This window comes from Streptococcus sp. HMSC076H09, from assembly GCF_001811765.1.
Lineage (GTDB): Bacteria > Bacillota > Bacilli > Lactobacillales > Streptococcaceae > Streptococcus > Streptococcus agalactiae.
The window spans coordinates 57,672-115,342 of the sequence record NZ_KV806614.1; the positions used below are offsets into that span (position 1 = coordinate 57,672).

General features: G+C 35.3%; 55 protein-coding genes and 4 pseudogenes (2 of these 59 cut by a window edge). 22 read left to right on the top strand and 37 right to left on the bottom strand.

The features are described from left to right. The 17 genes from HMPREF2818_RS07380 to HMPREF2818_RS07460 all read left to right on the top strand — a co-directional run. A protein-coding gene (locus HMPREF2818_RS07380) for a Spx/MgsR family RNA polymerase-binding regulatory protein (RefSeq protein WP_000631264.1) crosses the window boundary here: on the top strand, positions 1–255 show its 3' portion. 159 nt of this gene lie to the left of the window's left edge; the window shows 255 of its 414 coding nt (coding positions 160–414); the start codon falls outside the window, past its left edge; its stop codon occupies positions 253–255. Continuing rightward, the gene (locus HMPREF2818_RS07385) at positions 248–529 is read left to right on the top strand and encodes a UPF0223 family protein (RefSeq protein WP_000625905.1); all 282 of its coding nucleotides are present in this window, start codon (positions 248–250) and stop codon (positions 527–529) included. The genes HMPREF2818_RS07380 and HMPREF2818_RS07385 overlap by 8 nt, the downstream gene beginning before the upstream one ends. Beyond that, positions 519–1,283, top strand: a complete 765-nt coding sequence (locus tag HMPREF2818_RS07390; RefSeq protein ID WP_000338947.1) for an inositol monophosphatase family protein — start codon at positions 519–521, stop codon at positions 1,281–1,283. Before HMPREF2818_RS07385 ends, HMPREF2818_RS07390 begins: the two co-directional genes overlap by 11 nt. Positions 1,284–1,350: 67 nt before the next feature. Continuing rightward, complete coding sequence (locus tag HMPREF2818_RS07395) at positions 1,351–2,661, top strand: RsmF rRNA methyltransferase first C-terminal domain-containing protein (protein WP_000775401.1); 1,311 nt, start codon at positions 1,351–1,353, stop codon at positions 2,659–2,661. Between the two features lie 178 nt (positions 2,662–2,839). Beyond that, the gene (locus HMPREF2818_RS07400; RefSeq protein ID WP_001873504.1) at positions 2,840–3,706 is read left to right on the top strand and encodes a phosphate ABC transporter substrate-binding protein PstS family protein; all 867 of its coding nucleotides are present in this window, start codon (positions 2,840–2,842) and stop codon (positions 3,704–3,706) included. 45 nt (positions 3,707–3,751) lie between these two features. Beyond that, complete coding sequence (pstC, locus tag HMPREF2818_RS07405) at positions 3,752–4,669, top strand: phosphate ABC transporter permease subunit PstC (RefSeq protein WP_000795716.1); 918 nt, start codon at positions 3,752–3,754, stop codon at positions 4,667–4,669. Then, entirely contained in the window at positions 4,659–5,546 is an 888-nt protein-coding gene (gene pstA / locus HMPREF2818_RS07410; RefSeq protein ID WP_000992189.1) for a phosphate ABC transporter permease PstA, read from the top strand. Before pstC ends, pstA begins: the two co-directional genes overlap by 11 nt. A gap of 11 nt (positions 5,547–5,557) precedes the next feature. Next, positions 5,558–6,361, top strand: a complete 804-nt coding sequence (pstB, locus tag HMPREF2818_RS07415) for a phosphate ABC transporter ATP-binding protein PstB (RefSeq protein ID WP_000852851.1) — start codon at positions 5,558–5,560, stop codon at positions 6,359–6,361. Between the two features lie 11 nt (positions 6,362–6,372). Next, a complete protein-coding gene (gene pstB / locus HMPREF2818_RS07420) occupies positions 6,373–7,131 on the top strand; it encodes a phosphate ABC transporter ATP-binding protein PstB (protein ID WP_000193363.1) in 759 nt (252 codons plus the stop codon). Positions 7,132–7,164: 33 nt separating this feature from the next. Then, complete coding sequence (phoU, locus tag HMPREF2818_RS07425) at positions 7,165–7,818, top strand: phosphate signaling complex protein PhoU (protein ID WP_000946330.1); 654 nt, start codon at positions 7,165–7,167, stop codon at positions 7,816–7,818. A 145-nt stretch (positions 7,819–7,963) separates the two neighbouring features. Further along, the gene (locus tag HMPREF2818_RS07430; protein ID WP_000859383.1) at positions 7,964–10,513 is read left to right on the top strand and encodes a M1 family metallopeptidase; all 2,550 of its coding nucleotides are present in this window, start codon (positions 7,964–7,966) and stop codon (positions 10,511–10,513) included. A 161-nt stretch (positions 10,514–10,674) separates the two neighbouring features. Further along, positions 10,675–11,355, top strand: a complete 681-nt coding sequence (locus tag HMPREF2818_RS07435) for a response regulator transcription factor (RefSeq protein WP_000590620.1) — start codon at positions 10,675–10,677, stop codon at positions 11,353–11,355. Then, positions 11,339–12,652: a sensor histidine kinase gene (locus tag HMPREF2818_RS07440; protein ID WP_000042576.1), complete on the top strand. Its 1,314-nt coding sequence runs from the start codon at positions 11,339–11,341 to the stop codon at positions 12,650–12,652. The genes HMPREF2818_RS07435 and HMPREF2818_RS07440 overlap by 17 nt, the downstream gene beginning before the upstream one ends. A gap of 88 nt (positions 12,653–12,740) precedes the next feature. Beyond that, positions 12,741–13,073, top strand: a complete 333-nt coding sequence (locus HMPREF2818_RS07445) for a putative DNA-binding protein (RefSeq protein WP_000402075.1) — start codon at positions 12,741–12,743, stop codon at positions 13,071–13,073. A gap of 17 nt (positions 13,074–13,090) precedes the next feature. Beyond that, complete coding sequence (gene ffh, locus HMPREF2818_RS07450; protein WP_000863589.1) at positions 13,091–14,656, top strand: signal recognition particle protein; 1,566 nt, start codon at positions 13,091–13,093, stop codon at positions 14,654–14,656. Positions 14,657–14,722: 66 nt separating this feature from the next. Continuing rightward, positions 14,723–15,409, top strand: a complete 687-nt coding sequence (locus HMPREF2818_RS07455; RefSeq protein WP_000280305.1) for a SatD family protein — start codon at positions 14,723–14,725, stop codon at positions 15,407–15,409. Next, positions 15,399–16,172 carry a DUF3307 domain-containing protein gene (locus HMPREF2818_RS07460; RefSeq protein WP_000622398.1) on the top strand — a complete coding sequence of 258 codons (774 nt, stop codon included), beginning with the start codon at positions 15,399–15,401 and terminating at the stop codon, positions 16,170–16,172. The genes HMPREF2818_RS07455 and HMPREF2818_RS07460 overlap by 11 nt, the downstream gene beginning before the upstream one ends. Before the next feature lie 32 nt (positions 16,173–16,204). Here the strand turns inward: HMPREF2818_RS07460 and HMPREF2818_RS10165 are convergent. After that, a pseudogene (locus HMPREF2818_RS10165) lies at positions 16,205–17,799 on the bottom strand (peptide ABC transporter substrate-binding protein). A gap of 194 nt (positions 17,800–17,993) precedes the next feature. On the opposite strand from HMPREF2818_RS10165, the gene xerS reads away from it, so the two are divergent. Further along, a complete protein-coding gene (gene xerS, locus HMPREF2818_RS07470; RefSeq protein ID WP_000817930.1) occupies positions 17,994–19,064 on the top strand; it encodes a tyrosine recombinase XerS in 1,071 nt (356 codons plus the stop codon). 42 nt (positions 19,065–19,106) lie between these two features. Here the strand turns inward: xerS and HMPREF2818_RS07475 are convergent, their stop codons facing one another. From HMPREF2818_RS07475 to HMPREF2818_RS07495, 5 genes and pseudogenes are all read right to left on the bottom strand, one after another. Continuing rightward, positions 19,107–20,045, bottom strand: a complete 939-nt coding sequence (locus HMPREF2818_RS07475; RefSeq protein WP_000620981.1) for a sensor histidine kinase — start codon at positions 20,043–20,045, stop codon at positions 19,107–19,109. Then, a pseudogene (locus tag HMPREF2818_RS07480) lies at positions 20,042–20,709 on the bottom strand (winged helix-turn-helix domain-containing protein). Before HMPREF2818_RS07480 ends, HMPREF2818_RS07475 begins: the two are co-directional and overlap by 4 nt. Before the next feature lie 109 nt (positions 20,710–20,818). Then, the gene (locus HMPREF2818_RS07485) at positions 20,819–22,774 is read right to left on the bottom strand and encodes an FtsX-like permease family protein (RefSeq protein WP_000499547.1); all 1,956 of its coding nucleotides are present in this window, start codon (positions 22,772–22,774) and stop codon (positions 20,819–20,821) included. A gap of 1 nt (position 22,775) precedes the next feature. Next, a complete protein-coding gene (locus HMPREF2818_RS07490; protein ID WP_000923535.1) occupies positions 22,776–23,528 on the bottom strand; it encodes an ABC transporter ATP-binding protein in 753 nt (250 codons plus the stop codon). 25 nt (positions 23,529–23,553) lie between these two features. Next, a complete protein-coding gene (locus tag HMPREF2818_RS07495; RefSeq protein ID WP_001253125.1) occupies positions 23,554–24,516 on the bottom strand; it encodes a S41 family peptidase in 963 nt (320 codons plus the stop codon). 165 nt (positions 24,517–24,681) lie between these two features. Between HMPREF2818_RS07495 and HMPREF2818_RS09975 the strand changes: the two are divergent. Then, positions 24,682–25,220: pseudogene (locus tag HMPREF2818_RS09975) on the top strand (PASTA domain-containing protein). Here HMPREF2818_RS09975 and HMPREF2818_RS07505 read toward each other — a convergent pair. From HMPREF2818_RS07505 to HMPREF2818_RS07520, 4 genes are all read right to left on the bottom strand, one after another. Continuing rightward, positions 25,200–26,048 (bottom strand): MetQ/NlpA family ABC transporter substrate-binding protein, encoded by an 849-nt coding sequence (locus tag HMPREF2818_RS07505; RefSeq protein ID WP_000694285.1) that lies wholly within the window; start codon positions 26,046–26,048, stop codon positions 25,200–25,202. The pseudogene HMPREF2818_RS09975 and the gene HMPREF2818_RS07505 overlap by 21 nt on opposite strands. Before the next feature lie 132 nt (positions 26,049–26,180). After that, a complete protein-coding gene (locus HMPREF2818_RS07510; protein WP_000559005.1) occupies positions 26,181–26,924 on the bottom strand; it encodes a GNAT family N-acetyltransferase in 744 nt (247 codons plus the stop codon). 77 nt (positions 26,925–27,001) lie between these two features. After that, positions 27,002–28,336 carry a methylenetetrahydrofolate--tRNA-(uracil(54)-C(5))-methyltransferase (FADH(2)-oxidizing) TrmFO gene (gene trmFO, locus HMPREF2818_RS07515; protein WP_000083753.1) on the bottom strand — a complete coding sequence of 445 codons (1,335 nt, stop codon included), beginning with the start codon at positions 28,334–28,336 and terminating at the stop codon, positions 27,002–27,004. Between the two features lie 113 nt (positions 28,337–28,449). Beyond that, positions 28,450–29,148, bottom strand: a complete 699-nt coding sequence (locus tag HMPREF2818_RS07520; RefSeq protein WP_000936161.1) for a GntR family transcriptional regulator — start codon at positions 29,146–29,148, stop codon at positions 28,450–28,452. A gap of 212 nt (positions 29,149–29,360) precedes the next feature. Between HMPREF2818_RS07520 and guaA the strand changes: the two genes are divergently transcribed. Continuing rightward, the gene (guaA, locus tag HMPREF2818_RS07525; RefSeq protein ID WP_000129872.1) at positions 29,361–30,923 is read left to right on the top strand and encodes a glutamine-hydrolyzing GMP synthase; all 1,563 of its coding nucleotides are present in this window, start codon (positions 29,361–29,363) and stop codon (positions 30,921–30,923) included. Between the two features lie 67 nt (positions 30,924–30,990). Here guaA and HMPREF2818_RS07530 read toward each other — a convergent pair whose 3' ends face one another. The 4 genes from HMPREF2818_RS07530 to HMPREF2818_RS07545 all read right to left on the bottom strand — a co-directional run bounded on the left by HMPREF2818_RS07530 (position 30,991) and on the right by HMPREF2818_RS07545 (position 33,556). Continuing rightward, complete coding sequence (locus HMPREF2818_RS07530) at positions 30,991–32,184, bottom strand: site-specific integrase (RefSeq protein WP_000237798.1); 1,194 nt, start codon at positions 32,182–32,184, stop codon at positions 30,991–30,993. Between the two features lie 26 nt (positions 32,185–32,210). Further along, on the bottom strand, positions 32,211–32,411 hold the full coding sequence (locus tag HMPREF2818_RS07535; RefSeq protein WP_000633909.1) for a DUF3173 domain-containing protein: 201 nt from the start codon (positions 32,409–32,411) through the stop codon (positions 32,211–32,213). Positions 32,412–32,906: 495 nt separating this feature from the next. After that, complete coding sequence (locus tag HMPREF2818_RS07540; RefSeq protein ID WP_000845144.1) at positions 32,907–33,137, bottom strand: helix-turn-helix domain-containing protein; 231 nt, start codon at positions 33,135–33,137, stop codon at positions 32,907–32,909. Beyond that, positions 33,134–33,556, bottom strand: coding sequence for an RNA polymerase sigma factor (locus HMPREF2818_RS07545; RefSeq protein ID WP_000804878.1), 423 nt, complete (start codon positions 33,554–33,556; stop codon positions 33,134–33,136). The genes HMPREF2818_RS07540 and HMPREF2818_RS07545 overlap by 4 nt, the downstream gene beginning before the upstream one ends. A gap of 531 nt (positions 33,557–34,087) precedes the next feature. Between HMPREF2818_RS07545 and HMPREF2818_RS07550 the strand changes: the two genes are divergently transcribed. Then, positions 34,088–34,441, top strand: coding sequence for a helix-turn-helix transcriptional regulator (locus HMPREF2818_RS07550; protein WP_001227349.1), 354 nt, complete (start codon positions 34,088–34,090; stop codon positions 34,439–34,441). A gap of 57 nt (positions 34,442–34,498) precedes the next feature. Here the strand turns inward: HMPREF2818_RS07550 and HMPREF2818_RS09985 are convergent, their stop codons facing one another. The 19 genes and pseudogenes from HMPREF2818_RS09985 to HMPREF2818_RS07635 form a co-directional block, all read right to left on the bottom strand. After that, on the bottom strand, positions 34,499–34,687 hold the full coding sequence (locus HMPREF2818_RS09985) for a cysteine-rich KTR domain-containing protein (RefSeq protein WP_032506803.1): 189 nt from the start codon (positions 34,685–34,687) through the stop codon (positions 34,499–34,501). Positions 34,688–34,784: 97 nt separating this feature from the next. Beyond that, positions 34,785–36,704, bottom strand: a complete 1,920-nt coding sequence (gene tet(M), locus HMPREF2818_RS07555) for a tetracycline resistance ribosomal protection protein Tet(M) (protein WP_000691737.1) — start codon at positions 36,702–36,704, stop codon at positions 34,785–34,787. A gap of 15 nt (positions 36,705–36,719) precedes the next feature. Further along, positions 36,720–36,767: pseudogene (locus HMPREF2818_RS10470) on the bottom strand (hypothetical protein); the annotation flags it as partial. Positions 36,768–37,080: 313 nt separating this feature from the next. After that, positions 37,081–38,010, bottom strand: coding sequence for a conjugal transfer protein (locus tag HMPREF2818_RS07560; protein WP_000584387.1), 930 nt, complete (start codon positions 38,008–38,010; stop codon positions 37,081–37,083). A 16-nt stretch (positions 38,011–38,026) separates the two neighbouring features. Continuing rightward, positions 38,027–39,049, bottom strand: a complete 1,023-nt coding sequence (locus tag HMPREF2818_RS07565; protein WP_000768374.1) for a bifunctional lytic transglycosylase/C40 family peptidase — start codon at positions 39,047–39,049, stop codon at positions 38,027–38,029. Beyond that, positions 39,046–41,073, bottom strand: a complete 2,028-nt coding sequence (locus tag HMPREF2818_RS07570) for a CD3337/EF1877 family mobilome membrane protein (RefSeq protein ID WP_000192390.1) — start codon at positions 41,071–41,073, stop codon at positions 39,046–39,048. The genes HMPREF2818_RS07565 and HMPREF2818_RS07570 overlap by 4 nt, the downstream gene beginning before the upstream one ends. Continuing rightward, the gene (locus tag HMPREF2818_RS07575; RefSeq protein WP_000941001.1) at positions 41,070–43,523 is read right to left on the bottom strand and encodes a conjugal transfer ATPase TcpF; all 2,454 of its coding nucleotides are present in this window, start codon (positions 43,521–43,523) and stop codon (positions 41,070–41,072) included. Before HMPREF2818_RS07575 ends, HMPREF2818_RS07570 begins: the two co-directional genes overlap by 4 nt. After that, entirely contained in the window at positions 43,507–43,902 is a 396-nt protein-coding gene (locus HMPREF2818_RS07580; RefSeq protein WP_000723886.1) for a conjugal transfer protein, read from the bottom strand. Before HMPREF2818_RS07580 ends, HMPREF2818_RS07575 begins: the two co-directional genes overlap by 17 nt. A gap of 70 nt (positions 43,903–43,972) precedes the next feature. Beyond that, a complete protein-coding gene (locus HMPREF2818_RS07585; RefSeq protein WP_000234705.1) occupies positions 43,973–44,998 on the bottom strand; it encodes a hypothetical protein in 1,026 nt (341 codons plus the stop codon). A 78-nt stretch (positions 44,999–45,076) separates the two neighbouring features. Further along, positions 45,077–46,243 carry an IS256 family transposase gene (locus tag HMPREF2818_RS07590; protein WP_000195404.1) on the bottom strand — a complete coding sequence of 389 codons (1,167 nt, stop codon included), beginning with the start codon at positions 46,241–46,243 and terminating at the stop codon, positions 45,077–45,079. A gap of 162 nt (positions 46,244–46,405) precedes the next feature. After that, positions 46,406–46,906 (bottom strand): antirestriction protein ArdA, encoded by a 501-nt coding sequence (locus HMPREF2818_RS07595; RefSeq protein WP_000421245.1) that lies wholly within the window; start codon positions 46,904–46,906, stop codon positions 46,406–46,408. A gap of 61 nt (positions 46,907–46,967) precedes the next feature. Then, on the bottom strand, positions 46,968–47,747 hold the full coding sequence (locus HMPREF2818_RS07600; RefSeq protein ID WP_000678782.1) for an abortive infection family protein: 780 nt from the start codon (positions 47,745–47,747) through the stop codon (positions 46,968–46,970). Positions 47,748–47,788: 41 nt separating this feature from the next. Further along, complete coding sequence (locus HMPREF2818_RS07605; RefSeq protein ID WP_001009054.1) at positions 47,789–48,010, bottom strand: hypothetical protein; 222 nt, start codon at positions 48,008–48,010, stop codon at positions 47,789–47,791. Continuing rightward, the gene (locus HMPREF2818_RS07610; protein WP_000055367.1) at positions 48,007–48,279 is read right to left on the bottom strand and encodes a hypothetical protein; all 273 of its coding nucleotides are present in this window, start codon (positions 48,277–48,279) and stop codon (positions 48,007–48,009) included. The genes HMPREF2818_RS07605 and HMPREF2818_RS07610 overlap by 4 nt, the downstream gene beginning before the upstream one ends. Next, complete coding sequence (mobT, locus tag HMPREF2818_RS07615) at positions 48,276–49,460, bottom strand: MobT family relaxase (RefSeq protein WP_000426691.1); 1,185 nt, start codon at positions 49,458–49,460, stop codon at positions 48,276–48,278. The genes HMPREF2818_RS07610 and mobT overlap by 4 nt, the downstream gene beginning before the upstream one ends. A 181-nt stretch (positions 49,461–49,641) precedes the next feature. After that, positions 49,642–51,045, bottom strand: a complete 1,404-nt coding sequence (locus HMPREF2818_RS07620; RefSeq protein ID WP_001130247.1) for an FtsK/SpoIIIE domain-containing protein — start codon at positions 51,043–51,045, stop codon at positions 49,642–49,644. Between the two features lie 21 nt (positions 51,046–51,066). Further along, complete coding sequence (locus HMPREF2818_RS07625; protein ID WP_000185760.1) at positions 51,067–51,840, bottom strand: Mom family adenine methylcarbamoylation protein; 774 nt, start codon at positions 51,838–51,840, stop codon at positions 51,067–51,069. Between the two features lie 9 nt (positions 51,841–51,849). Beyond that, positions 51,850–52,227, bottom strand: a complete 378-nt coding sequence (locus tag HMPREF2818_RS07630) for a YdcP family protein (RefSeq protein ID WP_001234189.1) — start codon at positions 52,225–52,227, stop codon at positions 51,850–51,852. A 20-nt stretch (positions 52,228–52,247) separates the two neighbouring features. Then, positions 52,248–52,562: a YdcP family protein gene (locus HMPREF2818_RS07635; RefSeq protein ID WP_000421280.1), complete on the bottom strand. Its 315-nt coding sequence runs from the start codon at positions 52,560–52,562 to the stop codon at positions 52,248–52,250. A gap of 576 nt (positions 52,563–53,138) precedes the next feature. On the opposite strand from HMPREF2818_RS07635, the gene HMPREF2818_RS07640 reads away from it, so the two are divergent. Next, positions 53,139–54,266 (top strand): cation:proton antiporter, encoded by a 1,128-nt coding sequence (locus HMPREF2818_RS07640; RefSeq protein WP_000547446.1) that lies wholly within the window; start codon positions 53,139–53,141, stop codon positions 54,264–54,266. A 63-nt stretch (positions 54,267–54,329) separates the two neighbouring features. Here the strand turns inward: HMPREF2818_RS07640 and HMPREF2818_RS07645 are convergent, their stop codons facing one another. The 4 genes from HMPREF2818_RS07645 to gyrA form a co-directional block, all read right to left on the bottom strand. Further along, entirely contained in the window at positions 54,330–55,292 is a 963-nt protein-coding gene (locus tag HMPREF2818_RS07645) for a DUF1002 domain-containing protein (protein WP_000023418.1), read from the bottom strand. Positions 55,293–55,445: 153 nt separating this feature from the next. Continuing rightward, the gene (locus HMPREF2818_RS07650; protein WP_000767935.1) at positions 55,446–55,859 is read right to left on the bottom strand and encodes an SMU1112c/YaeR family gloxylase I-like metalloprotein; all 414 of its coding nucleotides are present in this window, start codon (positions 55,857–55,859) and stop codon (positions 55,446–55,448) included. Between the two features lie 15 nt (positions 55,860–55,874). Next, a complete protein-coding gene (locus HMPREF2818_RS07655; protein WP_001244677.1) occupies positions 55,875–56,618 on the bottom strand; it encodes a class A sortase in 744 nt (247 codons plus the stop codon). 6 nt (positions 56,619–56,624) lie between these two features. After that, positions 56,625–57,671, bottom strand: the end of a protein-coding gene (gyrA, locus tag HMPREF2818_RS07660) for a DNA gyrase subunit A (RefSeq protein ID WP_001152978.1). Its footprint extends 1,413 nt past the window's final position; 1,047 of the gene's 2,460 nt are visible here — the last part of the coding sequence; the start codon falls outside the window, past its right edge; the stop codon is at positions 56,625–56,627.

Genomic DNA, 57,671 nt, shown 5'->3' on the forward strand with positions numbered 1-57,671 from the left:
GAAGACATTATTTCCACACGTTCAAAAGTCTTTCAAAAACTTGCTATTGATGTAGACGAATTATCAACGTCTTCATTAATGGAATTAATTTCAGAAAATCCAAGTCTTTTACGACGCCCAATTATTTTAGACAAAAAACGTATGCAGATTGGTTTTAATGAGGATGAAATTCGTGCCTTCTTACCGCGTGACTATCGTAAACAAGAACTGAAACAGGCCACTATTCGTGCTGAAATTGAGGGAAAACATGATTAGTAGTAATTATAGTTATCCTCTTGATCCTTCATGGAATACGGAAGATATTACTAAGGTACTTCGCTTTTTAAATCAAGTTGAACACGCCTATGAAAATAGTGTTAAAGTTGATGATTTGCTAGATAGCTATAAAGAATTTAAAAAAGTTGTTAAATCCAAGGCGCAGGAAAAACAAATTGACCGTGAATTCCAGAGAACTAGCGGTTATTCCACTTATCAAGCTGTTAAAGCAGCACAACAAAAAGCGAAAGGATTTATTTCACTTGGACGCTAAATTTGATTTCGCTAAACTATTAGTGTATAAAGCTGGTCAATTCATTAAATCTGAGATGCAAAATACTTTTGATGTTGAGGAAAAGTCTCGATTTGATGATTTAGTGACAAGTCTTGATAAAAAAACACAAAAATTATTAATTCAAGAAATTATTCAACATTACCCAGATGATAATATACTTGCCGAAGAAGATGATGTGCGCTCACCCATTGCACAAGGTAATGTTTGGGTTTTAGACCCTATTGATGGAACTGTTAATTTTATTGTTCAAAAAGATAACTTTGCTGTTATGTTAGCTTATTACGAAGAAGGCGTTGGACAATTTGGTATCATCTACGACGTTATGGCTGATATTCTTTACAGCGGGGGAGGACATTTTGATGTCTATGCTAACGATAAAAAAATTGTTCCTTTTCAAGAGTGTCCTTTAGAACGTTGCTTACTTGGAGTAAATTCTGCTATGTATGCAGAAAATGATTGCGGTATTGCCCATTTAGCTTCTGAAACCTTAGGTGTTCGTATCTATGGTGGTGCTGGAATTAGCATGGCAAAAGTCATGCAGGGCAAATTATTAGCTTATTTTTCGTATATTCAACCTTGGGATTATGCTGCAGCAAAAATCATGGGGGAGACATTAGGATTTACCTTATTAACGCTTGACGGGGAAGAACCCAACTATTCAACAAGACAAAAAGTAATGTTCCTACCAAAGTCGAAATTAAATCTTATCCAATCCTACCTTACCAAAAAATAAACTTAAAACCTTCTAATTAAATAGAAGGTTTTTTTGCACGCCCGTGATTATGTAGTATAATAGAAACATGAAATTACCGAATGAATTTATTGAAAAATATCAGACTATACTTAAAGATGAAGCAGAAGCTTTTTTTGACAGTTTTGAACAAAAACCCATATCGGCATATCGCACCAATCCTCTCAAAGAAAAGCAACTTGATTTTCCAAATGCCATCCCAAGTACCCCTTGGGGGCATTATGGGAAAATATCAGGAAAATCAATAGAACACACAACTGGCCTTGTTTATTCTCAAGAACCTGCTGCTCAGATAGTGGCTCAGATTGCTGAACCACAAGAAGGAATGAAAGTGCTAGATTTAGCAGCTGCACCTGGTGGAAAAACAACACACCTTCTATCATATTTAAACAATACTGGTCTATTAGTTAGTAATGAAATTTCAAATAAACGTAGTAAAATTTTAGTCGAAAATGTCGAACGTTTTGGTGCTAGAAATGTTATCGTGACTAATGAAAGCTCCCAACGACTAGCCAAATGTTTTAATTCTTTTTTTGATCTTATTGTTTTTGACGGTCCGTGTTCTGGTGAGGGAATGTTCCGCAAAGATCCTCAAGCAATACAATATTGGCACAAAGATTACCCCACTGAATGTGCACAGTTACAAAGAGATATTTTAAAAGAAGCAATCAAAATGCTAGCTCATGGTGGTATACTTGTATACTCTACTTGTACATGGTCACCAGAAGAGAACGAAGAAGTGGTTAATTGGCTCCTTCAAGAGTATGATTACTTAGAACTTGTTGATATTCCTAAACTAAATGGGATGGTTGAAGGGATTAATGTACCACAAGTTGCAAGGATGTACCCTCATCATTTTCAAGGTGAAGGACAATTCGTTGCAAAACTGAGAGATACTAGATCTAAGGAAGCACAGAAAATTAAGCCAAAAGCACAGAAAATAAATAAAATGCAGTTACAATTGTGGCAACAATTTGCACAAGACCATTTAAAGATAGACTTGAACGGTGTTTTAGATGTTTTCGGCGACCAACTCTATCTTCTACCTAATGGTCTCCCCGATTTGTCTAAATTAAAAATAGCACGCAATGGTCTCCATCTAGGCACTTTCAAGAAGAATCGTTTTGAGCCATCGTTTGCTTTAGGAATGGCACTTAGCGAACATGACCTAGTACAGTCTATTGAAATTGATATAGAACAGTTTGAGGTGTACGTATCTGGAAATGTAGTCAAACTAGACAAGACTGTTCCAAACGGTTGGTATCAAATTCTTGTAAAAGGCAATGGATTAGGTTTTGCAAAAGTGACAAATAATACTCTTAAAAATTATTACCCTAAAGGACTACGATTTCAGACATAACTGTTATTGAATACTTTTAATAAAAAAGGAAAAAGAAATACTTTTCAAACCCTAGAAACTTATGGTACTATGGGACAGTGATGTGTGTTTTTACTATTTGTAAATCATTAAACACTCAATGATTTTAGTAATATATATCAACTACTAAATATCAAAATTTATTCAAAAGAATAGGAAAATGAAAATGAAAAAAAACATTTTTTTGTTAACCTTGCTAGCCACCGTCTTATTGACGCTGTCTGGTTGTGCTAATTGGATTGATAAAGGTCAATCAATCACCAGCGTTGGTTCAACCGCCTTACAGCCACTTGTAGAAGCTGCAGCAGATGAGTTTGGTAAGACAAACCTCGGTAAGACTATCAATGTCCAAGGAGGAGGCTCAGGAACAGGCTTATCACAAGTACAGTCTGGAGCTGTTCAAATTGGTAATAGCGACTTATTTGCAGAAGAAAAAGATGGTATTGATGCTAAGAAATTGAAAGACCATCAAGTCGCAGTAGCTGGATTAGCTGTTATTGTTAATAAAAAAGTTAATGTTAAAAATCTAACCACCCACCAACTTCGTGATATTTTTGCAGGAAAAATCAAGAATTGGAAAGAAGTGGGAGGACAAGATTTAGATATTTCCATCATCAATCGAGCAGCAAGTTCTGGATCCCGTGCAACCTTCGATAATACTATTATGGGAAATGTTGCTCCTATTCAAAGCCAAGAACAAGATTCAAATGGTATGGTGAAATCAATTGTTTCTCAAACACCTGGTGCGATTTCATACCTCGCTTTTGCATACGTTGATAAATCTGTCGGAACATTAAAACTAAATGGTTTTGCGCCAACAGCTAAAAATGTTACTACCGACAACTGGAAACTTTGGTCATATGAACATATGTATACAAAAGGTAATGAAACAGGTCTAACAAAAGAATTCTTAGACTACATGAAAAGTGATAAAGTTCAAAGTAGTATCGTACAACATATGGGATATATCTCTATTAACGACATGAAAGTTGTTAAAGATGCTGAAGGTAAAGTAACCCCAAAATAAAACTTAATCACATCTAGATAAAGCATCTTGATCCTAGGAGGAATTATGAAAAATCAAGAATTAGCTAAAAAATTAACATCTCCTTCAAAAAACTCTCGATTAGAAAAATTTGGTAAAGGAATAACTTTTCTTTCGCTTGCCCTAATCGTCTTCATTGTTGCGATGATTTTGATTTTTGTTGCTCAAAAAGGACTATCTACATTTTTTGTTGATGGCGTTAAATTAACAGACTTCTTATTTAATACAAAATGGGAACCAAGTGCTAAGTCATTTGGTGCTTTTCCAATGATAGCTGGATCATTTATTGTTACTATTCTATCAGCTATCATTGCTACACCATTTGCTATCGGTGCTGCCGTATTTATGACTGAAATCTCACCTAAATATGGTTCTAAAATTTTACAACCTGCAGTTGAATTACTAGTTGGGATTCCTTCTGTTGTTTACGGTTTTATTGGTTTACAGATTATTGTTCCCTTCGTTCGCTCTATTTTTGGGGGAACAGGTTTTGGCATTTTATCTGGGGTCTGTGTCCTCTTCGTCATGATTCTACCAACTGTTACTTTCATGACAGTAGATAGCCTTAGAGCTGTGCCACGTCACTATAAAGAAGCAAGTTTAGCCATGGGGGCAACTCGTTGGCAAACAATTTGGCGTGTTATATTAAACGCTGCACGTCCAGGAATTTTCACTGCAATTGTTTTTGGTATGGCACGTGCATTTGGTGAAGCTCTAGCAATTCAGATGGTTGTCGGAAACTCTGCAATTTTACCAACGTCATTGACAACACCAGCAGCAACATTAACGTCTGTTCTAACAATGGGTATTGGTAATACTGTAATGGGAACTGTACAAAACAATGTCCTCTGGTCGCTAGCCTTAGTACTTTTAATTATGAGTTTAGCATTTAATACAGTTATTAAGTTAATTACAAGGGAAGGAAAGAAAAACTATGAACGCTAAAAAGGCTGACAAATTAGCAACTACAATACTCTATAGTATTGCAGCTATCATCGTTACAATCCTCGCCTCTCTTTTAATTTTTATTCTTGTTCGCGGATTGCCACACGTATCTTGGTCATTTTTAACTGGGAAATCATCATCATATGAAGCAGGAGGCGGTATTGGAATACAATTATACAATTCCTTTTTCCTACTTATTGTTACTCTGATTATTTCTATTCCTCTATCTTTAGGAGCTGGAATATACCTCTCAGAATATGCTAAAAAAGGACGTTTAACAAACTTTGTTAGAACATGTATCGAAATTTTGTCATCTCTTCCTTCTGTTGTAGTTGGTCTGTTTGGTTACCTAATCTTCGTTGTTCAATTTCAATATGGCTTCTCAATTATCTCAGGTGCCTTAGCACTTACTGTTTTTAACTTACCCCAAATGACACGTAGTGTTGAAGATAGCCTTCAAAATGTACACCACACACAGCGTGAAGCAGGATTGGCCCTAGGTATTTCTCGTTGGGAAACGGTCATTTACGTCGTTGTCCCTGAAGCTCTGCCAAGTATTGTAACTGGTGTTGTGCTAGCTTCAGGACGTATTTTCGGTGAGGCAGCAGCACTTATTTATACAGCTGGTCAATCTGCTCCAGCACTTGATTGGTCAAATTGGAACGTCCTTAGTGTTACAAGTCCAATCTCAATTTTCCGTCAAGCAGAAACTTTAGCTGTTCATATTTGGAAAGTTAATAGCGAAGGGACAATCCCTGATGCAACACAAGTATCTGCCGGTAGCGCCGCAGTCTTATTGGTTGTTATTCTTATTTTCAACCTTTCAGCTCGCTCGATCGGTAAGAAACTTCATTCGAAATTAACCTCGTCTAATTAAAAGGAGTAGTAATGGCAGAATATAATTGGGACGAACGCCATATCATTACCTTCCCTGAAGAAAATTCAGCTCTCACCACAAAAGATTTACACGTTTACTACGGTGAGAAAGAAGCTATCAAGGGAATTGATATGCAATTTGAAAAAAATAAAATTACAGCCTTAATCGGCCCATCTGGATGTGGAAAATCAACATATCTTCGTAGCTTAAATCGTATGAACGATACGATTGATATTGCACGCGTGACTGGACAAATCATGTATGAAGGAATTGATGTTAACGCTCAAGATATCAATGTTTACGAGATGCGAAAACATATCGGAATGGTTTTCCAACGTCCAAACCCGTTTGCAAAATCAATTTATAAAAACATTACCTTTGCATATGAGCGTGCTGGTGTAAAAGATAAAAAATTCTTAGATGAAGTTGTCGAAACCTCACTAAAACAAGCTGCTCTATGGGATCAAGTAAAAGATGACCTTCATAAATCAGCATTCACTTTATCTGGCGGTCAACAGCAGCGATTATGTATTGCACGTGCTATCGCAGTTAAACCAGAAATTCTCTTAATGGATGAACCTGCTTCAGCACTCGATCCGATTGCAACTATGCAACTAGAAGAGACAATGTTTGAACTCAAGAAAAATTACACTATAATTATCGTAACACATAATATGCAACAAGCAGCACGTGCTAGTGATTATACTGCATTTTTCTATCTTGGAGACTTAATCGAATACGATAAAACGAATAACATTTTCCAAAATGCTAAATGTCAATCTACTAGCGATTATGTTTCTGGTCGATTTGGATAGTGAGGTAAAAGATGACACAACCTATTTTACAAGTCAGTGATTTGTCTGTTTACTATAATAAGAAAAAAGCTTTAAAAGAAGTCTCAATGGACTTCTATCCTAATGAAATTACAGCCTTAATTGGTCCGTCTGGTTCTGGAAAGTCAACACTCTTACGAGCTATTAACCGTATGGGAGACTTAAATCCTGAAGTCACTCTAACAGGAGCAGTGATGTATAACGGACATAATGTTTATAGCCCGCGCACTGATACCGTAGAACTTCGTAAAGAAATTGGGATGGTTTTTCAGCAGCCTAATCCATTTCCTATGTCAGTATTTGAAAATGTTGTTTATGGTCTTAGACTCAAAGGAATAAAAGACAAAGCTACGTTAGATGAAGCCGTAGAGACTTCATTGAAGGGCGCGTCTATCTGGGACGAGGTCAAAGATAGATTACACGACTCTGCTCTTGGTTTATCTGGTGGTCAACAACAACGTGTTTGTATTGCCAGAACCCTTGCTACCAAGCCTAAAATTATCCTTCTAGATGAGCCAACCTCTGCACTTGACCCAATTTCTGCTGGTAAAATTGAAGAGACTTTACATGGTCTAAAAGATCAATATACCATGTTACTTGTTACACGTTCTATGCAGCAAGCCTCACGTATTTCTGATCGTACAGGTTTCTTCTTAGACGGTAACTTAATTGAATATGGCAATACAAAAGAAATGTTTATGAATCCTAAACATAAAGAAACTGAAGATTACATTACAGGTAAATTCGGTTAATACCATATAATAAGATCAGAAAGAGAATACAATATGTTAAGATCAAAATTTGATGAAGAATTAGATAAACTGCATAACCAATTCTATGCAATGGGAATTGAAGCTATCGGACAAATCAAAAAAACAGTTCGTGCTTTTGTCAGTCATGATCGAGAGTTAGCTAAAGAAGTGATAGAAGATGATGTAACGCTTAACAACTTTGAAACGAAGTTAGAGAAAAAATCATTGGAAATTATTGCACTCCAGCAGCCTGTATCACAAGACTTACGCACCGTTATTACCGTTTTAAAAGCTACTAGTGATGTTGAGCGTATGGGAGACCATGCAGCAGCAGTTGCAAAAGCAACCATCCGTATGAAGGGCGAGGAAAGAATCCCAGCAGTAGAATTAGAAATCAATAATATGGGAAAAGCAGTTAAAAACATGCTTGAAGAAGCCTTAACAGCTTATATCAATGGTGATGATGAAAAAGCTTACGAAGTAGCAGCAATGGATGAAATAGTTGATGATTACTTCCGTGATATCCAAAAAATGGTAGTTGAAACAATTCAAAAGCATCCTGACGTAGCATTTGCCGCCAAAGAATACTTCCAAGTATTGATGCACTTGGAGCGAATTGGAGATTATGGCAAAAATATCTGTGAATGGATTGTTTATTTAAAAACTGGAAAAATTATCGAGTTATGATATAATTATTGCTTGTAGAGTGGTAATTGTAAGTATAGTTCGTGCGATAGAAAAGCTGTAACTATCTTGTTACAGCTTTTCTATCTTTTCTAGCCCATACAGGACTAGTAATGTTTCAAATGTTTCTGAATTAGTTAGGAGTTATATGAAAACTGTAGAACATTTTGTTACCAAATTTGTCCCTGAAAACTATAACCTTTTCTTGGATATTAATCGTCAAACTAAAACCTTTTCAGGTAACGTTGCTGTGTCTGGCGAAGCCTTAGATAACAATATCTCTTTTCACCAAAAAGGGTTAACCATTAAATCTGTCTTATTAGATAATCAACCATTAGATTTCCAACTAGATGAAGACAATGAAGCTATGCATATTCAATTGCATGAAACTGGTAGCATGGTATTAGTCTTTGAATTCAGCGGTCACATTACCGATAATATGACAGGTATGTATCCATCTTACTATACAGTTAATGGCATCAAAAAAGAGGTTATCTCCACACAATTTGAAAGTCATTTTGCTCGTGAAGTATTCCCAAGTATTGACGAACCAGAAGCAAAAGCAACCTTTGATTTGAGCCTAAAATTCGATCAAAAAGAAGGAGAGATTGCTCTTTCAAATATGCCGGAAATCAATGCTGAACAACGTCAAGAAACAGGTTTATGGACATTTGACACCACACCTAAAATGTCCTCATATTTATTAGCTTTTGCCTTGGGGGAATTGCATGGTAAAACAACACATACCAAAAACGGCACTCTTGTTGGCTCATATGCCACAAAAGCCCATCAGTTAAATGAATTAGATTTTTCTTTAGATATCGTTGTGCGTGTTATTGAGTTTTATGAGGACTACTTTGGTGTACGTTATCCTATTCCTCAGTCACTCCACGTTGCTCTACCTGATTTTTCTGCTGGAGCTATGGAAAATTGGGGATTAGTAACATATCGTGAAGTCTATCTTTTAGTAGATGAGAACTCTAGTGTTTCCAGCCGTCAGCAAGTAGCATTAGTTGTAGCACATGAAATAGCTCACCAGTGGTTTGGTAACCTCGTTACTATGAAATGGTGGGATGATTTATGGTTAAATGAATCATTTGCTAATATGATGGAATATGTATCAATTGATTATATTGAACCAAAACTTAATATATTTGAAGACTTTCAAACAGGTGGTCTACCATTAGCTCTTAAGCGTGATGCCACAGATGGCGTCCAATCTGTTCACGTTGAGGTCAATCATCCTGATGAAATTAACACACTTTTTGATCCAGCTATCGTTTATGCAAAAGGTAGCCGCCTCATGCACATGTTACGTCGCTGGTTAGGCGATACAGATTTTGCCGCAGGACTAAAAATTTATTTTGAAAAACATCAATATCAAAATACTATTGGTCGTGACCTTTGGAATGCACTTTCTCAAACCTCAGGAAAAGATGTTGCAGCTTTCATGGATTCTTGGTTAGAGCAACCAGGATACCCTGTGATGGCAGCCAAAATAGAAGAAGATGAGCTCATTTTAACTCAAAAACAATTCTTTATTGGTGAACACGAAGATAAGTCTCGCTTGTGGCAAATTCCTCTTAATAGTAATTGGGAAGGAATCCCAGAGATATTAACCGAGGAAACGGTAGTAATCCCCAATTTTAGTCAGTTAGCTGAAAAGAACAAAGAAAATGGTGCACTGCGTTTCAATACTGAAAATACTGCACATTACATTACTAACTATCAAGGTCAACTCTTAGAGCATATCATTTCTGATCTTCCTCTTATGGATAACATTTCTAAACTACAAATTGTACAAGAACGTCATTTACTTGCTGAAAGTGGTATGATTTCATATAGTAGTTTAATACCTTTAGTCTCTCTTTTGAGCCAAGAGACATCATATCTTGTTAACTCTGCTATTAAGAGTGTTATTGATGGTTTATCCTTATTCGTCCAGGAAGATAGCCAAGATGAATTCGACTTTAAAGAATTTGTTAATAAATTATCAGCATTTAATTTTAATAGACTTGGCTTTGAAAAAAGAGAAGGAGAAGGAGATGATAGCGAAATGGTCCGTCATCTATCCCTAAGCCTTGCTCTCTACTCAGATAATGAACATGCTATTGAAGAAGCTCACCATATTTTTAAAGCCCACGAAAATAATATCGCTGCTATACCAGCTGCAATTCGCCTGTTAGTTCTTACCAATGAAATGAAGCATTTCGAATCCAAAGAACTTAGCCACTTGTTATTAGAGACTTATAGTACTACTACCGATGGGAATTTCAAACGACAACTAGCGAGTGCTTTATCTCATACTACAGATAGCAAGACACTCAAGAAATTATTGTCAGATTGGAAAAATAAAGATATTGTGAAACCACAAGACTTAGCTATGAGTTGGTATGCTACTTTCCTTAAAAATTCTTTTACACAACAAAGTGTCTGGGAGTGGGCCCAAGAAAACTGGGAATGGATCAAAGCAACTCTAGGTGGTGATATGAGTTTTGATAAATTTGTGATTTATCCCTCAAGTAGTTTCAAAACAGAAGAACGCCTTGAACAATATAAAAACTTTTTCGAGCCTCAATTAAGCGATATGGCGATTAGCCGTAATATTTCAATGGGAATTAAAGAAATTTCTGCTCGTGTCCTTTTAATCACGAAGCAAAAAGAAGAAGTTATCAATACTATCAAAAAATATATCTAATAAACTCAAATAGAGATTGATGGATTATTCAATCTCTATTTCTTTGTCTGTGTCATGAAATTAGCTGACATAAAACATACTTTATTTAGGATTTATTAAGCAAAGTTTGGTATTCTAATATTAATAGTTCAGATAAAATATGTACATCGAAAGGATATACTATGATAAAAATTTTATTAATTGAAGATGACTTGAGTCTTTCCAATTCCGTTTTTGATTTCCTTGATGACTTTGCCGATGTCATGCAAATTTTTGATGGAGAAGAGGGTCTTTACGAAGCCGAAAGTGGAGTCTATGATCTGATTCTTCTAGATCTCATGTTACCTGAAAAAAACGGCTTCCAAGTGTTGAAAGAGCTACGTGAAAAAGGTATTACAACCCCTGTATTAATAATGACCGCTAAAGAAAGCATTGATGATAAGGGACAAGGTTTCGACTTAGGTGCTGATGATTATCTAACAAAACCTTTTTACCTAGAAGAACTAAAAATGCGAATTCAGGCTCTTTTAAAGCGTTCTGGAAAATTTAATGATAACAGCCTAATTTATGGTGATATTCGCGTAGACATGTCTACTAACTCAACCTTTGTTAATCAAACAGAAGTTGAGCTCTTAGGTAAAGAGTTTGATCTTTTAGTCTATTTCCTTCAAAATCAAAATGTTATCTTACCGAAATCTCAAATCTTTGATCGTATTTGGGGATTTGATAGTGATACAACGATTTCAGTTGTAGAAGTCTATGTCTCTAAGGTTCGGAAAAAATTAAAAGGAACACTTTTTTCAGAAAACCTTCAAACTTTGCGTAGTGTAGGATATATTTTAAAGCATGTCGAAACCGATTAAGATAAGTAAATTCAAAAAAAATGTCTCAGATAGTCATTTTATCCATTTTTTCACAGTTTTTAGTGGTATTTTTCTGGTTATGACTGTTATCATCCTCCAAGTCATGCGCTATGGTGTTTATTCTTCTGTTGATAGTAGTTTAAAGTATATCAGTACCCATCCTAAAAATTACATCAATATGGTTATGTCACGTACTGCTGCCTACCTAGATAACTCCAATATCGCAAGTGTCAAGTTAAAACCCGGCGGTCAGACAGTAGCTAATACTGATATTATTCTTTTTACATCAGAAGAAGAAGTCATTAACTATTTTGACGCATTTTCAAACTATCAGTTTTTAAAACCTAATAAAAAAAATCTAGGTGGCATTAGTGAATTAACTTTAACCAACATCTTTGGTCAAGATGAGACATATCATGCTGTCACCGTAAAAGTTAATAACCCTGCTTATCCTAATGTGACTTACATGACAGCTATTGTTAATATTGATCAATTAGTAAATGCTAAAGAACGCTATGAAAAAATTATTATATTTGTCATGACTACTTTTTGGATTATTTCAATTGGAGCAAGTATCTACTTAGCTAAATGGGCACAAAAACCGATTATAGAAAACTACGAAAGACAGAAGGCTTTTGTCGAAAATGCTAGCCACGAGCTGCGTACTCCCCTAGCTGTCTTACAAAATCGCCTAGAAACGCTATTCAGAAAACCGAATGCCACCATTTTAGAAAATAGTGAAAATATCGCTTCAAGTCTAGATGAAGTACGAAATATGCGTATTTTAACCACTAATCTTTTAAACTTAGCAAGACGTGATGATGGAATCAAACCAGAATTAGCTGTTATTAAGCCTACACTTTTTGATAGTATCTTTGAGAATTATGATCTAATCGCCCAAGAGAATGGTAAAAATTTTACTGGACATAATATGATCCAAGATAGTTTCAAAACAGATAAGACACTGCTAAAACAACTCATGACTATTTTATTTGATAATGCTATAAAATATACTGACAATGATGGTAGCATTGACTTTACCATATCTGAAACTGATAAGTATCTCTTTTTAGAAATCGCTGATAATGGACCAGGAATTTCAGAGGAGGATAAAGTCAGAATTTTTGATCGTTTTTACCGTGTTGACAAAGCAAGAACACGACAACAAGGAGGGTTTGGCCTCGGCCTTTCTTTAGCTCAACAAATCGTTAACTCACTGCGAGGTAATATTACAGTAATTGATAATAAACCTAGAGGCAGTATTTTTAAGATAAAACTACCAAAAGTAAAAGGTTAGGCCATGTTAGTCCTAACCTTTTAAATTTTAAAGTGGTCTTGCATACTTGATATAGCAAGCTGATAGGAAATTTGGTATAATAAAAGCTATGGAAATTGAAAAAACAAATCGTATGAATGCCCTTTTTGAGTTTTATGCGGCATTATTAACAGATAAACAAATGAATTATATCGAGTTATACTACGCCGATGACTACAGCCTTGCTGAAATAGCTGAAGAATCCGGTGTTAGCCGACAAGCTGTCTATGATAATATCAAACGAACTGAAAAAATTCTTGAGGCGTACGAAATGAAACTACATATGTATTCAGATTATATTGTCCGTAGTCAGATTTTTGATGACATTCTAGAAAAATATACCGATGATGCCTTTTTACAAGAAAAAATTTCCATTCTAAGTAGCATTGATAATAGAGATTAAATGAGGAGAAATAATTTATGGCTTTCGAAAGTTTAACAGAGCGCCTGCAAGGAGTTTTTAAAAATATTCGTGGTAAGAAAAAGTTATCTGAAAAAGATGTGCAAGAAGTCACCAAGGAGATTCGTCTAGCTCTTTTAGAAGCTGACGTTGCTCTTCCAGTTGTTAAAACCTTTATTAAACATGTTCGTGAACGTGCTGTTGGACATGAAATCATTGATACACTAGATCCTACGCAACAAATTGTTAAGATTGTCAATGAAGAGCTAACAGATTTATTAGGGGCTGAGACCTCTGAAATTGAAAAATCCCCTAAAATTCCAACCATCATTATGATGGTTGGTCTACAAGGTGCTGGTAAAACAACTTTTGCCGGTAAGTTAGCAAACAAACTAATCAAAGAAGACAATGCTCGTCCTATGATGATAGCAGCTGATATTTATCGACCAGCTGCTATTGATCAGTTAAAAACCCTTGGTAGCCAGATTAATGTTCCTGTCTTTGATATGGGAACTAACCATTCAGCAGTTGAGATTGTCACTAAAGGTTTAGAACAGGCTCGTGAAAATCGTAATGACTATGTTCTTATTGATACAGCCGGACGCCTACAAATTGATGCAACCCTTATGCAGGAATTGCATGATGTCAAAGCCATAGCTCAACCTAATGAAATACTCCTTGTCGTTGACAGCATGATTGGACAGGAAGCTGCAAATGTCGCTGAAGAATTTAACCGTCAGCTCAGCATTAGTGGTGTTGTTCTGACAAAGATTGACGGTGATACACGCGGTGGTGCTGCCCTTTCAGTACGCGAAATTACTGGAAAACCAATTAAATTTACAGGGACAGGGGAAAAAATCACTGATATTGAAACTTTCCATCCCGATCGTATGGCAAGCCGTATATTGGGGATGGGAGACCTGCTAACACTTATTGAGCGCGCTAGTCAAGAATACGACGAAAAACGTTCAATGGAATTAGCGGAGAAAATGCGTGAAAACACCTTTGACTTCAACGATTTTATTGATCAATTAGATCAAGTTCAAAATATGGGGCCAATGGAAGATCTCCTTAAAATGCTTCCAGGAATGGCTAACAATCCAGCAATGAAAAACTTCAAAGTGGATGAAAACGAAATTGCTCGCAAAAGAGCCATTGTGTCATCAATGACTCCAGAAGAGAGAGAAAATCCAGATCTCCTCAATCCAAGTCGTAGACGTCGTATTGCTGCTGGATCAGGTAATACTTTCGTTGATGTTAATAAATTCATTAAAGATTTTAACCAGGCAAAACAAATGATGCAAGGCGTGATGTCCGGTGATATGAATAAAATGATGAAAAAAATGGGAATTGATCCTAATAACCTCCCTAAAGATATGCCTGGAATGGACGGAATGGATATGTCTAATTTAGAAGGTATGATGGGGCAAAATGGCATGCCTGACTTATCTAGTTTAGGTGGCGATATGGACTTCAGCCAAATGTTTGGTGGTGGCTTAAAAGGAAAAGTAGGAGCCTTTGCAGCTAAACAATCAATGAAACGTATGGCTAATAAAATGAAGAAAGCTAAGAAGAAACGCAAATAAAAATGTCTATTTAAATAGACATTTTTATTTTTGTCTGCTATAATAGACAAAAAGGTGGTGATATTTATGTATTTAGCATTAATCGGTGATATCATTAATTCAAAACAGATACTTGAACGTGAAACTTTCCAACAGTCTTTTCAGCAACTAATGACCGAACTATCTGATGTATATGGTGAAGAGCTGATTTCTCCATTCACTATTACAGCTGGTGATGAATTTCAAGCTTTATTGAAACCATCAAAAAAGGTATTTCAAATTATTGACCATATTCAACTAGCTCTAAAACCTGTTAATGTAAGGTTCGGCCTCGGTACAGGAAACATTATAACATCCATCAATTTAAATGAAAGTATCGGTGCTGATGGTCCTGCCTACTGGCATGCTCGCTCAGCTATTAATCATATACATGATAAAAATGATTATGGAACAGTTCAAGTAGCTATTTGCCTTGATGATGAAGACCAAAACCTTGAATTAACACTAAATAGTCTCATTTCAGCTGGTGATTTTATCAAGTCAAAATGGACTACAAACCATTTTCAAATGCTTGAGCACTTAATACTTCAAGATAATTATCAAGAACAATTTCAACATCAAAAGTTAGCCCAACTGGAAAATATTGAACCTAGTGCGCTGACTAAACGCCTTAAAGCAAGCGGTCTGAAGATTTACTTAAGAACGAGAACACAGGCAGCCGATCTATTAGTTAAAAGTTGCACTCAAACTAAAGGGGGAAGCTATGATTTCTGATTTTTTAAGGGATAATCCAATCCTAACTTTATTATTTTGTGCACATTTTTTAGCTGACTTTCAGTGGCAAAGTCAATCCTTAGCAGATAGTAAATCACATAGTTGGAGGGGACTCTGGAGACATCTCTTGATTGTTTTCCTCCCCCTAGCAGCTTTAATGATATTGATACCAGAAACTACTTTGTTAAATTTAAGCATATGGGGAAGTCATATTGTTATTGATAGTATAAAGAAATTGAGTTACCCTTGGGTAGAGGAAGGGCATTTCCAAAAAGCAGCTTTTATTATAGACCAACTAGCCCACTATACTTGCATTATCGTTTTTTACCATGCGCTTCCTACATATTTACCGCCTAATCATTGGCTTTTGCCTATCAAGCACTTTATTGTCATAGCTCTGGTTTTTATCATTATCACCAAACCCATTAATATTGTGTTTAAAATTTTCTTTAATAAATTTCAAGCTAAAGAATTATCATCATTATTAACACAAGAAAAAACAAAAATAATGAAAGAAAAATCTGAAGATCATGAAGAAACAATTGAAGGAGCAGGAGCTATGATTGGTAATTTAGAGCGTCTAATTATGGCTATATTACTAATCTCAGGACAGTATGCTGCTATAGGTCTTGTTTTTACTGCAAAATCCATTGCACGTTACGATAAAATTTCTAAAAGTCAGGTTTTTGCCGAATATTATTTAATTGGATCATTGTTCTCAATTATAAGTGTTTTGATAACTCATTGGTTACTTTTGGTATAGAAAAGCGCTAGAAATATCCTAACGCTTTTCTTTTATTCTGTCTTATAAGCATAAGTAAAATCAACATTCAAACCAGTTGAATTTCTTACCAACCCCTTTAATTTAGAATTTTGGAGTCCTTTTTTCCCTAGGTAATAAACTGGGTTATAATATGATTGATCAAATAAAGCTTTTTCAGCAGTTTTGTAATCATTAGCGGCATCTCCTGGTTTCAAGGCGTCAGTAGTAATTGCCTTTTGATAGGCATTGTCATACTCTTTAGAAGAAAATTTACCATAATTATACGCAGAATTAGTCGTGAATAACCCATAGAAAGTTGATCCTTCTGGATAATCTCCTCCCCATGAGAAGAGCACGACATCAAAATTTTCATTTTTTGCATCTTCAAGGCGTTGCTTGAAAGTAACAAATTTTTCTTCAACAGTTAGACCAGGCAAAGCACTCTCCCATGTAGATTTCACATAGTCAACAGCATTTTTAGCTGCTGGAGAGTCCGAATCAGCTGTGATTGTTAACTTGAGAGATGACTGACCAACCTCAGCAAGACCTTCTTTAAAAAGTTTTTGAGCTTTACTTGTATTATACGTATAACCTGGGGCAGTATACTTGGAAAGATCCTCACCATTAGGTAATTTGGCTAATTTTTTAGGGACCAGAGATTCAGCAGGAGTTGAACCTGTATCAACTGCCGCTTTAACAACACCTTTACGATCAGTCGCTAAATTCAAAGCTTGCCTAATTTTCTGATTTGTCAATGCTTTAACCGAACCAGTTTGGTTATAAATAGCAGAAGTTCCTGATATTTCAGCAAAATCAATCTGACCTTGCTTGTACATTTGAACTGCAGTATCTGGTTTTTTGATAGTTTGAACTATGACACTATTTGTTTTAACATGTTTAGAATCCCAATAATATTTATTTTTGACTAATTTAAATTTACCATTTGAACCATTCCAATCCTTAACAAGGTAAGGACCTGAGTAAATTTGATTTTTTGATGTTGTACCATAATCTTTACCAACTTTTTCAACATACGATTGTTTTTGAGGCATAAAATTAGAGAAGGCTAAATAATATTTAAATTGAGGGCATGGACTTGTCAATTTAAAGGTCACTTGATTGCCTTTAGCTGTTACACCAAGTTTATTTAAATCTTTAATATCTCCAGAATTAATCTTATCAGCATTTAAAAGGTGCGATTCTGTCGCCAAGTAAGCATATTCAGATGCAGTTTTAGGATCAACTATTCTCCGCCATGTGTAAAAAAATCTTCAGCGCTTAGTTTGCTTCCATCTGACCATTTTAAATTATCACGAAGTGTAGCAGTATAAGTAAGACCATCAGAAGAAACGGATACTTTTTTAGCTAAATCGGGTTTTGGTTTGCCCTCTTTATCAATTCTAAGTAAATTGCTGCCTGAATTACCTATAGCTAAGTTTGAATAAGCATCTGTATTCTTTGAAATGTCCAATGTACTGATTTCAGTAGGAATATACCAATTAATAACTTTATTATCTCCAGAGTTCTTTGACTCATTACCACAGGCAACCAGGGTAACTGTGGTGGCTGTTAGAGTCGCCAAAGATATACCCAAAAACTTAAGTTTTTTTCTATTAAAACTAGACATAATACCAGTCCTCCTAAACCTTCTATTTAAACGATAATAAGTAATACTGATCATCATAAAGAATGGATATTTGATGTACTTACCGAATGAATTCCTGTTTTTAACTTTTAAACTTTCCGAAAAACTATAATTTTCTTGAAAGTTATAACAAGGTATGATATACTTCTATTTATAGATATATTGGAGATTTTATTATGAAACGTGAATTACTACTCGAAAAAATCGATGAACTAAAAGAAATTATGCCTTGGTATGTTCTAGAATACTATCAATCAAAGCTTTCTGTTCCTTATAGTTTCACAACGCTCTACGAATATTTAAAAGAATATAGACGTTTTCTTGAATGGTTATTGGATTCTGGTGTTGCTAATTGTCATCACATTGCAGAAATTGAGCTTTCAGTTTTAGAAAACCTTACTAAAAAAGATATGGAAGCTTTTATACTATATTTACGAGAACGCCCTTTATTAAATGCTAACACAAGGCAAAATGGGGTGTCTCAAACCACCATTAACAGAACTCTATCTGCCTTATCTAGTCTTTTCAAATACCTTACTGAAGAGGTTGAAAATGCTGACGGGGAGCCTTACTTTTATCGCAATGTCATGAAAAAAGTCTCAACCAAAAAGAAAAAGGAAACTTTAGCTTCTCGGGCAGAAAATATTAAACAAAAGTTATTTTTGGGCAATGAAACGATAGAATTCTTAGAGTATATAGATTGTGAATATCAAAACAAACTTTCCAAACGTGCTTTAGCTTTTTTCAACAAAAATAAAGAGAGAGATTTAGCTATTATTGCTTTGCTACTAGCTTCAGGGGTGCGTCTATCTGAGGCAGTAAACTTAGATTTAAAGGATATTAACCTTAATGTAATGGTTATTGATGTCACACGAAAAGGGGGGAAAAGGGACTCTGTCAATGTCGCTAGCTTTGCGAAGCCCTACCTTGCTAATTATTTAGACATCCGTAAAAATAGATACAAAGCAGAAAATCAGGACATTGCACTATTTTTATCAGAATACCGTGGGGTGCCAAATCGTATTGATGCTTCAAGTGTTGAGAAAATGGTCGCTAAATATTCCCAGGATTTTAAGGTTCGTGTAACACCTCATAAACTAAGGCATACTCTTGCTACTAGGCTATATGATGCTACAAAATCTCAAGTATTAGTTAGCCACCAATTAGGTCATGCTTCCACTCAAGTTACTGACCTATATACCCATATTGTTAACGATGAACAAAAGAACGCTTTAGATAAACTATAGTAACATAAATAAAGTTATGTAAATATTTTATTTTACATAACTTTATTTATGTATAGAAACGGCAGTCCCATAATTAATTTTGCTATCCACCGAAATGGACAAATTCAGACTAGATAAGACTTCTTTTGTCATATATAACCCCATGCCTGTTGCCTTTTGGTGCTCATGACCGTTGTAACCCGTAAAGCCATCTTCAAAAAGTCTAGGGATATCTTCTTCGAGTATGCCGATACCGTAGTCTTGTATTCTAATACTCTCTTCTCCTATGCTTATTATTATCTTTGACTCAGGATTAGAATATTTTATGGCATTATCTAGCACCTGTGAAAGAGCAAAAGTTAACCACTTTTTGTCTGTTTTCCAGATATTATCGCCTTCAATTATGATAGATAAGCTTTTGGATAGACAAATAACCTTATACGATTTTATAATTTCTACTACTACTTCTCTAAGGCTAACAGCTTCAAAACGAAAATCGTCACGATATTGTCTAAATTTCAAAAATGCTAACAACGTTTCAAGATAATGTTGCAATTTCAATAATTGTTGTTCAACTTCCTTAGGATCGAGATGATTTGTCTGGGCCATTAATGAAATAGCTGCCAATGGAACTTTCATTTGGTGCGACCACATCTTTATCATAAGTGCAACATGATTGGTTTGTTCAATTGTTTCAGAAACTTTTTGCGCTTCTCTAGCTTCTAATTGTGTAATAATATTAAAATAAGCGTAATCACTCGGTTGAAGTTCGAAAGAGGGGTCCTGACTACTATTAAAATATTTGAGATGTAACATTTTTTTCCTGTAACGACTGTATTGCCAAATACTAATTCCTAGTAAAACAATAACATTTAAACCTAAGGAATTAAACAAATAGGGCATTGGTAAATGATATAGATAGAAACTAATAAAAAATAGGACAAACATCATGATATATAAAATATACCAAATCAAGTGTTCTCTTAAAAACTGGCGTATCATTGTAGTAAATACCCAACTCCTCTCACTGTATGAATGTAATCAAAACCTATTGGGACAATTTTTTTACGTAAGCGTGTCATATTAACATTAAGTGTATTTTGATCAATAAAACTATCATTTTCCCAAAGTTTCTCTAATAGAGACTCTTTTGAGACTACTTGTTTAGGATGCATGAGCAAGATAGATAGGATTTTATTTTCTGTTGGCGATAAAATAACCTCTTTATCTTGGCTAGACAATAACCCTTCTCTTGTCAACGTAAATCCCCCAAAAGTTAATTCCTGTTGGATAAATTGTTGACTTCTCCTTAAAATAGCAGTTAGCTTAGCATCTAATACAGCTAGAGAGAATGGTTTTGAAATAAAGTCATCCCCCCCATATTTAATGCCATAACCATATCCATTTCATCATTACTAGATGAAATGAAAATAATAGGAATTGTTAAAAACTTACGCAATTCTGCAGTCCAGTAAAAACCATTAAAATAGGGTAACGTAATATCCATTAGTATCAAATCGGGTTGAAATGCGATAATTTCTTGTTTCACATCACGAAAATTGCTGACACTAGAGACATGATAGCTAGCTGATAAATGATCTTTTAAAAGTGACACAATCGTCATATCATCTTCTACAATATAAATTTTTCCTTGCTCTTGTGACATATCCCCTCCTAAAATAGTACGAAATCTCTTTCTTTCATTTAGTATAACAAATTTTTTAGTCTATCGGTTTCTATTAATGCAAAAGGATTGGTAAAATAACCAATCCTTTTTAGCGTTCAATAATATGATAATAAGTTCGACTAGTTATACGGTAAATGATAAAGTAAATTATAGAAATCGCAAGTACTGTCAAACCACTTACTACATATACGATTGTTGAGTTAAGCACCCCAAATACCAAAAGCATCTGTTTTAGCATTGGAATAGCAACTCCAAAGTGAATAACTGCTACCACTAAAGGTTGGAAGAAGAAAATCATAATTTGAGAATTAATAGTCCGTTTAACTAATTTTTTGCTCATACCTACTTCTTGTAAGATACGATAAGATCTCTTATCTTCATGACCTTCTGAGTATTGCTTATAGTAAACAATTAGAGCTATACCTAGCAAAAAGCTTATACCTAACAGAAATCCAGTAAATAATAACCCACCAAACATTTGATAACCTTCTTTTAGAAAACTCTGTTTAGTGCTAATATTTCCAACATACTTACCATCTACCTCTATTATGTCGTTTTTAGAAATTGAATTTATCTCTTGACTATTCAAATCCAAATATGCCTTAAAGGTTTTTGGAAAAGTATTGATGTTCTTAGTATAAGGTAAATATGCTTTTCTAATATTGTCAATTTGTTTGTTGTTTGCAAATATAATTAAACCCGGGTTATAAGTATTTGTAGTCTCTGGAACATAAGCCTCTTTTAAATTTTTTACAACGTCAAATTTATTTCCCAATAGATTTATTTTTTTCAAACGACTATCACCTTTTTGAACAAAGTAAGCCACTTGGTTATCTTTTAATTTTGGTAATCGGTGACCTAAACGACGGAAATCATTCTGAGTAATTAGGTACATAAAACCCGTTTTTGTGATATCAACATGTTTGACGTTTTTAGATGTGATATTAAGTTCACTTGATTGACTAACTGGCATTGAAATCATTGTCTGATTATAAGTGATAGCTTCCTTAGATGACTTACCTAGTTTCTTCAAAATCTTTTCTTCAAATATATTTTTCGCGTCACCTTTTGAATTATCTATTGATAAACTTACTGATTTTGGAAATAGTCCGGTAACAACATTTTGTGTATTTGAATAGAGTGAGACTGTTGTAGCAATAGTAACTAGAGCCATAACAGCTAATAAAGTGATACTTGCCAACCCCACTGCATTTTGCTTCATTCGAAAAATCATTTGCGAAGTTGATACAAAATGCTCAGATTTATAATAATAATGCTTGTTTTGACGTAACCTTTTTAAGTACCATGTCATAAAACTAATATAAAAAAGATAAGTACCAGCAATAACTAAAAGTACTGCAAAGAAGAAACGATAGATAACAGCTAATGCAGGTGCTTTACCTGAAGTAAGAGCCATTGTATAAGCGATGGCGATAGCTACTAACGCTAAAATTGCAAATATAAGATTACCTTTTGGTTCTTTTTCTCCCTGTTGTTTCTTCCTAAAGAGACTTAATGGGGATGATAAATGAACATGTCGAATAACTGGAACTTCTAAAGTCAGAAAAATACCTGTAAATATAACAATACAAATAATAAATGGCCATAAACTTAAACTAAGATTTAGTGCATGATAGTTAATAATGTTGACAAAAATTAAATAAATAAATTTAGCAAAAAAAGCACTAAACAAACTTCCTATAGAAATAAGAAATATATAAATAATAAACAGCTCTAGACTAGCTACACGCGCAACTTGACGTTTATTCATCCCCAAAATGTTATACAGTCCAAATTCACTACTACGCTGTTTCATCAAGATATTGTAGCTATAATGTTCCATGACTACCGCAAAGATTGACAAAACAATCACTCCAAGAAAAAGAACCGTTGCCGCTGTCCCCATATCTCTTCCAACAGCACTCATTAAGATTAGTAGCGTAGAACAAGTCAATGAATAAAGTAATAAACTGGCTAAGAGGAATGGTATGTACTGGTCTATAGAATGTTTTAAATTATGCCAGGCTATTTTGAGATAAAACATATTATTCACCCCCTAATATGGCAGACATTGTTAAAGAAATATCTTTATTGAATTCGCTATTATTCTTATTACCACGATAAAGTTGGTGAAAAATACGTCCATCTTTGATAAATAAAACGCGTTTGGCATGACTAGCAGCATTTGCTGAATGGGTTACCATCAAAATAGTTTGTCCATCCAAGTTAATAGTTTCAAATAAATTCAGCAAGTCTTCTGAATTACGGTAATCTAACGCTGCTGTTGGTTCATCTGCTAATAAAATTTGAGGGTTGGTTATCAAACTACGAGCAATCGCTACACGTTGCTTTTGACCACCAGAAAGCTCGAAAGGTCTCTTATCTAATAAGTCATCAATTCTCAGATGAGAAGATAATTCTGACAAACGATGATCCATTTCTTTGTAACGTTTACGATCAAGAACTAAAGGAAGATAGATATTATCTCTTACAGAGAGAGTATCCAAAAGGTTGAAGTCCTGAAAGACGAAACCAAGATTTTTCAAACGAAAACTCGCTAATTTTGCCTCTTTAATTTTCGTAATATCTTCCCCATTTAAAATCACTTGTCCATTTGTCGGTTTTTCTAAAGTAGCTAAAATATTTAGCAGAGTTGTTTTTCCCGAACCAGACTCTCCCATAATAGCAATGAATTCCCCTTGTTCAACTTTAAAATCGACGTCTTGTAGAGCCCTTGTCTCTTCTTTTGAAAAACGTGTACGAAAAACTTTTTCTAAGTGATTGATTTCTAATAACATATAATTCTCCTTTATTTATTATACCCTAATTTTGATTGATTCTACTCTTTAACCAAGACTGTGACTCTTGTAAAGGAAGGCTGGTTACTTGATCTGGTAAGATAGGGGTGTTCTCGTATTTATATCCTTGTCGATCACTAACTATTCCTGTAGTTAAAGCTAATCTAGCACCGTCGTAAAGCATGAAAGTTTCATTAACAGTCGTATATCCTGCTGTGGCTTGACCAAAGCTTTTAACATTAGGTAATCCTTTAAATGATAAAAAAGTCATTTCTGCCGAACTAGCAGTTTTATGATTAGTTATAATAGCGATTGGAACATGCTTAGTATTGATTGTTTTCCTAGATATTTTTAATGCTTCTAGCGGTATATTTTTCATCGTGATTGTTTTCTTATTTCCATACTTATCAGTATAATGAAATAGGGTATCATTTGGTAAAATAGAGGCTAACCCCCCAATCATAGGGATCATATTGCCGCCAGTATTATTCGATAAGTCTAAAATGAGTCCCTTATAACTTTTTTCCATCAATATATTTTGTAATTTACCACTATAATGGCTAATAGATCGTTTATCTAACTTACTTATAGAAGGAATAGTAATTAAGAGAATGTCTTCGTTTAATCTTCGATATTCTGGATATCGACTATCTAGGGTATCTCTTCGTACAGTCTCTTTGGATAATATTTGACTATGTTTACCTCCTCCATACCGTACTGCTTCCTGTACAATGTTGCGACTCTCTTGGTAAGATTTTGACGTTTTCAACTTTTTTTCTGATCGTTGTCTTATAATTTGCCATTGACGACCTTGCGAATACAAACCACGCTGTTCAACACGATCTAAAATAACACGTCCATAACGTTCGCTACTAGGAGGTAATAGATAAATATTTAATGCTGAACCATAATAATGAACTACCACTCCTAAAATTCCTAAAACTATAAGCATTGGAACTACAAAAAGTAAAACTATTTTTCGCCGCATCTCTTGCTCCCCCTTTCTCTTTAAGTCTATTATATGGCAAAATAGATTACTATAACCTTACATCTTAAGACCTATTTCTTACAAATTTGAAAGTTTTAAAAGCTTTATAAACTATAATTTTGATATAATATCTTACATAACAAATGGAAAGTACGGTGAAAATATATGGCCAAGACAAGTAAAAAATTGACAAAATCTTTAGGGCCTATTGGTAAATTAATTTCAATAATCCCTGACACAACTGAACTTATTGGAAAAGCAATTGATAATTCTCGTCCAATTATTGAAAAAGAACTTGATCGTCGTCATGAAAAAAACAGACTTATACTCAGCTTGATAATGTAGTACACCTTGATATCAATGATGCGCAAGTTTACTTAGAGCAACGCCATTTTAATGTATCAAGGATTGTTGCTGAACCAAATTCAAAGTGGGCAACCCTACATCCTAATCAAGTTGTGAATATGTCGCCTAAAGCTGGTAGGGTCAGAATCGGTTCATTAGTGAAGTTGTACTATATTACAGAGGATATCCTTGAAGAAAGTAAGACACTACTTTTATCTAAATCCGAAAAAAGTAAAGCACGACAACAACGGTTAACAGAAGTATTGAGTACCCCTAGTCAATTACTCAAAAAAATCGAAATAAATAAGCATGATCGAATTGACCATGCTTATTTATTTTTACCAAACAGGTTGATCTAAACCTTGAGATGTTTTTTCGATAACTTTTTTAACCGCATCTGTATGGTAAGCTTTCACAACTTCTTTAATGGCTTTAGCTTTTGATTTGTCTTGCCAACCTTTTTGAGCAACTAAAAGGTTGTACCATTGTTTTGCATTTTTACTTTTTGGTTCAATAAAAATAGCTGATTTAGGACTTATTCCTGCTTCTGTCACAAAATCATTATTAATAACTGCTGCATCTGTGGAATCCAAAGAACGTGCGGTCTGTGCTGCATCTACTTCTTTTAAATCTAAAGATTTAGGATTGGAAACAACATCTGACATTGTTGCTAATGTATCACCTGATACTTTCAATTTTAGCAAGCCTGCTGATTGTAACAAGTAGAGAGAGCGACTTTCGTTAACTGCATCGTTTGGGATAGTAATAGTTGCTTTATTTGGAATTTCAGAAACTGTTTGGTATTTACCTTTACCGTTCTTAGTACCAGAGTATAATCTAAAGGAAGTAAAGTATGTCTCAGCAACGGAAACAAGATTGGTCTTATTTGCTTTATTCCAATTGTTTAAGTAATTATAATGCTGGAAAGCATTAATATCAATCTCATCACTTTCTAAAGCTTTATTAGGTTGTGTATAATCTGTGAATTCCGTAAATTTTAGCTTAACGCCTTTTTTCTTAACTAATTCTTCGATTTTATCCCAACGAGCTTTTTCAGTTTTACTCTTTACCATTGTTCCAACTCTAACGACTTTGGCGTCTTCATTTTTAGACTGACCACAGGCTCCTAGAATAAGTGCTGAAATTACTACTGTTGTCGTTAATCCTAATAGCTTTTTGATTTTCATAATTTATTTCTCCTTTGATATGGTTGTATGATTAATCAACTGATATTAGTGTAACAAAAAGCTAATGGATAAAAAAATACTTATTATCAATCAAGAGATATAGCTTTTAACTATATCATTTCTTTTATAATTTTACTTTCGAGGGCTCCGTAAAGCGGTCCAATAATAGGCGACTTCCTCATAACCTTGGTGCTCATACATTTTTCTGTTTTCTTCTTCTGAAATTAAGATAACTTTCTTAAACCCCCTACTTGCATCAAATTGTAGGCGCGTACCAATTCCTTGTCCTCTGTAGGATTCTTGGACATAAAAATCATCTATTTCCACGTATTCACCATAGTCCCAAGCTGTTACATCTCCAATAATTTGATTATCTTTAATAGCTAGGTAAACTTTAGCATTATTATTTAAAAGATTAGCACGATTATCATTATACATTTGCTTAGCGTAAGTTTCTCCGTAAACTATACTTTGTTCATATTTGAACTTTAGGTATTTTTCTAGGTAATTTTCATTAAGTTTAGTAAATGTGATGTCATCAAATTCTTTTTCAAAAAGTTTAAGATGATTTAATGAATTTGTAAATATGATATGTTTCTCTGATTCAAAGCCTTGTTGTGATAAAGTTCTCTGTAATTCACTGCTCAATTCAGCATTTTCCTCAAAAAACACAAAAGCAAAATCAGACTGATAATCTTTTTGTTCATCTGCTAAATAGATCATATCCTGTAAAAACTCACTTACTGTAGGCATTATTTTGTAGCTAATATAGTTTGAAAAATAACGCTCTGAAGTGATTATATTCTTAAAATGTTTATACCGATTAGTTTCCAAATAAGGTTTTTCGGATGACTCAAGTAATTCTTTATAGTGCATATTTACTCCATTCATACATTTTTAAAAATCAATATAGAAAATTTGACCTTGCTTGTTGGCAAAGTCAAATGAATATATCAATAGTTGAGAAATTTTTCTAAATCTTTCAAAGCTCGTGTAGCAATAGCTTCATAACGCTCTTTCTTATCACGGATTCGTGGGCCTTCTAATTCTTTGATGATACCAAAGTTAACATTCATTGGTTGGAAATGTTTGCTGTCTGTATGTGTAATATAATGTGGCAGTGCACCAATAGCAGTAGTTTGTGGGAAAACTACTTCACTCTCCCCATTAAAGCGACGGGCAGCATTGATTCCCGCTACAAGACCACTTGCTGCCGATTCTACATAACCTTCAACACCGGTCATTTGTCCAGCAAAGAAAAGATTTGGGTTCTTACGTGTAGCAAAGGTTTGGTCTAAAAGATTTGGTGAATCCATATAAGAATTGCGATGCATAACACCATACCGGACAAATTCAGCATTTTCAAGACCAGGAATCATTTGAAATACACGTTTTTGTTCTCCCCACTTAAGATGAGTTTGGAAACCAACTATGTTATAAAGAGAGCCTGCAGCATTATCTTGACGTAATTGAACAACAGCATATGGTGTTTTAAATTCACCATCTCGCGGTCCTTTGTAGTCCTCAGGATACTCCAAACCAACTGGTTTCATTGGACCATAAAGCATCGTTTTAATACCACGCTTAGCCATCACTTCGATAGGCATACAACCTTCGAAGTATTTTTCTTTCTCAAAAGAATTTAGTGGTGCTTCCTCTGCTGTAGTTAAAGCTTCGTGAAATGCCATAAATTCTTCTTTGGTCATTGGACAATTTAGATAAGCTGCTTCACCTTTGTCATACCTAGACTTAAGGTAAACTTTATTCATGTCAATCGTATTTTTATCGACAATTGGAGCGGCGGCATCGTAAAAATAAAAACCGTCACCACCATTAAGTTCATGAATTTTAGCTGCCAGACTATCACTTGTTAATGGTCCTGTAGCGATAACTGTAATAGCATCTCCAGGGATATCTGTGATTTCATCACGAATTACTTCGATTAATGGATGTTTATGGATTTCCTCAGTAACAGCTTCAGAATAACCTTCTCTATCAACGGCCATGGCTCCACCTGCTGGAACTCGATGTGCCTCCCCATTTCTCATAATGATAGAATCCAAACGACGCATTTCTTCTTTTAAAAGACCAACTGCATTTGTTAGAGAATCACCGCGGAATGAATTGGAACATACTAATTCTGCAAAATTATCTGTTTTATGTTGAGGGGTTGATTTAACCCCACGCATTTCATAAAGCTTAACTGGTATTCCACGTTTAGCAATTTGATAAGCTGCTTCAGAACCAGCCAAACCAGCGCCGATAACATTAATGTAAGATTGAGACATGAACTAATACCTCTTGAAAGTAGTCAACTACTTCCTCAAATCTTTCTATATAATTTATTTTTCCATTATAACATACATAGCTACTTCTTCAAAAAACGTTATTCATTAAACTACTAGTTATTCTCTAAATAAAACTCAAAACGATCTCCAACATATTGCCCATGAACATATTCAAAAGGCTTACCATCAGTAAAGTATGAAACTTGTGTCAATGCCAAAATAGCATGGCCTGCGTTAACTTCTAAATGCGAAGCAACACGTTCACTAGCATTTCTAGCATATATAGTTTGTTGGCTTTTCCCAATTTCGTAGCCATTCTCTGTTAAGGTTTTAAAGAAATGTTCTGTAACCTCTGATTGTTCAAAACCTTTAATTAAATTCTCTGGTATAGAGGCTATCTCATAAACCAACGGTACCTTATCAGCATAACGTACCCTTTCCATACGAACCACATAATCTGACTGTGATAAATTTAATTTTTGAATTTCGGTTTCATTTGCTAGTTTTCTTTGAAATGAGATTAGTTTACTGGATGGCTTACGCCCTTGAGAATTGACAATTTCTGTAAAACTAGTTGTTCCCCGCATTTTTTCTTGAACACGATGACTAGCAACATAGGTGCCACTACCAACTCGTCTCTCCAAAATACCTTCTTCAACTAACAATGTAATTGATTGGCGAAGTGTCATACGACTTACACTATAATCATCCGCTAAATCTCTTTCGCTAGGTAACCGCTGCCCAATCTTCCAAGTCCCTTTATCGATTTCCTTTTTAATAGCGTCGTGAATTTTAATATATGCTGGTAACAATATTCTCTCCTCCTAGAATCTACACTTCATTTTACCATACTTCTATATATTTCTAACTCTAAAATCGTGAAATAATTCAGAAAAATCATAAGCAATATTTCTTGATAAGAAAGCGTTTAATCAATTATTTTAATGATGTTAATTTATATAAAATATGCTAAAATGGTATAGGTACAGCTGTTTTTAAAATTAGCTACAAAGAAAGGGAAACAATGACTGATATTTCTATATTGAATGATATCCAAAAAATTATCGTTCTAGATTACGGTAGTCAATATAACCAGCTTATCGCACGTCGTATCCGTGAATTTGGTGTATTTTCTGAGTTAAAATCACATAAAATTACGGCTGATGAAATTCGCGATATTAATCCTATTGGTATCGTACTTTCAGGTGGTCCAAATTCCGTATACGCTGATGGCGCTTTTGGAATCGATGAAGAAATTTTTGAATTAGGAATTCCAATCTTAGGAATTTGTTATGGTATGCAACTGATTACCCATAAACTCGGTGGTAAGGTTCTTCCTGCGGGAGAAGCTGGTCATCGTGAGTATGGTCAATCAGCACTTCGCCTACGCTCAGAATCAGCACTCTTTGCTGGCACTCCTCAAGAACAACTTGTTTTGATGAGCCATGGTGATGCTGTCACTGAAATTCCTGAGGGTTTCCATCTCGTTGGTGACTCTGTTGACTGTCCATTTGCTGCAATGGAAAATACTGAAAAACAATTTTATGGTATCCAATTCCACCCCGAAGTTCGTCACTCAGTATATGGCAATGATATCCTTAAAAATTTTGCTGTTAATATCTGTGGCGCACGTGGTGATTGGTCAATGGATAACTTCATTGATATGGAAATTGCAAAAATACGTGAAACTGTAGGCGATCGTAAAGTACTTCTTGGACTATCTGGCGGTGTTGATTCATCTGTTGTCGGAGTACTCCTACAACGTGCTATCGGTGATCAATTAACATGTATTTTTGTAGATCATGGTTTATTACGTAAAAATGAAGGTGACCAAGTTATGGATATGCTTGGTGGTAAATTTGGACTTAATATTATCCGTGTTGATGCTTCAAAACGCTTCCTAGACCTTCTTTCTGGTGTTGAAGATCCCGAGAGAAAACGAAAAATCATCGGAAATGAGTTCGTGTACGTTTTTGATGATGAGGCAAGTAAACTTAAAGGCGTTGATTTCCTTGCTCAAGGTACCCTCTACACAGATATTATTGAATCTGGGACAGAAACAGCCCAAACAATCAAGTCACACCATAATGTTGGTGGATTGCCAGAAGATATGCAATTTGAATTGATTGAGCCACTTAACACATTATTCAAAGATGAGGTTCGCGCTCTTGGTACTGCACTTGGAATGCCTGATGAAGTTGTATGGCGTCAACCATTCCCTGGACCTGGTCTTGCTATTCGCGTTATGGGTGAAATTACCGAAGAAAAACTTGAAACAGTCCGCGAATCAGATGCTATTCTTCGTGAAGAAATCGCTAAAGCTGGTCTAGATCGTGACGTATGGCAGTATTTCACAGTTAATACTGGCGTACGTTCTGTCGGTGTTATGGGAGATGGTCGTACTTATGACTATACAATTGCTATCCGTGCAATTACTTCAATTGATGGCATGACAGCTGATTTTGCGCAACTTCCTTGGGATGTACTTAAGAAAATTTCGACACGTATTGTTAACGAAGTTGATCACGTTAACCGTATTGTTTATGATATCACAAGTAAACCACCTGCAACTGTTGAGTGGGAGTAGTTGTAGGAGAGCCAGAAATCCTTGTTTATCAAGGGTTTCTGGCTCTTCTTATTTTTTTACTGCACTTTTATTGCACTTTTTTCATTTCTTTGTTTCGCAAGTAGTCTACAGTAAATTGATTCTTTGGTGAAGTATCATAATTTTGTTTTGCTTCTTTAAAGGAAATGGCTCCATTTAATTTGTTAGCTACCTCAAAATTACTGTTAGGATAAAGATGTCCATACGTTCCTAAAGTCGTCTCAATATCTTCATGTCCTAAACGGTCTTTAATGATGAGTGGGTTTTCTCCCATACTGATTAACAAGGAAGCATGCGAATGCCGTAAACCATGAATTCTGATTCGATGAATACTAGCCAGCTTAGCATAGCGTTCAATAGCATGTGCTAGCGTATGTTTTTGGGTAGGAATACCGTTATAGCTCATTACAAAGTCTGTCTGAATTAGATTTTGTTGTGCTTTCTTCCATTCGGATAGATAATTTAGAGTACATTCATCTAATACAATATGACGAACACTCGCCTTTGTTTTTGGTTCAACAAATCTATAATCCGATTGATTCTTGTAATAAAGTGTTTTGTTGATGGTTAGTACTCCAGAGTCAAAATCAATATCTTCCCATTGAATGGCAGTAGCTTCACCAATTCGCATTCCAGTCATAAATAAAAACCACAGAGAGATAAATAAAAAGTGTTGATAGTAATCTTCTTTATAAATTAGAGAGATTACTTTTTCAAATTCTTCTTTTGTCCAAAATTCAATTTTAGACTTTTGCTTTTTCACATTGCCAATAATCTTAGATGGATTTGTGGTGGTTATCCCAAGGACAATTGCTCGATCCATAGCAACTGAAAATAGTCCTTGAACAGCTCTCACATAAGAAGACTTACATTTCTTTGATAATTTTAGTTGCCAATTTTGCACATCAATAGGCTCAATATCGGAAACAGCCATTTTATCAAAATAAGAGAAATGTTTCTTAATAGTTGGTAAGCGATTTTCATATGTTCTGAGCTTTACCTGTGTCTTATACCATGGAAGAAAAATTTCAAAGATATAATGATTAAACGTCATTTTATCCTTATTCTCACTTAATTCTTCTGGTTTCATCAGTAGTAGTTTTGAATATTCTTCTCTTGCTTCTTTTTTAGTAGTGAATCCACTACGATATTTTTGAATTTTTTTTCCTTTAGAATCATAACCTAGATTTGCACGAAAATAATAGGTTCCATTCTTTGCTTTTTTTATTGGGTCTTTAACCATAGTTTTTACTCCTTACTGTGCAAAAACTACTCAGACCTGTTTTCATTTGAAAACCGAATTCCTAGAATTTCTTCAACAGCTTCACGAGGGACTCTATCTAACTTTCGAGATTGATAGTAGGTATGCCCTTTTGTAATCATCAATTCTTTTGCTTTTTTTATGATGTCTGCTGAAAAAGAAGTTCCATATCCTAGCTCAACTAAATCTTTTTTTGTGACCGTTATCATTATTACTCCTTTCCCATTATAGGCTAGGAAAACTCCAATATTCACCTATAATTATATCAAATATTTTTATGATAATACATTGACAAGAGAAGAATATCCCAGCAATCGAACAGCTCTAGCAAAGCTCACGGGCATTTCACCCCTGCATGATTTTCATGTAGCCGTACCCATTGTCTGCGACGCTACTAACGCTCGGACTGTGGCTATACGGGAGTATCATTATCACGATAAGAAAGTCATGGCAACAATCCTGCTAAAGATTGTTTACGAAGTTTTAACATGAATCGCTCGCTATCTTCATAGATCATGGCGTGTTAGTTCGTTGGCTCTTTTCTTATCGAAACGTATTCGATTGGCTTTATTCAATTGTCAAAGAACGTTTGGCTTGTTAGCCTATCAAAACATACTGAACATACAGTAGGCTTTGATGGAATAACAAACCTCCCAAATCGGGAAGCGTGGAACGGTTCAACACGCTTCCACGAAAAAATGAGATTATTTAATTTCGAACGCTAAAATCTTGGTGATGAGTTTTGTTTCCATTCTGCCACGTAGGGTTTCATCAATAACCATATGAGAATTGCCATATTCGTCTGTCATGCGACGCAAAGAACGTTTTGAGGTATACCCTCGATAATGTTTAACAATCTGATTAATTGCTTCCACGTCGCCATCTGTCGCCTTTACAATGAGGGGGAAGGGAACCCTTGGATAGGCTGTTTTCATTCTTTACACTCCTTCATGAATTCTTTAATCATGGCTAGTCCACTTATTCGATGACGATAAACTGTTGAACGATTTACATTTAGTAATTCTGCAATTTCCACATCACTCATATCCATAAAATAATGAAGTAAAATGATGTTCCGCTTGTTCTCTGGAAGGTGGCGTAAGGCTTCGCTTAACAAATCACTTTCAACATTGATTCTTAATCCATACAATGTGAATAGTTGAAAATCAGTGACATACGTATCAACCGTAGAAAAAGAGGTGACAAGGTAGTTATCTATTTCAGAAAATGAAACTTCTTTTTTGGACAGTCTGCTTAGATGTTTGAAATAATCTTTCCGTTCATCTTCAATGGCTTGTTTGCAGATATAGTCAAACTGATTTTCTATGGTTTCTTGAAAAGAAGATGGTTTCATGTTTTTCACCCCCTTTCTGTCGTGAAAGGGAGTGGCATGTACTTCTTTATCTCCCTTCATACTAAGTCCCGACACGAAAGGGGGATTTGTTGCATAAGTGAAGAAAAATCTTAAAAGATATTCACGAAGTAGCCAAAAAAACACATAAACAGATTGTTTTCTCTGTTCATGTGCTTCAATTGTTCTGTCTATACGATTTGTAAAACCACATTGATGGTCATATTTATCTAGTGTAGGTGGGTAAGTTTTTTTGATAAGAACCTAATTAAGAGAATTAGATAGTGACGTATCTTTTTCATGGCGACTGTGACCTCCATTCAGTCGCCAATTTTATCTACTTTTTAGCAGCATAACTAAATTTTATATAGTTGTATGGGTAAATAAAATCAGCGACCTTTCTATTTGAGATTGGATTTATCACATTCATAAGCATAATAGCGCTCTTAAAAGAACTCACAAACTACATAACACGTTTTTCTATACCTGTTTCCACTTGGATAGGAACAGTAAAATGTATAGAGGTGGTTTATTATGCGTAAAAAAGAAGATAAATACGATTTTAGAGCCGTTGGTCTAGCGATTAAAGAGGCTCGAATAAAACGTGGTCTCACCCGTGAACAAGTAGGAACAATCATTGAAATTGACCCACGTTATTTAACAAATATAGAAAATAAAGGGCAACACCCAAGTACACAGGTGCTTTATGATCTTGTATCATTACTCCATGTGTCTATTGATGAATTTTTCTTACCTACAGATAATTTGATAAAAAGCACTCGAAGGCTACAGATAGAAAAATACATGGATAGCTTTACAGACAAAGAACTATCCTTAATGGAAGCACTAGCAAAAGGTATCAATGAAGCAAGAAATATTGAAGGCTAGTCAGTAAAATTCAGATAAACAAAAAGAGCCGATAAGATGAGAGTTTCATTTCTCAAATTATCGGCTCTGCGTCTTGGCGTCTGGCTCTTTGATTGTTATTATATTCATTTTTTGAACATTAATTAAAGTTTCGTTCTTACATTTGGGGCAGTATAAAGGGAAATTTTTAAGTATAGTATCCACTCGTATTCGTAGTCTTGTTTTATTTCCACAAATAGGACACAATATCCACTTGTAGTTTATAATAACAATCTCCTCCTTTCCACTTTAATTCAAATCTATATTAAAGAATATTTCATCTTATTTAATAAGAAACCATATTTATATAACAACATAAAACGCACTAAGTTATTTTATTGAACATATATCTTACTTTATCTATCCGACTATTTAGACGACGGGTCTGGCAAACAGGTTCGCCAGTGGTAACCTGATATCCTTTTAGCTCTGCTAAACAAACACTAAGCCCATTTGTAAAAAAAGTTAAATCATTGCGATAATCTTGAATACATCGAGCAGGAATTTCTCCAATAATAATGACCTCATTATTTTTCAGTTGAGTATTTACGATATTTGCACAATATTTGGGAGCATCGTTATATGCCCGTGAAAGATATTCCTGTGGTGCATAAACTTTAAAACTAAGATATGGCTCTAACAATTCTGTTCCAGCTTTTCTAAAGGCTTGCTCCAGTACAATAGGAGTAAGCATCCGAAAATCTGCTGGAGTACTAACAGGGCTATAGTATAAACCGTACTTAAAACAGATTTTACAATCCGTCACATTCCAACCATATAATCCTTGTTCGCAACCATAGCGTATCCCTTCCATAACTGCATTTTGAAATGATTGATTTAAGTATCCAAGAGAAACCGAGCTCTCATACTGCATTCCACTTCCCAACGGAAGCGGTGATACAGATAAACCAATGGAAGCCCAGAAAGGATTTGGCGGCACTTCGATGTGAATGGTATATTCTGCATTTTTTAACGGTCTCTCCATATAAATGACTGTAGGCTCTTTTAGTTCTATCTCCACATGATACTTTTCTTGCAACAGTGCACTAATCACTTCCATTTGTACTTTCCCTAAGAAAGAAAGTATAATTTCATGTGTCGTAGAATCCACGTAATATCGTAGAAGCGGATCACTATCTGAGATTTCCAAAAGGGCATCAAGCAACATTTCTCTCTGTTCAGGTTTACTCGGTTCAACAGTTGTTTGTAGTAGAGGGTGCGGATTTTCAATCTTTTTTCTCTGTGGCAATAGTTTTGTATCTCCAAGAACACTATTTAACTTCAAAAACTCATTTTGCAAAATAACAATTTCTCCAGAATAAGCTCTATCAATCTTACATAATTCACCATTTATTGAAGTATACATTTCTGTAACTTTTATTTTTTCTTTTTCTGATACTCTAACCGAATCTCGTAAATGTAGTACTCCACTATAAAGGCGTATATATGCAAGACGTTGTCTTTTTTTTGTATATTCAATTTTGAAAACATTTCCGCAAAGTTCAGACGGACCTCGATGTGTTGATGAATAAAATTTATTAGTAATAACTTCTATAAGGTTATCAATCCCTATATTACTTTTTGCACTTCCATGATAAAGAGGGAACAGAGAACAATTCTGAAATCTTATGCTTTCCTCTTGTTCGAGTTCCAATGCTTCTAATGATTTACCGGACATATATTTCTCTAAAAGGTCATCGTTTCCCTCTATTACCGTATCCCATTGTTCAGATTCGGTAAAGTTCGTCACACACATATTAGGATACAGTTCTACCTTCTGTTTGATTACAATTTCGGCAGAAAGTTTCTCTTTAATATCCTGATAAACCGTTGATAAATCAATTCCATTTTGGTCAATCTTATTGATAAAAAAGATTGTGGGAATCCCCATTTTCCTAAGTGCATGAAATAATATACGAGTTTGTGCTTGTACGCCATCTTTTGCAGAAATCAGTAGAATTGCCCCATCTAAAACTGATAATGAACGATATACTTCTGCTAAGAAATCCATATGTCCTGGCGTGTCTATGATGTTCACCTTCGTATTTTCCCACTGAAAAGAGGTTATTCCTGTCTGAATTGTAATTCCTCTCTGACGTTCTAAAAGCGTATTATCCGTCCTCGTTGTACCTTTGTCCACGCTTCCTAATTCTGTAATCGCTCCACTGTTATATAATAAGCTTTCTGTTAAGGTAGTTTTTCCTGCATCAACATGAGCTAAAACTCCAATATTAATAATTTTCATGTGATTTTCCTCCATTCAAAAACCCAAAAGGGCATAAAAATCCCAGTGATAAATACTTTTATCACTGGGATTTTTATGCATAACCATAGGTATACAAAGCATACAGATATTCTCTGGATACTTTAGAATCACATGATAAAGGTATTCTTAAACTGGGTACAAAAAACTAAGCCCTCCTAAAAAAGGACATCTAATTATTTGTTCCCGCTATCAAATTGACAGTTTATTTAAGAATACCTTGCCGCATATTTATTAACTCCTTTTAAATAGTCACTTAAATAATAGCACGTAAGAGCATATTTGTAAAGGAATCTCCAATTTTTTATCAAAAAGAGTACATGATTACAAAGTATCTGTAATCATGTACCAATATTTGTTATTTTACAATCTTCCAATTATCTTGTTTTTCTAATATCAACTCAAATTGCGAGATTTGGGTTGCCTTTGTTTCTTGATCTAAATATTTCACAGCGACATTCACGATTACTTGGTTATCTTTTCTGGTAAAGATAGGATTCACCAATTCCTCGAAAACATATTCCTTGTTAATCATAGGTAACACATGATTACTTACATAGTAAGTCAATTCTTTTTCTGTGGCGGTAGGATAGAGCTGGAAGAACGTTTCTAAAAAGCTAGTGATTTCGTCCATCGTTTCTGTATCTACTGTATGGTCACTTTCTAGCTGTTTGGGTTGGTAGTCCGATTTTTGAGGTTTCTTACTCATTGTCGGATTTTTGATAATAACCATATTATCTGATTCATCTATATGGACAACCACATGAAAGCTAGACGATATAGTTTCCTTGTCTTTGTCTTCGGTAATAACTTGTTCAACAGAAAACAGTACCTCAAAGGTGTTCTCATTCACTTGAGAAACCTGCCACACCTGTATATCGTTCACACTAGAACTAGTAGGAATATCCTTACGAATCATTTCTTCATTTAATACCTGCAATTCTTCCGTCAAATAATGGGTCAATTTTTCATTTCGTTTATCAATGGCTTCTTGGGATTGTTGCCACGAAAAGTAGTCTTTCGCAAAGGATTTCACAAAACTTTCTACTTGGTTGGTATCGACAATCTGCTGTTTAATGATTTCTGTTTCACGGACAGTATGAGTGTCAATGGCAGTAAAATTTTTATAGATTCCAAATCCGACACTACCAATCAATAAAACCCATAAAACAAAGGTTAATTTCTTATGCGTGCCAACTTTAATCATCGGAACTTTTCTTTGCTTGCTCGGTTTTTTAGATTTCTTTGGTTTCTCCTTCTTTTCTTTTCGCTCGATTTTTATAATCATTTGATTCATTCCTTTCTTAGTTATGAATAACACGTCTAGCCCCAATCAGATGGTCTTGCCAATAACGACTGCTTAAGTCGCCATAACCGATTGGGTCGCCTGCATGATAAAAGCGATTTCCCTCTAAATATATCGCCACATGAGTCACATATGTGCCTGCATTATAGGTTGAATGAAAGAAGATAAGGTCGCCTGCTTGGGCTTCTTCCATAGAGATTTCTTGCGTAGCGTCATACTGATCTTGGGCGACACGAGGGAGAGAAATGCCAGCTTTGTCATACACCCATTGTATTAAGCCACTACAATCAAAAGAGGTGGTAGGCGACGCCCCTCCAAAGACATAGGGAAACCCTTCGTATTTCAAGGCTTCGTCCATAATGACTTGCACGGTTTCATCATCAAATTCTGTTGGGGAAGTGTCGGTTAGGTATTGTGAAACCAACTGAACATAAAACTGATTTCCATAGTTATATCGCCAACCACCATTCACAGGTATGGCTATGGGATTGGGATAGTCTGCTTTTTGACCACCCGACTTCTCTTTAGAAAACTGTTCGGCTAATTCATAGGTATATTTTTTCCCATGACTCCTCACATAATTTAAAAAGCCACCGCCATAATTATAAGATTGGATAACAGAATCTATATCCACTCCTTGTTGTTCTGCACTGGTTAATAATTCACTGAAATATTTAACCCCTTGTTTGATGGACTCTTCGGTACTCAAACTGTTGGGCGGTAAACCCAAAGATTCGGAACTTTGCATAACATCTTCTGCTGTACCGCCCGATTCCACTTGCATAATGGCTAAGATATAAGAAACATAGTCTTCAATCCCATATTCCTTACCATATTTTTCAATCAACGGACGGTGTGCCAACACTTCTGGTGAAACGGTCACACCGCCTTGTGAAATAGAAGAATCCTTGTTGTTTTCGCCACTGTCCGTATCATCTGCAAAGAAAATGACTAGGAATAATAAGAGAAAAAAGAAGAGAGAGAAGACCACACTACAAATCACTGTTATTTTTAGCTTCATGTTTGTTGTCCTCGCTTATCCGTTCTTTTATTTAGCTTCCTCTGATTGAATTGCTTCGGTGGTGTCTTTTGTTTTTGCTCTTTTTTCAATGGTCGCTGATGATTTTCACGTTTAGTGTTTTGTGACAAAACAGGCGTGACGGTTTGCTGACGCTTGCGAACATGCTGCTGGTTATTCTGAACAGGAGATGATGGGTTTTCTTTTCGTCTTTTTTCTTTTGCTTTATCCAGCTCCAAACGCTTTTGAGCAATGTTCTTTCGTTTTTGCTCCTGCTGGTTCATACGCTGTTGTTTGCGTTGAGCTTTGGTATCTGCCATAGATTGTTTAAAGTCTGTTACATTATGAGTGACATTCTCTTTTCCTTGATGAAGGGCATATTTGACATGGGTTGGTGTCGCCTGTATCTGTTGTTTAGCCTGCTTTCTTTTATTGACTAGACGATTTTTCGTGTCCAATACATGGGCTGTCTTTTCACCTAATCGTTGCCCGATACCGCCTTGTTGCTTTTTCACATTGGAAAGTGCTGTTTCTTTCTTTGGTGTAGTCCGTTCATTTTGACGAGTATGGTTAGCTTTATTGGTTTGATTCTGCTTTGTTGTCATTGTCTTTTGCTTCGTTGACCCTGCTTTTCCACGAAAAATCTTACTCATACTGCGTTGAAATCTTCTGGTTTGTCGATTCATCATTTGACGAGGTCTGCGAAACACTTGTCTGCCCATGTTTTGAGAGTCGTTGCTTTGTAAAGAGAATAGGCTCATTAAATCGCCCAGTTTAAAATAAATCCCTGCAAAGGTCACAATTTGTAAAAACATAATCATGAAAAAGGGAGAACTTGCTGACAGCGAATAAAGCATAGTGGAAATACTAAAGGCAACGGTAATAATCAAGGTAATACCAGCCCTTGTCATAATCACATTAAATAACTTGGTAATGGCATGCCTGCCCATGCCATCAAAACTCGGCAACATACTTAATAGGAAACTGATTGGCAAAAACATAGCGAAAATAATAAATAGCACTTGCGAAAAAATCATGATTCCTGTTAGAAGGAAAACAAAAATCGAGATACCAATATTGAATACAAACAAAAAGAAGACCGTTCCTAATCGGGAAATGGTCTTCGGGAGTGTTAAATAGGTATTGTCATGATCTTCAATTTCTTCAATCACTACATTTTCTCTATCTTCACCATTGTTTGTATCTGGACTGGTAGCCAATAACTTTTCCACACGGTCTTCACCTAAGGTTTCTATATCGGTTGAGCCATATTGAAGTAATAACCACGGTTGCTTGACTTGAACAGAAAATAGGCTATCACGTATCATATCCACACTGTCTTTGCCTTGACTATCCGTATCGGGAAGGACAATCTTTGTCCCAATATCTAAACTGGCAGTGCTCACATCTTTGGAAAAATCATTGATTTTCGCAATATAATCGGGAGCATACGCAATAAAGGAAGCTGATAGAATAAACACCACCACAAAATTTAACACAGCTCGTATAGCTTTGGTCGTTTCTCGTTTCACCAGTCCTGTATAGGCAACGTAGATTCCAACAATCAGAATAAAAAGAAGAAGGAAGCCGACATAAAAACCCGAACTGGAAAAGCCATTCGGTGTAATCCCTGCAATGGTCTGCATGTTCTCACCAATCGCTTGAGACGTTTGACTAATGAAATCCAAGGCGTAGGCTTCTTTGACCAAATAGCCTGTGGCGTTGGAAAGATAAAGAGAAATCGTCCAAATGAAATTGGTAATGGCATACAGTCCATACATCACTGATTGCCCTATGCCGTCACTCCAATTCCACGGCAGCCAGCCCCAGCTATTGTCCACATAATAATCAAGCTGATAATGATTTAAACCATACTTGGAATACTCGTTGCTTGTATCAATGGTTTCATCAACTAAGCCTGTTGCTTGTACTGCATTGCCCAGCGTGCCTAATAAAAGTAAAATAACGCCCACACAAAGGAGCGTTATCCAACTATAGTGAAGAAATTTCTTTTGTTTTTGTGTCATTTTTCCCCCTCATTTCGCACAGGCGGTCTGGTATCAAAGGCATGAAGCAACTCTTCAAAAATCGGGTGAAACTGCATAACCCCTACACGACCATAGATGTCTGAAACTAAACATTGTCCATTTTCTAATTCACGTAAGCGTTTCTGATTGTTTTCATCTTCCTTGTCCACGCCAAAAAATTCTAAGGTCTTTTTGATTTCCACTAGGTCAGTGGAACGAAAGGCGAATTTCAAGCCAATATTATTCTTCATCTTTTCATCTAGTAAATCGTCGGCGTTTTGAGTAACGAAATAGACCCCTGCATTCATGGCACGCCCTGCCCGAACTAAACGCATAGATAGAGCTTTTCCTTGTGCCACTTGTAAAAAACTCCAAGCTTCATCAAGGTCAACAATTTTAAAAATGGAACGGTCAGAGTGGATAAAGTCTAAAGCAAAGGTACTAATGACAATCAGCATTGCCACACTTAATAATTCCATGGTGGTGTATTCTTCAAAAGAGCTATTGGAATCGGGTAAGACCAAATCTGCCACTTGAATAATATTGAGTTGTTTTTCCAAGCTAATGGATTGGGTGACATTGCCATCACTGAATAACAGATGGGCAAAATCATAATCGACAAAGCTTTCGATATGGTCAGCAATACTATTGCTGATGGGTGTATCTTCTTTTCGCAATTCATCAATCACCAATAACAACCCTCGTTGTTCGCTTTGAGTGACACTCCGAATCGCTTTACGCAGGACAGGAAACTTCTCGCTATCTCGGCTGGAAATGCCTGTTAAGAACGTGAGAATATCAATGGCTAGGCTTTCTGAATCTTTCGGGAGTTTTAAGATCACATAAGGGTCAAGTAACCCTTTATTGTCGTTCTCACTCGTGAGATTAACGATATTGATTTCATGGGCAATATCAGGTAAGGTTTCTTTCCATTTGCCACGTTCAGCTTTTGGGTCTACAATGATTGCCTGTCCGCCAAAGAGTACCGAATAATAGACCAGCATATTGTTAGAGAATGATTTTCCGCCACCTAATGAACCAATAAAAGCAGACGCTAACGCATTCGTCACAGAGCCTTTAATTCCTTGACTTGCAAGGCTGGGTTGGAGATAAATATTTCTGCCTGTATCGAGATTGTAACCGACGTAAATACCAGAATTTTCACCAAGCATTTGTGTAGCTCCGAAACCAAGACCAGCCAAAAAATCCGACGTGACATATTGAATATAGTCATTGATATATCGCTTGCTTGAGGGAATAAATTCATTATGCAAGCCTAGCATATCGCCAAAAGGTCGTACTAATTTGATAGACAAATCATCATAAAAATCTTTTACTTCATCACAACGTTGTTTCAACTCGTCCAGATTTTTTGCCGATACCCGTACCACATAGCTTAGTTTGTACATGGATTCTTTGGTTTGGTCTAGGTTGGTTTCTAATTCGTCGACAGATTCTAAAGCGTCCACCACATTGGTACTGGTTTCATTGTCGCTTTCCCATGCGTGACTATCCAAGTCTTTCAATTCTTTCTTTTTGTTGCGAACGGTAGACAGAGCTTTTTTATTAGCAACAATTTCAACATTCATGCTGGTATCAATCGGGAAAGTGAACTGTTGTTGCTGGTAATAAAAAATCTCACTATTGGGGAAATCCAATTCGCCGACGATACTGTTAATCGTAAAATACGCCACATAAGTGGTAGTATCTTCCTGTTCCATCCGTAAGTAGCGTTGCTTTTCTTCGATTAAACAGCGAGTGGGTTTAATAATATCGTATTTCTTTACCAACACTTTTTTATCTTCATATCGTTTGGGTAAATGGTAGTCGTAGTCATCAAAAGGAATCCCTGTTTGACCGTAAAGGTGGGCAATGATATACCCAAAATCATCTTTCCCCAATGGGCGAATGTGAAAGCGTCTGGATAATTTACTTTCTAATAACTGTTCCATTTTAGAAAAGCGTTCGATTTCTGACATAGGCATAGAAACAAAATCGCCCATCAACTTGTGATTCACGCCATGAAAGAATTCCGCAAATGCTTTTTGAATGTCTTTGCCAATATTTTTGACCGATACTTCCTGTTCATTCAGCAAGAGTTTAAAACCAATAAAAAAGCGATAGTCCACTTGATTGTCACCAATCATAGAAACTAACGCTTCGGTCTGTTCATCTATTTTTTCGTAAGCTATCTCTTTTAATCGTCCAGTGATTTCTTTTTTCGATTGTTCCTGTGTCGCTCGAATACTTGATTCGGTTGCTAGTTGCAGGGCATGAATCTTACCATCACGATTTTGGGCAATCAATTGACGGAAATTATCATGAACTTGAACTTTTTCATCGGAACTTAAAAAACTGTAATTATAGGGAATTAATTCATAATAAGCAAATACTTCGCCATCATGATTAAATACGAGATTATCTTCGATATATTTAATGGGGTGTGCCATTTAATTGTTCACTCCTTACAATCGTGATTGATTCATTCATTTTTTCTTTATTTAATCGTATTTGTTTGCCAGCATAGGTTATTTTAGGGCGTAGAGCATAGGTAATAATAGATTTTAAAAATCCATAGGGTTTCTTCCCGTCAAAGGTTTTTTGACACATGAACCAAGTGAGGACAACGGGAATCCCTAAGTATTTGAGTAGTGCTCCGTCAATCAAGGAAAGTGGTGGTAAACTGCCAAAGATTATAACGACAAACAAAGAAACGATAAACCATGTCATTTGTGTAAAGGTTATGGGAAAAGGGAGTTGTAAATCATTAATTGCATAAATCACTTTTTCTACTGACCAAATACTGGTGTAACTTCTTATTTTTTTCATGTCTTCACGTCCTTTCCGTAAAAATAGAAAAAGAGCAATCAAAATAGGTGATTGCTCTATAAAATAATAATTATTTTGTGACTTTTAATTGTTGAAAAATAGTTATTCTGAGTAAATCATCTAAAAGACAGCAGGTATGAAGTAATACCCAATTTAATCTACTGTATTCTGTATAGTCAAAATGAAAGTGTTTCATAAATTTTTGAGCGAATTTTTCTGCTTTTTCGTTAAAACCTTTGAAATCACCATGTCCGATTTTATTTCTCATTTGTCTTAATAATTTTGCTACTTCACTCGAAACCTCTCCATATTTCTTATCAAGATAAGGTATTAGTAATTTGTCAATTTCATTTGTATTCTGATTTGGTTTTAATAATACAAGTTCTAACAAAGTAAAAGTCTTTAAATAATGATTTTGATTATAACTATTATCACTATATATCCCGTTCATAATATAATCTAATTTGTAATAATCGTTTTCCGATTTTAGTATAGAATCAATTCGGTTGCCCATTTTTTTAAGTTCCGTAATGTAGTCGTCTGTAGTCCTGCACCCTTTAAAGTTTGAATCAATTCTAAAACTTAGATTTGATAATATCCTAGTATGCTCTTTAGGATTCATATTACTTGTATAAATGCAGTTCATATGAATACCATTTTGTATATCATGATTTACAAAGTTACTAAAATACATCACTTTTTCAGCGTAATCCTCTTCACAAAAACGACCATCAAAGCAATTGCTTGTCCAATCAAAAAAAGGCATATCCTGATATTCATAGTCAAAGAATAGACATATCATATTATCAACAAGGCATTGAAGACATGACTCAATAGAATCTAAATTATATTTTGTATAGTCTTCAACATTGGCGTGAACGATTTCTTTCAAATAAGATATAGAATATTCTGTTTGAAATGTTTTACCATACCTTTTCAAATTATCTGCCATGTCAACTTTTTGTTGTCGAATTTCTTGTAACATGTCTTCTATAATGCTTTCCTTCCAGTCATCAGAAACATTAGATATATATAGTTTCAATTTATCTGACAATTTTATTTTTGTTATTTTCCCATAAACATCTATTATTACCAATTGAACAATCCTCCTTAAAGTCAAGTCCATAAAATTGTGTAAAATACAGTACACTGTTTTAAAGCTTTAACCTATAGGTTAAAATTGAATATATTTTCTGGTAGAGCTTAGCCAGTCTTCGTGACGGTCAATAAGAACTGCACCGATTAAACGATTGGCAGAGGCGTGATTCGGAAAGATTCGGATAACTTTTTCTCTGCGTCTGACTTCTTCATTTAACCGTTCAAGAAGATTCGTGCTTTTTAATCTCGATTGACCTTTACCGACAACGGCGTATTGAAAGGCATCTTCGAATCCTTCATCTAGTTTTTCACAGGCTTTATGGTATTTTGATTGTTCGCTATAGGCACTTACTATAGTATTTTTAGCCTTGCGAGCCGTTTCAATATCCGTAAATTTGAAGAGTGCTTTGACTTCTTCTCTGAAAGGTTTTGAATCTTTCTTAGGGATACAATTGAGGATATTACGCATAAAGTGAACCTGGCATCGTTGCCATGAAGCGTTTGTAAATGACTTCTTGATGGCTTTGACTAAGCCTTTGTGGGCATCGGAAATGACCATTTCCACTTCACTTAACCCTCTGGTTTTGAGGTAGTCGAAGAAGAGAGACCAAGTTTCGTCACTTTCTTCATCTTGAATCATAAAGCCAATAATCTCACGCTCTCCATCTTCTGATATGCCAATCGCTATATGGCAGCTTTTAGATACGACACGATGATTCTCTCTGATTTTGATGTAGATAACATCTGTCATAACATAAGGGAAAGACCTGTCTGATAGAAAACGATTTTGCCATTCAGAGACCATAGGGTCTAACTGGGCAGTTAAACTGGAGACAAAGGATTTAGAGACTGATTTACCGCATAGTTCTTCAACGATTTGAGAGACTTTACGTGTAGAGACACCAGAAATATACATCTCTAACATAGAGGCTAACAAAGCCTTCTCATTGCGTTGATACCGCTCAAATACAGTCGGTGCAAATTCACCGTCGCGTGTTCGGGGAACTTTCAACTCAAGAGAGCCAATACGAGTCGTTAATTCTCTTTCATAATAGCCGTTGCGTTGGCTTCTTCGATCGTCTGATCGTTCATAGTTTGTGGCTTGAATATAATCTGTTCGCTGCTCGTCCATCAACTGATTAAATACAGTTTGTAAAATTTGTTTAGCCGCATTATCTTTGACCGACTGGTCAATTAAACTTTGAATATCTTCTGTTTCCAGTGTAAAATGTACTTGGGTCATATGATTGCCTCCTGGGTATGTTTTTAGTGGTTAAAAACATTGTACCGTAAAGAGGCGTTCATATGGCCTTTTTGCTTTTACACAATTATATGGACTTTATCCTCCTTAATTCAGAACGTATAAAATTATTATAGCAGTATTGCTAGTTTAGAGTAATCCATGTTAATTAGAATACTCAAATACTCCATGAGAGGTGATAAGATAATTTCCCTCTATTTCCATATCACGTCCCAAAGCTTGATAATCAATATAATTTTGTAAATTAGAAGGTACTTCACCAAGTTGTCCTGTTTCTTCCACATAATAACGGGCGACATCTTCCATAGAATCACATTCACTATAACAATGAATATTCTCTTTGTTTTCCAGTAATTCTTCCAAGCTACTAAACCACATGCCTTGAATTTCTTTGAGTTCATTATAAATAGGTGTACCTTCGATTTCTTGAATGGCTTCACATAGACGGTTGATTTCACTAATTGGCGTGTATTCGTCCACATCAAAAGGAAGCTCAAAATCATGTATGGCGTATTCTTCGTAGTTCTCATTTAAACCGATTCTTTCTGCCATTTCTTCCTCATCAATTGGTGGAGTAAACCATGATCCAACTAATTCACCTTCATTATACCGTCCCAAATTTGCCACATAGACTTTCAATTCCAATTCTTATCACATCCTTTTTATAAAATATAGTCAAAAAAAAAGTAGCAATCAGTTAATGACGCTACTTATCAAGGTATCCGCTAATATAATCTGTAACTGTACTTGAAATACCTATTATTAGTTTTGCTTCTCTCTTTCCAATAATATTTGTATTAGGATGTGCAAGTGAATGCCTATTTCTTGCTTCATTAAGAGAGCTAATCATTCCATTTGATGACCTTATCGTTGTCTTCACTATATCAGCAAGTTCAGTAGGTTGAATTTCTTTTTCAATTAATTGTTGTATCCTACTATATAATTTAGATAGATTTTCGTCTCTAGGAACTGTAATTTCATATTTTTTTAGTATTTCAATTAAATATCCATGAAAAGCAGTGTGAACTCTGTCAAAGGCACGTTGATATTCACCATTACTCATGAAAGACTCAGCGTCTTCAATAGCTTGTGAAATCACATCACTAATTTTCAACTGACTAAAGTTAATTACTTCGTAATTCTCTGGAAGTGGTACTAAAATAGTATCCACTAATACATTATCACCTTGTTTATCATATATGGAGCTTGCTGTCTGGGTAAGCAAATCTTTATGACTTTCAAAAAAGTCTAAATCATCAAAAGGAGCTCTTATTTTAAGATAGGTGCAAAGCGTATTCCAATCCCTTTTGTATCCTTTATAATAAGTAAACTCGTTAGTCTCATCTAAAGTTACCTCTGATATTTTCATTTTAGAAACAATCTCGTTACCTCCTTCATAATAATTTGAAGAGCTCTTTCTTTCTAATGTTTTAATTAAAAGAGATTTAAATTGATCATTTGTAAACATATTCATGGATCCTTTCATAACAAAATATATACTTCCTATTTTATCATGAAAAATATCTGTTAAGCACCAATGATTCGGTTAAATAAGTTTAATAACACATCTTTCACGCCAGCTGCATTGAACACAAGTCCGACGGCGATTAAAGCAATAATCAAAAAGCCAATAAGTTTTGAAAATTCTCGTTTAAAACCTAAAAACAGTCCAATGACGACAATCGCTAACAATACCAATGACTGTGCATTATCCAAGAACCAGTTGTACAAATTCTGCCCAAAATTCATGTGATTGTCCTCCTTTCCTTAAGATATTTTTCTCGATAGTAGATATAGCTTTTTACACGCTTTAATAATTGAAAAGGAGTTAAATGCTCTCCATAAACAGTTATTCGACTGGTATAATTCTTATAAAAGCTCACTTTGTAAAAATCATAGGTATAGATGGTATCACCAGCTTGCCGTTTTCCCTCAATAATGAGAGACGTATATTTCCCTGTATTTTGTATATACGCTTGAAACCCTAACTTCTTTAATTCTTCTGTTAAGAGGCTCATGTAATCAAATCCTCCATGCCTAGATGTTGTTGTTCAATTAATTTCTCATGTTTTTCTGTCAGTTTGGCTTCATGAATCATGGTGGAAATAATGGTTGTACCGTTGAGAATATCTAAAATGCTTGCGACTTTTAATGTAGGGGCGACTTGATGATGTAACCAGTTCAATGTTCGTTCAAAAGAATAAGGTTCTGGCTGTATGGTTAGGCGTAATGCTCCACGATTTTTGCCGATAAACCATTCCCAGCGTTCATTGGTTTGCCAATCACTCCGTCGCTTGGTTTCGTCCTTATCGGCAAAGCGAATATAACGATTGATAATCTCAAACGCTGTTTTTTCTGCATTTTGATGTTCCAACAAATCTTTCATGGCTTGAGTGGCTCTGTCGTTTTTCAAACGAATTTCAAAGCGATTCTTTATTTCTGCGTCTTCTAAGGCAATATCATTTTTCACGTATTGCTCATAATCTTTCTCATATATACAGAAATAGACTTCGCTTTTTAATGAGCCAATATAAAGGGTGTTTCCCATGTCTGGTTTTTCATCACGGTGAACCAATTCACCACTGCGATAATTTTTAAAGCTCCGAAAGACGGAAATACATTCTTCCTGTTTACATTTCTTTGCCAATTCTGGAATATTCAAAATCCCTGTTTTATCGTTGATGGCTAAATCCAAGCGTTTGAAAATACCTTTATGTTCCATGCAATCTTGAAAGAAACCATACCAGCTCCGATGTTGAGCCAATAGAAAGTTTTCAAATTGCCGACAGCCTTTTCCTTTCAGTTCTAATAAAACCCCTTTACTTACATCATGAGAGACTAGGACAACAATATCACCGAAACGATAGTGTTCGGGATAAGAATAATAGCCAAAGTCTTCGTGTAGCATATAATCCATATTCAAGCGTAAAACCTCACCGATAATTTGAGACACATCATTGGTAGGGAATCGAATCCGTACATAGTCGAATAACATCTCCAATGGGTTATCGGGATTGAAGCGTTCCAAAGCGTTCAGTAAATCTTCTTTCACCTGTTGAGTAGGGACTGCCTTGCCTGTTTCAATATCCGATAGGTAAGGTCTGGTAATATGAGAAGCAACCGCCAGTTTATTTTGAGAAACGCCATAAGCCAGTCGCTTTTCTTTCAATTCCTTAATCCAAATTTTTTCGTTTTCCATTCGCAAACCTCCAATCTAAAAAAGATGTAAACTATGACCCTTGAGTTTACATCTTTCCTATTTTCCGCAATTCCTTGTACCATCAACATTGGTTGATGAGAATTGCCTGTTTTCAGTTGTATTTGTGCCCCCCTGTTAGGTAGAGGGGGCTAAAGGATTGGCGTGGCTAACGCCACACCAATCAAAGCAAGTCTGAACCTGTACCTTTCACTTCGTGCGGTACAGGCTCAGATTGCTTTTTTTGAATGACTTTTCCTATTTCTCCTAAGAAATCATACCTTTTTGGTACAAGGGGTGTATAAAACTCACTAATCACACTTTTTCCTGTATCCACATAACCTCTTCCCTTGATGGGTTTTAAGAAAAATTGTTTTTGTGTATCGCTTCCAAACATCATACCGAAGCCCATTTCAGACATACGACCCAAAGCCACACGGAAGTTAAAGTTATCTCGAATACCATCACTAAAATATTTTGCGTCTGGACGCTGACAGGCAAGAATTAAAAAGAAGCCTGCTTGTCGTCCGAGCATAACAATTTGTTTGAGTTTATTCATAACTTGTGCACTATCACGACCTAACATATCCATCATCGCCACATATTCATCAAAAATCAGGAAGTTCGCAGGTAGACCAAGATACGCATAATTTTCTCCTGTTTTGTAGTTCGGGTGTTGCTTCATGGTTTCACTACGGGCAATCATATCGTCGTAAAATTGACTAATACATGCCAGCATATCGTCTTTACGGTAATAGACATTATCTATGACCGCTCCTAAGTCTGCCAAATCAGCATTTTTAGGGTCGAGAATATAAAGCTTCGCATTTGTATGCAGGAGAGATTCAATCAATGTGAGAATAAAATAGGATTTTCCACTACCCGTGCCCCCAGCAATTAACATGTGAGGGAGAGAATCAAACTCCCAATAGACCGATTCCATCAATTTGACACGTCCATCTTGAGCTACCACATCTTCAATGCCAATTCGATTGCCAATGGTGTCATAAAGTAGAACATACTCTACATAAGAATCTTTCAACGTTTTTTCCACTAATTCACAATACAAGCCTGTTTCTAGTTTGTTTTCTAAGTGCAAGAGCTGATCTTGATATTTCCCTAAAGTGATTTCTACATGAATATGGATCAGTCCATCTTTCATTCGGTAATACATTTTAGGAAAATGGCGGATTCGTTGTTTGGTTTTCTTGCTGGATAAGTCTTTAAAGAATCCCTCTGATTGAGTTTCTTCGGCTTCATACCAATGGTTTTCTAAAATCATACGAGCTAACTTTTGACGGTGCTCTAACTGTTTTATAGAATCTATGCGATAGTGATAATAGAGCCAGCTGATGAGTCCGCATACAAAAAAAGCAGTGAGAATACTGCTCCAAAAGTATGGCGTATGCAGTTGATAGAAAAATGTATCTAACTGAACTGTTTGCCAATTCACCGATTGTAACGTTCTCCAATGAAAAGGGAGTAGAACGACTAGAAAAACTATCAGCAATGAAATCAGCACAAAATGATAGACCAAGTCCTTATCGTTGGCTTTGATTCGCTTTCCTCTGTCATGAAGCAATGGCATAAAAATCCTCCTTTCCATCTATCAAAATAATTGTGTATTGTAGATACGAGCCTGTTTATCAAAAGTTGGTTGAGAAATGGCTTCATATTTCCGATAAGCGATTCGCTTTTCAAAGCGTAAATCTTTTTCTTTCGGATAATAATGACGTCGATAGAGCGTGTGTCCTAACAGTTTTTTCGCTTCTTTTGTCAACGGATAGAGATAGCGAAACATGCGTCCATTGATTTTCTCAATCCCTTTGTATTCGCAAAATGCCTGGGAAAGCCAATGCTTTTTCTCTACCTGTTCAAAACGAGCATTTTCCTCTAATAAAAGGCGAGCACTTCGAGGGTGTATCTTTTCCCATGACTGTTTATCACGATAGACACTTGTCTTGAAATACCCGCAGTAAAAGAAGTTGGACGCTTGATAGACATAGCCACATTTTCCCTCAATTCCATCTGCCAATGTATATAAAAAATGACAGTCCGTATGTTCTTTCAACCACTTAATTAGAGCTGAAAGAGCTTGACTGCCAAAATAATTGGTTTGATTCATTTCTGGAAGAAAACACATCTTTCCAATTTCTAAATAATCTGTGGTTTGAAGGGAACTGTCGGGAAAGAGTTTGCGTATGGTTTGTAGGGGTTGCGTACCCCAGCCTAATTCCACAACGCCTAATAATTTTTCTTCTGAAAAAATCCCTAGAAAGTATTTACACAATCTAGGGAGTATCTTTGAATAATGGTATTGCCGAATAAAAGAAATGGCTTCATCTTTCGGAATTTCTTTCAAAATCAATGGTGTGTTTGTCATAAGCAACACCTATTTTTCACTTTCGGACGCTTCTTTTTTATATTTCTGATGAGGTTTTGTCTGTCCTTTTAATACAAGATCGTCTGCTTTCACGTACCAATCAACGTCTGCCCCTCGAAAAGTAGCCGTCGCTACGGTATCTGCCACAGGATTGATTAATTCCACTTCTGCGTTGTAGTCAAATTCTTTCAAAGGAACAGAAGCGGGGATACTGACTTGTATCATGCGTCCTTGTCCTTTTGATTTTAAGTCATAGGTACGTTCTTTAATTTCTTCGGAAACCGAACCATCTTCATTTTGAATACGAACCTCACGACGTAAAGCGGAAAATTTCAATGTGCCAAATGTCTGGTCTTTTTCAATCACAATACCTTCTGCTAATCTCATATTTTTTCACCTTTCCTTTCTTAAGCTTTCACCATATCGTCTGCGTGCATAATGTAATTGGTAAATCCTCTATTGCCAATTTTATAACCTTCTGCGGTAATACGTGGGTTGATGAGTCTGACTTTTTCGTCGGATTCAAAATGTTTCTCGCCAGCTTCGGAGGGAAGAATGACAACAATATCATCTGCTCGTTGAATCGTTGAGTATAAATTGTAGCTACGAGAGAGAATAGTTGGTCTGCCATTGACTCGACGTTGTTCAATATTCCCTTCACCAGCATATTCTAATTGACCAAATGTTTTTTCCATATTGGGAATGACATATTTTAATTCCATAAGTGTATCGTTCCTTTCTCACATAAAATATTTTTGGCTTACTTTATTCATTTAAAAATTTGTTAGTATCACAACCTTTCAAAGCATAAAAAATAGACGCTCATTATGAACGTCTATCATTTAAATGAATATTGAGTTTAGAATTCCATTTCGAATTTAATCAGGTCTGCTTAGGTGCAAATACTGCACTTTTATTGCACTTTTTATTTTTTTAAATATAATTTATTCGATTTTATACGTTTCCAAAATCCTTGATATTACAGCATTTTCGCTTATATGCCATACCCTTAAAACAGAGTGGGAATAAAAACTTAGCTACTTTAAGTAGCTAAGTTTTTTTACTCTTATTTCTTGAATAATGGATACTTACACTTAAAATATCATTTTTATATAGTTCGATAGTTACAAGTTAATTATTCTTAAAATGAATATTTTTCAGTATATTTTTCCATTTTCTTGATAATAATATGAAAAAGGCAGAAAAGAAATATTCCTAGATTTTAGGCTTAAAAAATGGTATTCTAAATATTCAGTACAATATGATTGATATCATTTTATTAATATTAGGAGGAAAAAATGCATATTATCATTCAAATTACAATCATTTTGTTGGCAAGCGTTCTTGCAACTCTTATTTCAAAAAGAATTGGAATACCGGCTGTTGTTGGACAACTGCTTGTAGGTATCATCATCGGACCTGCAATGCTAGGACTTGTTCATCAAAATCAGGTATTACACGTCCTGTCAGAAATTGGTGTTATCTTACTCATGTTTTTAGCGGGTCTTGAAGCTAATTTTGATCTTTTAAAGAAGTATCTTAAGCCCAGTCTACTAGTCGCAATTACTGGTGTTATTGTTCCTATGGCTCTTTTCTACTTCTTGACACGCTTGTTTGGGTTCCAAATCAATACTGCTATCTTTTACGGGCTCGTATTTGCTGCAACTAGTATTTCTATCACAGTTGAAGTTTTACAAGAATACAATCGTGTAAAGACAGATACTGGTGCTATTATTTTAGGTGCTGCTGTTGCTGATGATGTCTTAGCTGTTTTGCTTCTAAGTGTCTTTATTGCAACAAATGGAAGCTCTTCTAATATCGGATTACAAATTATCATTCAATTGTTATTCTTTGTTTTCTTATTTATTTGTATGAAATACCTTGTACCCGCTCTTTTCAAATTAATCGAAAAGGTTCATTTCTTTGAGAAATACACTATTCTTGCTATCCTTATCTGTTTTTCTCTATCAATTTTAGCTGATAAAGTTGGAATGAGTTCTATCATTGGTTCGTTTTTTGCAGGATTAGCTATTGGACAAACTTCTTTTGTTGATAAGGTAGAACATAAAATTTCACTTCTTAGTTACACCTTCTTTATCCCAATTTTCTTCGCTTCAATTGCACTACCTCTTAAATTCGATGGAATGATGTCTCACCTTCACACGATATTAATCTTTACTGCTTTGGCTGTTTTATCAAAATTAATTCCAGGGTACTTTGTCGGTCGAGGCTTTAATTTTTCAAAATTAGAATCTTTAACAATTGGTGGTGGAATGGTCAGTCGTGGCGAGATGGCTCTCATTATAGTTCAAGTTGGATTAGCTGCTAAAATTATTTCAAGCACTACTTATTCCGAGCTTGTTATTGTTGTTATACTATCAACTATTATTGCGCCATTTATTCTTAAATATTCATTTAAAGATTAGTTAAAAAAACACAAACATTTATTTAGGGTAAAAAAAGTCTAGCTTATAAGCTAGACTTTTTTATTAACTACCAAACTGCTGGAAAAAATTAACAATTTGTTGCCAAATATTAGCTAAAAATCCCTTACCTGATTCAACAGCTTTATTAGCATTAAAATTGACATTGATATTTTTAAATTTAGATCCTGCTTTCGAAACAATGTTGTCTTTCAAATTATTCAAGGTGTTCGTGAAATCACTATTTTTGATGACATTACTTTGTGAAAGATTAACTGCAAAATTAACAATTAAATTTATTTGATTTTCCGTTACAGCGTTATCAAGATGATAATTTTTCAATGTTTCCTCAACAATTTTTCGAATATCATCTTTTGAAAGATCAGATCCTCCTTTAGCTACGGCTGACTTAATATCCGTTAAAGCTACATTAAGCTTGTCGGCGTCATAACCTTCCTTACCCTTATTCTCAGCATTAATACCAGATAAAGTACTTAACTCTTCTTGTGCTAGTTGTTTATTTTCTGATGATACACTTGCTCCATTTTTCTCTAATGAATAATAGATACCTGCAAGAGCACTCTCCCCAGTTACTTTTATTGGAGCAGCCACTGATATCGTTGCATGCTCAATACCTAATGTAACTGCAGCATTGCGATACATATCTTCTGTAACTTTAGTGATATTCTCAGGTGTAACAATGTTTACTGCTAAGGTATCGTTAGACCCTAATTTTTTTATTTTAACAGATGAATATAATTGGATGCTTGCATCATCAGCTATATTCATTATTTTAGCATATGAGCTAGTATTTAGCGTTTTAACTTTCGTGTCTCTAGATTCATCATAATTCAGAAGTTGTAATGTCTGTGCACGCTGTTCTTGATTTAGCGAATAACCTAAGACATAATCAGGTTGAACATAAGTTTCATCAATAACTTTCTGAACATCTGATGCAGCATATGCTGGACTCGCTAGGGTAAATAAAATAAAAGCAAGGCCTGCAAACAATAGTTTTTTAATACTCATTTTAGTATCCTCATTTCAAAATAATTCCTTTTCAATTCTTTTCATACCTTACATTATACCATGATTAACTTACTTATTTCTTTAAAAAACTTCTTGAATATAAAATTATTCAGTAAATTAAAACAAAGTTGCGTATCCACGCAACTTTGTTTATTATTCATGTAATTCTAAAGGTAAACCATCTGGATCAAAGAAAAAGGTCATCTTTTTGCCAGTATAGTCATCGTAACGAATAGGCTCTACAAAAATTCCTAAATTCTCCAGTTCTATCTTGTACGCTTCCACATCTGGAACGTAAAAGGCAAGGTGTCGTAAACCACATGCTTCACGTGGCCAATTCGGCCTACCTATTCTCTGAGGAGGGGTTTCATATTCTGGATCATCAAGACGATTTCCAAATATTTCAAGCTCAATATCACCGCACCGTAAATCTAATTTATAATCATGACGCTCCGGACGATGGTTTTCACGAATAATTTCAAAACCTAGCTTATTAACATAGAAGTCTTTTGACTTTTCATAGTCAGAAACAATTATCGCAATATGATGAACAGCCTTTAATTTCATAATTCTAACTACCTTCTAGAGATTAATTTGATTATATTTTTTCGAAAATGCTTTTAATATCGACTCATCTGCTGTTGAAAATTCACCTGTTTTTTCTAATTCAGCATGCACAATAATACGTTCTGTGGCTTCTGGATCCGTACAGGTCACTAAAGTGAGTTGGCTCTTGCCAGGTGTATCATCAATAACCTCAACATGTTCTGGTGTTACCTTTGAAATTTCAGTAATAGTGTAAGTGTATACTTTGCTTTTATCAGTGAGGTAAACTTTCATACCTTTCTTAGCATGTTCTAAAGGCGAAAAGAGCATCTTAGAAGAACCTGTCAAACCAAAGACATGGTGACTAGCTAAAGCATAGTTATTTTGGCCTCCCATAATCTGGTTTTCCTTCATCGTTCCTGCACCATAACTCAACTCTGTATTGCCTAGTCCTTTGAAAATTGGGAGATTGATTTCGACATCTGGTATAGCAATCCCTCCTATTACAGGCAAATTATGTGATTTCGTTTGAGCAGATAAAATCGATTCTGTACTAATAGATTTGACTGATGAAAAGTCATAACTTGTTTTAGATTTCTTATTTTTTTCAATTGTTTTTTTACTAACTCGTGAAATTTGATAATGATTTGATTGATGAGCTATGAAAGCATTGCGAATTGGTTTATTGAACACCAAAGCCAACCCAACAATAATTAGCAATACAACCAATAACCATCTAACAAAGTTAAAGAAACCATGTAATTTTTTTTTATTACGCATAACTTCCTATTCTTTTGTATCCTCTATATTAGACTTATCTTCAATTTCTTGTTCCACTAGCGCAACAGTAACGATTTTAGCTTCTTGATCAAGTCTCATCACTTTAACACCCATAGTAGAACGACCAGTTTGAGAAATATTAGCAACATTGGTTCGAATAATAACGCCTGTATCTGTAATGACCATGATGTCCTCATTTCCATTAATCGTCACTAAGCGTGCTAATGGCCCATTTTTAGCAGTAATATTAGCGGTTTTTATTCCTTTACCACCACGACCCTTTGTAGGATATTCCGAAGCTTCTGTTCTCTTGCCATAACCTTTTTCAGTGATGATCAGTACTTCTTGTCCATTAACGATACGAGAAGCTCCCACAACTTTATCACCTTCACGAAGATTAACGCCTCGTACCCCAGTCGCTGTGCGTCCCATATTACGTACAGCGTTCACTTTGAAGCGAACAGAGTAGCCTGTACGTGTCCCGATAATAACATCTTCATTTTCGTCAATCAAGAGGACGTTAATCAACTCGTCATTCTCTTTCAAATTAATAGCACGAAGTCCATTTTGACGAATGTTACTAAATTCAGAAACACTTGTACGTTTCACTATACCTTGCTGAGTTGTGAAAAAGAAATATTTATTAGCGACATCTTCTTTTCTAGCATTAATAATTGTTTGAATTGTTTCACCTTCGTCAAGTTTTAAAAGGTTAACGATAGGGAGGCCTTTAGCTGTACGTCCATATTCTGGAATTTCATATGCTTTCAAACGATACACACGCCCTAAATTTGTAAAGAAAAGCACAGTATCGTGAGTACTTGTTGAAACCAATTCACGAACAAAATCATCGTTATTAACTCCAGTCCCTTGAATACCGCGTCCTCCACGTTTTTGTGCTCTAAACTCATCTTGAGCGAGACGCTTGATATATCCCTTGTTTGAGAGAGTAATAAGAACATCTTCTTCCTCAATAAGGTCTTCATCTTCAAGTGATAAAACTTCACCAATCATTAATTCTGTACGACGGGCATCAGCATACTTACGCTTAAC

What these genes read in the sequence shown, in the direction of transcription:
- HMPREF2818_RS07475 (WP_000620981.1), bottom strand. Translation starts at nt 20,045, where the DNA reads ATGATACGCCAGTTTTTAAGAGAACACTTGATTTGGTATATTTTATAT.
- HMPREF2818_RS07635 (WP_000421280.1), bottom strand. Translation starts at nt 52,562, where the DNA reads ATGGAATTAAAATATGTCATTCCCAATATGGAAAAAACATTTGGTCAA.
- HMPREF2818_RS07580 (WP_000723886.1), bottom strand. Translation starts at nt 43,902, where the DNA reads ATGAAAAAAATAAGAAGTTACACCAGTATTTGGTCAGTAGAAAAAGTG.
- guaA (WP_000129872.1), top strand. Translation starts at nt 29,361, where the DNA reads ATGACTGATATTTCTATATTGAATGATATCCAAAAAATTATCGTTCTA.
- HMPREF2818_RS07455 (WP_000280305.1), top strand. Translation starts at nt 14,723, where the DNA reads ATGTATTTAGCATTAATCGGTGATATCATTAATTCAAAACAGATACTT.
- HMPREF2818_RS07565 (WP_000768374.1), bottom strand. Translation starts at nt 39,049, where the DNA reads ATGAAGCTAAAAATAACAGTGATTTGTAGTGTGGTCTTCTCTCTCTTC.
- pstB (WP_000852851.1), top strand. Translation starts at nt 5,558, where the DNA reads ATGGCAGAATATAATTGGGACGAACGCCATATCATTACCTTCCCTGAA.
- HMPREF2818_RS07645 (WP_000023418.1), bottom strand. Translation starts at nt 55,292, where the DNA reads ATGAGTATTAAAAAACTATTGTTTGCAGGCCTTGCTTTTATTTTATTT.
- pstB (WP_000193363.1), top strand. Translation starts at nt 6,373, where the DNA reads ATGACACAACCTATTTTACAAGTCAGTGATTTGTCTGTTTACTATAAT.
- HMPREF2818_RS07550 (WP_001227349.1), top strand. Translation starts at nt 34,088, where the DNA reads ATGCGTAAAAAAGAAGATAAATACGATTTTAGAGCCGTTGGTCTAGCG.
- mobT (WP_000426691.1), bottom strand. Translation starts at nt 49,460, where the DNA reads ATGGAAAACGAAAAAATTTGGATTAAGGAATTGAAAGAAAAGCGACTG.
- HMPREF2818_RS07640 (WP_000547446.1), top strand. Translation starts at nt 53,139, where the DNA reads ATGCATATTATCATTCAAATTACAATCATTTTGTTGGCAAGCGTTCTT.
- HMPREF2818_RS07590 (WP_000195404.1), bottom strand. Translation starts at nt 46,243, where the DNA reads ATGACCCAAGTACATTTTACACTGGAAACAGAAGATATTCAAAGTTTA.
- HMPREF2818_RS07435 (WP_000590620.1), top strand. Translation starts at nt 10,675, where the DNA reads ATGATAAAAATTTTATTAATTGAAGATGACTTGAGTCTTTCCAATTCC.
- HMPREF2818_RS07485 (WP_000499547.1), bottom strand. Translation starts at nt 22,774, where the DNA reads ATGTTTTATCTCAAAATAGCCTGGCATAATTTAAAACATTCTATAGAC.
- xerS (WP_000817930.1), top strand. Translation starts at nt 17,994, where the DNA reads ATGAAACGTGAATTACTACTCGAAAAAATCGATGAACTAAAAGAAATT.
- HMPREF2818_RS07625 (WP_000185760.1), bottom strand. Translation starts at nt 51,840, where the DNA reads ATGACAAACACACCATTGATTTTGAAAGAAATTCCGAAAGATGAAGCC.
- HMPREF2818_RS07650 (WP_000767935.1), bottom strand. Translation starts at nt 55,859, where the DNA reads ATGAAATTAAAGGCTGTTCATCATATTGCGATAATTGTTTCTGACTAT.
- HMPREF2818_RS07505 (WP_000694285.1), bottom strand. Translation starts at nt 26,048, where the DNA reads ATGAAAATCAAAAAGCTATTAGGATTAACGACAACAGTAGTAATTTCA.
- HMPREF2818_RS07495 (WP_001253125.1), bottom strand. Translation starts at nt 24,516, where the DNA reads ATGCGGCGAAAAATAGTTTTACTTTTTGTAGTTCCAATGCTTATAGTT.
- pstC (WP_000795716.1), top strand. Translation starts at nt 3,752, where the DNA reads ATGAAAAATCAAGAATTAGCTAAAAAATTAACATCTCCTTCAAAAAAC.
- ffh (WP_000863589.1), top strand. Translation starts at nt 13,091, where the DNA reads ATGGCTTTCGAAAGTTTAACAGAGCGCCTGCAAGGAGTTTTTAAAAAT.
- HMPREF2818_RS07560 (WP_000584387.1), bottom strand. Translation starts at nt 38,010, where the DNA reads ATGATTATAAAAATCGAGCGAAAAGAAAAGAAGGAGAAACCAAAGAAA.
- HMPREF2818_RS07430 (WP_000859383.1), top strand. Translation starts at nt 7,964, where the DNA reads ATGAAAACTGTAGAACATTTTGTTACCAAATTTGTCCCTGAAAACTAT.
- HMPREF2818_RS07440 (WP_000042576.1), top strand. Translation starts at nt 11,339, where the DNA reads ATGTCGAAACCGATTAAGATAAGTAAATTCAAAAAAAATGTCTCAGAT.
- HMPREF2818_RS07400 (WP_001873504.1), top strand. Translation starts at nt 2,840, where the DNA reads ATGAAAATGAAAAAAAACATTTTTTTGTTAACCTTGCTAGCCACCGTC.
- phoU (WP_000946330.1), top strand. Translation starts at nt 7,165, where the DNA reads ATGTTAAGATCAAAATTTGATGAAGAATTAGATAAACTGCATAACCAA.
- HMPREF2818_RS07395 (WP_000775401.1), top strand. Translation starts at nt 1,351, where the DNA reads ATGAAATTACCGAATGAATTTATTGAAAAATATCAGACTATACTTAAA.
- trmFO (WP_000083753.1), bottom strand. Translation starts at nt 28,336, where the DNA reads ATGTCTCAATCTTACATTAATGTTATCGGCGCTGGTTTGGCTGGTTCT.
- HMPREF2818_RS07610 (WP_000055367.1), bottom strand. Translation starts at nt 48,279, where the DNA reads ATGAGCCTCTTAACAGAAGAATTAAAGAAGTTAGGGTTTCAAGCGTAT.
- HMPREF2818_RS07535 (WP_000633909.1), bottom strand. Translation starts at nt 32,411, where the DNA reads ATGATAACGGTCACAAAAAAAGATTTAGTTGAGCTAGGATATGGAACT.
- HMPREF2818_RS07510 (WP_000559005.1), bottom strand. Translation starts at nt 26,924, where the DNA reads ATGCACTATAAAGAATTACTTGAGTCATCCGAAAAACCTTATTTGGAA.
- HMPREF2818_RS07620 (WP_001130247.1), bottom strand. Translation starts at nt 51,045, where the DNA reads ATGCCATTGCTTCATGACAGAGGAAAGCGAATCAAAGCCAACGATAAG.
- HMPREF2818_RS07655 (WP_001244677.1), bottom strand. Translation starts at nt 56,618, where the DNA reads ATGCGTAATAAAAAAAAATTACATGGTTTCTTTAACTTTGTTAGATGG.
- HMPREF2818_RS07600 (WP_000678782.1), bottom strand. Translation starts at nt 47,747, where the DNA reads ATGAAAGGATCCATGAATATGTTTACAAATGATCAATTTAAATCTCTT.
- HMPREF2818_RS07630 (WP_001234189.1), bottom strand. Translation starts at nt 52,227, where the DNA reads ATGAGATTAGCAGAAGGTATTGTGATTGAAAAAGACCAGACATTTGGC.
- HMPREF2818_RS07530 (WP_000237798.1), bottom strand. Translation starts at nt 32,184, where the DNA reads ATGGTTAAAGACCCAATAAAAAAAGCAAAGAATGGAACCTATTATTTT.
- HMPREF2818_RS07605 (WP_001009054.1), bottom strand. Translation starts at nt 48,010, where the DNA reads ATGAATTTTGGGCAGAATTTGTACAACTGGTTCTTGGATAATGCACAG.
- HMPREF2818_RS07570 (WP_000192390.1), bottom strand. Translation starts at nt 41,073, where the DNA reads ATGACACAAAAACAAAAGAAATTTCTTCACTATAGTTGGATAACGCTC.
- HMPREF2818_RS07575 (WP_000941001.1), bottom strand. Translation starts at nt 43,523, where the DNA reads ATGGCACACCCCATTAAATATATCGAAGATAATCTCGTATTTAATCAT.
- HMPREF2818_RS07540 (WP_000845144.1), bottom strand. Translation starts at nt 33,137, where the DNA reads ATGAAAACAGCCTATCCAAGGGTTCCCTTCCCCCTCATTGTAAAGGCG.
- HMPREF2818_RS07545 (WP_000804878.1), bottom strand. Translation starts at nt 33,556, where the DNA reads ATGAAACCATCTTCTTTTCAAGAAACCATAGAAAATCAGTTTGACTAT.
- pstA (WP_000992189.1), top strand. Translation starts at nt 4,659, where the DNA reads ATGAACGCTAAAAAGGCTGACAAATTAGCAACTACAATACTCTATAGT.
- HMPREF2818_RS07445 (WP_000402075.1), top strand. Translation starts at nt 12,741, where the DNA reads ATGGAAATTGAAAAAACAAATCGTATGAATGCCCTTTTTGAGTTTTAT.
- HMPREF2818_RS07385 (WP_000625905.1), top strand. Translation starts at nt 248, where the DNA reads ATGATTAGTAGTAATTATAGTTATCCTCTTGATCCTTCATGGAATACG.
- HMPREF2818_RS07490 (WP_000923535.1), bottom strand. Translation starts at nt 23,528, where the DNA reads ATGTTATTAGAAATCAATCACTTAGAAAAAGTTTTTCGTACACGTTTT.
- HMPREF2818_RS07460 (WP_000622398.1), top strand. Translation starts at nt 15,399, where the DNA reads ATGATTTCTGATTTTTTAAGGGATAATCCAATCCTAACTTTATTATTT.